Origin of the sequence: Ensifer sp. SSB1, from assembly GCF_016652895.1 — a bacterium.
In the GTDB taxonomy this organism is placed as follows: Bacteria; Pseudomonadota; Alphaproteobacteria; order Rhizobiales; family Rhizobiaceae; genus Ensifer.
This window is the reverse complement of the sequence record NZ_JAEPRP010000014.1, coordinates 1-56,488: the sequence shown is the minus strand read 5'-3', so window position 1 is coordinate 56,488 and position 56,488 is coordinate 1. Positions and strand designations below refer to the sequence as shown.

The window sequence follows — 56,488 nt, the reverse complement described above, 5'->3', positions numbered from 1 at the left end:
GATCGCGGGGCTCGGTTACCAGGCCTACAAGAACTATCAGGCCGGCAACACGCCGGGCGGCGCAACGGTCGCCAAGGGCGAACCGGAACTCCTGCCGCCCCCGGCCGATTCCGGCTTCGCCTCGGCTCCAGAGGCCGTCAGCCACGATTTCGCGCTGACGCTGGTGCGGGCGATGATCGCCGCCTCGCGCGCCGACGGCCATATCGACGAGACCGAGCGCCAGCACATCATGGACAAGCTGTCGGTTTCCGGCCTTTCGGCCGATGCCGCCGCCTTCCTGGAGAGCGAGCTTGCCAACCCTGTCGATATCGACGCGATCGTCGGCGCGGCAAAGACGGAGGAAGAGCGTGTCGAGGTCTATACCGCCTCGCGCCTGACGATCGAGCCGGAAACACGCGCCGAGCGCGGCTATCTCGACCTGCTCGCCGGCCGCCTCGGCCTTCCGGACGCACTGGTCGATCATATCGAGGCGACGGTCTCGGCTGCGAAGGTGCCGACCACGGCCTGACAAACCGTGCGACCCCGGATGGGGTCATCACCGATTTGAACTGAGTTCATAACCAGTTTGAATTTGTGTCGGCCGTTTCTCTGGCCTATGCCGGTGTAGCGAGGATTGGAGGAGCGGCCGATGCGTGATCTGAAGAACTGGAAAGGATGCCCGGCACCGAAGGGCGTCGCGCTCGAAGGACGTTTCGTCAAGCTCGAGGCCTATGAACGCGACCGGCACCTGCAGGACCTGTGGGACGGCCTCGGCGGCATGGCGATCAATCCGCTGCTGAAGTATTTCACGCAGCCCGATTTCAAAGGTATCGAAGATTTCGATGTCTGGCTGACCGCCGCGCAGGAGAAATCCGGCTGGGTCACTGAAGTGTTCCGCGATCAGGCGACCGGCATCGTCGTCGGCATGGCCAATTACATGCGTGCCGATCCTGCCAACGGTGTCGTCGAGGTCGGTGCCGTCGCCCATGGTGCCGCCATGGCGCGCTCGCCGCTGTCGACCGAGGTCCATTATCTGATGGCGAAACACGTCTTTGAGGATCTCGGTTATCGCCGCTACGAGTGGAAATGCCACAGCGAGAACATGGCCAGCCGCAACACGGCGGCGCGCCTCGGCTTCACCTTCGAGGGCATCTTCCGCCAACATATGATTTCCAAGGGCGAAAACCGCGATACGGCGTGGTTCTCGATGATCGACAGCGAATGGCCGCTGCTCAATGCCGCATTCGAAACCTGGCTCGCAGCTGATAATTTCGACGCGGATGGTCGCCAGAAACGGCGGCTTGAAGATATACGTGCGGACTTGGAGCGTCAGCCGTCCAGGTAAGTGCCGGACGCTCCGTCGCACCAGACAACAGCAGGGAAATCATGCAGAACAAGGAAAAGTCACCGGCGATCGCCGCTGCGATCATTCTCGTCGTCGCCGGCCTCGGCTTCTTCGTGCTGCCGTCGATCATGCTGAAGCTTGGCGACATCTCGCCCTGGCTTGCTGCCGCCTTTGGCGTGATCTTCGTGCTGGGCTTCTTCCTGCTCTTCTGGCTCAGGGCTCGCTACCAGCGCAAGCGCGGGCTGTAGCGGTCGCTACTTCTCAGGGCAGGCAAGCCTCAGCTCTGCAGCGCCGCGCCGAGCAGCACCAATCCAAGCAACAGAACCAGGGCCGCACCGGCGATCTCGATGCCGTTCGAGATACGGGCGGCGGCAGAGCCGCTTGACGCATAGCGCAGCGCAAAGCCTTTGGCGCTTACAGCCATGGTCGCGAGGATCGAGACGGTGATCGCGGTACCGATCGACATCGCAAAGACCGAGAGTACGCCGCCAAGATAGAGCCCGTTCAGGAGCGCGAAGGAAAGCACGATGAGCGCGCCGGAGCAGGGGCGCAGGCCGACGGCGATGACGGCCGACCAGGCTTCCCGGAGCGCGAAACGATCACCCCGAAGCATCGACGGATCGGGGGCGTGCGCATGCCCGCAGCTGGCGCAGACTTCGCCCGGGCCATGGCTGTGCCCATGGTGTCCACCGTGGTCGTGGTGATGATGGTGATCGTGATCGTGCGCGAGATGGATATGGCCGCCACCGGCGCCCGAGGCCACGGCGACCGGCCGCATCATGGAGCGCAGCTTGCGCAGCAACAGCCATCCGCCGAAAGCAGCGATCAGCGCGTAGCTGGCGATTTCCAGCCAGCGCGTTGCCGTGGTCATGTTGATCGACGTACCGCGCAGCAGCAGGTAGACGGCGCCGATCAGAAGGATCGCGACGATGCCCTGCAGGATCGACGAAAGGAACGACAGCATGACGCCGCGCTTGAGTTCCGTCTCGTTGGCGATCATGTAGGAGGAGATGACGGCCTTGCCATGGCCAGGGCCTGCGGCGTGAAGCACGCCATAGGTGAAGGAGAGCCCGACCAGCGACCAGAGCTGCCAGGGGTTTTCCCGCATGCCCTTCAGCGCGTTGGTCATCAGCCGGTAGAAGCCCTGCTGCTCCATGTTCACCCAGGCAAAGAAACCGCCGAGGAAACCGGTCGTCTTGAACGAAGGCTCGGCCGTGCCGATGCCGAGCGGCGATTGGGCGGCGGCGAGCGTTGCGGAGAGCGCCGTAACGATGAGCGCTGCCGTGACCAGACGTCCGATCCTGCGGGTGTTCAGCATGTGATCTCTATCCTGGTTGCAAAGAGCTTCGACATGTCCGTGCCGGTCGGGTCGCTCCAGAAGGCATCGGTCAGCGTGTCCTTGTTCTCGGCGAGAACCTCGTCGGCATCAGGGCGGACGACCTTGTGTTCGCAGGCGCTGATCTTGTCGCCGACGACGGTCAGGTCGTTGTCGGTCGGGAAATCCATCGCCGTATACATGGTCGGATCGTAGACGCCGAAGGAGAGTTTGCCCTTGAGCGGCATCGGCTCAGCCGGCTTGACGGCGAACATCATCAGGAGCTGGCCGTCCTTGTAGTCGACGGTGATGCTCTCCGGCTTGTTGACCTTGATGGTTTTGCCGTTGTCGAAGATCGTCGTGTAGTAATTGTACTCCGCGAGCGACTCCAGCACGGTCTGGCCGACTTCCGCCAGTTCATCCGGATCGAGCGTCGCATTCGAGTTCTTGTCGAAATCGAGCACGACGCTGGATGAAAACAGCTCGTCGAAGCGCCAGACGTTCCGGAGTTCGCTGACTTCGGCCTTGTCGTCTGAAACCACCTCGAGGCGCGCTTCCGCGAAGATGTGCGGATGGGCAAAGGCCAGCGACGGCGCAAGCAGGGTGGCAAGGCCGGCCATGACGAGGCGCTTGATTCTCATGAGGCGGCAATCCTTTCGGCCGGGGACGATCTCCCCGCGATTCGTTTCCGGGAATGTACCGGAAATGGGACGGAATTGGGACTTGGCCGATGTCAGCGCGGCTTGCGGAACCAGGCGTGCAGGAAGTCGACGAGGGTTCTGACCTTGGCCGGCAGGTAGCGGCGGTGCGGATAGATCGCGTAGATGCCGCGGTCGCGCGGCAGGAAATCGTCGAAAAGCGTGACGAGTTCGCCCGTCGCAATCTTCGGGCGGGCGATAAAGTCCGGAATGATCGAGACGCCGATGCCGGAAACGGCGGCCCTGAGAGCGGCAAGGGGGCTGTTGACCTCGATCGGACCGCTGACAGGCACGGTGAAGGCCGAGCCGTCGGGCTCGACGAAACGCCAGTTGGAATAGGAGCGGCCGTTGGTGTCGAGAATGCAGGGGATCTTGGACAGGTCGGTCGGGTGTTCGATCGGTCCGGATCTTTCCAGGAACTCCGGGGCGGCGCAGATCAGCACCTGGAAGTCGTCGAGTTTGCGGGCGATCAGCGTCGAATCTTCCAGTCGGGTGATACGGATGGCGACGTCGAAGCCTTCTTCGACAAGATCGACGAAGCGGTCGTCGGAGACGATCTCGAGCGAGAGTTCCGGGTGCTGCTTGCCGAAATCCACGAGCGACTGGCCGATCTCGGCGTCGACGAAGGTGCGCGGCGCGGTGATGCGCAGCCGTCCCTTCAGGTCGGAGTTGTTGGCGCGTACGAGATCGGCGAGGTTATCGATCTCCTTCAGGATTTCCGACGCGGTGCGATAATAGGTGTGACCGGCTTCCGTCAGCGAGAACTGCCGCGTGGTGCGGTTGAGAAGCAGCGCACCGAGCTCGTCTTCGAGCTCGCGCACATATTTGGAAAGCAGTGCCTTCGACTTGCCGACGCGCCTGGCGGCGGCCGAGAACCCCTCGGCGTCCACGACATCGATAAAGGCGCGGATGCGGGTGAGTGTGTCCATGGCGATCTTTCTTTCGTGCTCTCAATTGCGTTCAGCCGATTCGCAGGCGAACGCCTCTTTTGCGTCCATGATACCGACGGCGGATTGTCCGTTGCTTGCGCCTGTCGCCCGGTTTCGAGGGGCGGCGGCGCATTCTCAAGATAATCGCATTTTTTCAAATACTTGCGGCGGTGATCGATCCGGCATTGATCGTTCAATGTTTGTGAACACCGCCAGTTTTGCCCGCCTGTAAAAAAATTCAACTGCTGGTGCGAAAAAACTCTTGATTACGACAGGCTTTTTTCTTACCTACGCCCTTGCCCAAAGTCGCACGTGCCTGTGGGTGTCCGCCGACCCTCGATTAGGTGAGGGTATCGGTAAGGTACCTGGAACTAACCCCTCCAGTCGCTATTCCGGCCAACCGGGAAATGCGAGGACATCTTGAAGCAACGACGGTGCGGGCCTTTCTGGTGTCTGCCGGCTTTCCAACAGCCGGGGTTACTGAAGAGGCACACCTTCATTGCCGGAAGTGCGGTTGGGTTACCCCCTCCAATCCATGGCAGACAAAGCCGAATTGAAGCCTAGGCGGGCTTTGATTCACCGTTCGCGCATCGAGCGCATGCTTGGTTCCGGGGTCTCCACCGGCTGGTTCCATCGCATGTGCGCGTATGCCCTTTGTCCTCCGCGAAAGCGGGGCATCTTGGATCAGGGGAATATGGCCATGACCACGGCTCGCATCATCGACTTCATCAACACCCGACGACCCGACGGCCCATGCCTCGTTGTCGACCTCGACGTCGTGCGCAACAATTTCAAGGCCTTCCGCCACGCGCTGCCCGACAGCTCGATCTACTACGCCGTCAAGGCAAACCCGGCGCCGGAAATCCTGCGCCTGCTCGCCGGCATGGGCTCCTCCTTCGATTGCGCGTCCGTCGCTGAAATCGAAATGGCGCTGGATGCTGGTGCGACCGCCAGCCGCATTTCCTATGGCAACACCATCAAGAAGGAGCGCGACATTGCCCGCGCTCATGCGCTTGGGATCAACCTGTTTGCCGTCGACAGCCACGAGGAAGTCGAGAAGATCGCCCGCGCCGCTCCCGGCGCCCGCGTGTTCTGCCGCGTCCTGACCGATGGCGAAGGTGCCGAATGGCCGCTGTCGCGCAAGTTCGGCTGCGTTCCGCAGATGGCCGTCGACGTGCTCGTCTATGCGCATCAGCACGGTCTCGTCTCCTACGGCGTCTCGTTCCATGTCGGTTCGCAGATGACGAAGCTCGACGCCTGGGACGCTGCCCTTGCCGATGCCAAGCGCGTCTTCGTGCAGCTGGCCAAGCAGGGCATCGAGCTCAAGATGGTCAACATGGGTGGTGGCTTCCCGACGAAGTACCTGAAGGACGTCCCGACGGCGGAAGCCTACGGCCAGGCGATCTTCGGCGCGCTGAAGAAGCACTTCGGCAACCACATCCCGGAAACGATCATCGAGCCGGGCCGCGGCATGGTCGGCAATGCCGGCGTGATCAAGGCGGAAGTCGTGCTCGTGTCGAAGAAATCGGACAACGACGCCCATCGCTGGGTGTTCCTCGACATCGGCAAGTTCGGCGGTCTCGCCGAAACCATGGACGAGGCGATCCGCTACCCGATCCGCACGGCGCGCGATGCCGACGAAATGGAGCCTTGCGTGCTCGCCGGCCCGACCTGCGATTCGGCCGACGTGCTCTATGAGAAGAACATGTATCCGCTGCCGATCACGCTCTCGATCGGTGACGAGGTTCTGATCGAAGGCACCGGCGCCTATACGACGACCTACTCGGCCGTCGCCTTCAACGGCTTCGAGCCGCTGAAGGCCTATGTGATCTGATCCGGTCTGCTCCCGTCCTCGGGCGGGAGCGCCACTTCACAATTTTCGTTTGGTCCGCCTGAAGCGGTTTTGATGACGGGAGGCCCCGATGGCCGCTGTTGTTGACGCCCTGCGCGCGTTTTTCGCGCCCACTACATTTGTAATCGATGCCGAAAATCCGGGCGACGTCGTCGCTCGCGAGAACCTGCTCGACCGTGCCATGGGGCCGGAGCGCCGCCGCAAGTCTTCGGAAAAGCTGCGCAGCGGCCGGCTGCCGGCCGAAGGTCTCGCCTTCGTCGCACGGGATATCGACGGTCACGTGATCGGCACCGTGCGCCTCTGGAGCGTCGAAGCCGGCGTCAGCCGCGAAGGCCATGCCGTGCCGGCGCTGCTGCTCGGCCCGCTCGCCGTCGACCCGGCCCATGAGGGCAAGGGCATCGGCGCCATGCTGATGCGCGCTGCCATCGAAGAGGCCAAGAACCGTGGCCATGGGGCTGTCCTGCTTGTCGGCGACGCCGCCTATTACGAGCGCTTCGGCTTCTTTGCGAGCCGCACCCAGCACCTCGTCATGCCTGGTCCGTTCGAGCGCAACCGGTTCCTGGCGCTCGAGCTTCGCGACAACTGGCTTGAAGGCGCTGCCGGCCTGATCGTCGCCAGCGGCCGCAAGCTTGCCATGCCGCCGGTTCGTCGCGCCGCCTGAGACCGCTTTCCGCCTCCAACCCTGCGGGGGCGGATATTTCGCTGCTCCCTCGCTGGTCCGATGCGATCGGTGAGGGGGCAGACACCGGTAAGCAGGGCGCTCTTTGCCGATGATTTCGTGATCTTCCTTGACAACGTCGCGCCGCTGACCTGTCCTTGCGGACAAGGCCTCGTTGCACGTGCATGGAAATCTCCCGCATGGATCCGTTCATTCTCGGGGCAGCGACCCTGCTGCCCTTTCTGCTGACATCCTTCATCATCGAACTGACACCCGGGCCGAACATGGCCTACCTTGCCATGGTCGCAGCCTCCGAGGGGCGGCGGCCCGGCATGGCGACCGTGGCCGGCGTGGCGCTCGGCCTGGCCCTGGTGGGCTTTGCCGCCTCTTTCGGAGTTGCCGAGTTCGTCGGTCAGTCGGACATGCTCTATGGAGCGCTTCGCTGGGCCGGGGTCGGCTTCCTGCTCTATCTTGCCTTCGACGCCTGGAACGGCGATGGTGAAGAGGCCGGTCCAAGCGGCAAGCCTGCGTCCTTCTATTTCCGGCGTGGCCTGATCACCAATCTGCTCAATCCGAAAGCGGCCCTGTTTTTCGTTACCGTGTTGCCGACCTTTGTCGACGATTCCCGGCCGCTGCTGCCCCAGAACCTGACGCTTGCGGCGGTCTATGTGGGCGTCGCGACTGCGGTGCATGCCGCGATCGTGCTTCTGGCCGGCGCATTGCAGCCGGTGCTCAGCTCGCCGTCACGAGAACGGATGGTTCGGCGCGTGCTGGCGCTGATGCTTGCGGCGGTGGCGATCTGGTTCGGTTGGTCGACGCGCCGTTAGGCGCGCCGATAGAGGGCCAGCTAGGCTGGGACCTCGGCTGTCCGGGCGTCGTAGCAGACGAAGGCAAGCTTGTTGCCATCCGGATCACGCACGTAGGCGGCGTAAAAGCCTTCTCCGTATTGCGGGCGGAAACCGGGTTTCCCCTCCTCGTTACCTCCGCGCTCCATTGCGATCTCGAACAACCGGTCGATCAGCCCGGCGCTTTCCACCAGGAAAGCCGTCATCGCGCCGTTGCCGGCCGAGGCTGGGCGCGTGTCGAAGGGATAGCAGGCGAAGAAACGCGGCGCCTTTCCGTCGTCCTTTCGGCCCCAAGAGGATACCTGCTCGTCGCAGTAACAGCGCTCCTGGCCGATCAACGTCATCAACGGATCATAGAAATGCTCCGCGCGCCTCAGGTCCGTTGTCCCAACCATCGTATAGCCGATCATGTCCTGTGTCCTCGTGTCTAAGGTTCGTCTTCAGGTGCGGATGATGCTCCTGCTGACATCCGCCGTGCTTGCCTATGGCGTTTCCGCTTGTCCCGCTATCGGTGCTCAAGATAGGCGTGGCCGCGCGCGGACAGGCGATAGCCGACCGTCAGGCTCTCTGTGAGGCCGAGTTCCTTCAGTTTTCGGATGCGCGCCTTGAGCTTCAGCTTTTCCATGCCGACGGCAGCACTCAGTTCGGCGGCGGTCGTGCCGTCGCGGGCAGCGATCAGTCGCAGGACCTGAAGCGTCCAGGCCATGCCCGCGCTGCGGTCGAAGCCCGCAAGCTTGCGCTCGATTGCCGTGCGCTCGTCGTTGTCGAGATCGGATGCTTGACGTAGCGCGATGCGCGGATCGTCGCCCTCACGGTGAAAGACGATGCGATAGCAGCGGCCTTCTGGCCGTGCCGCAAGCTCCTGGAGGAGAACGCCGCGATCGGTGTAGCCGGCCTTGCGGGCGTCGTCGCCGGTAATTGCGGCTTCCTCAACTTCGTCCACGGCATCGATCGCAAGCACACCGATTGCGGTGCGCAGCGTGCCGCCAGGCTTGACCGTCGGTTTTGTCCAGCGACGGAAGGCCAGGGTCACGCGGCCTTCGGCGATGCCGGCGAGAACCGCTTGTCGAAACAGCATCTCAGACAGTTGCGCGGCGGTAGAGGGCGAGCGAACCAGCGAGCGCCAGCAGCGCGCCGCCGCAGAGCCGGTCGAGCCAGACGGCGCCGGAGCGTTTGAGGAAGGCGGCTGCCTGTGCGCCGAGCAGCGCGTAACCGAACATCACGACCAAGTCGACCGAGGCGAAGACGAGCGCCAGGATGGCATACTGCGACGCTTGCGGTGCGGTCGCATCGATGAACTGCGGCAGGAATGCAGTAAAGAACAGGTAGCCCTTGGGGTTTGTGACGGCGACCAGGAAGCTCTTGAGGAAGATGGCAGCAGAGGAAACGGGAGCCCCGGAACCGTTCGTATCGGCTGCGAGCTGGATCGTTCCTTTCGACCGCAACAGCATGATGCCGAGGAAGGCGAGATAGGCAGCGCCCATCCATTTGACGACGGCGAACCAGAATTCGGAGGCGGCAAGCAGAGCGCCGAGACCGAGGGCGACTGCCCCGATCAGCACGAAATCGGAGAGCACGGCGCCGAGCATGCCGGCACAAGCGCGCCTCACGCCGTAGCGCGAACCGTTGGTGAGCGCGAGCAGGATCGTCGGGCCCGGTGTCGCGATGCCGATGAAGGCAACCAGTGCGAATGCGAGTATCGTCATGTCGGTCATGAGGTCCTCCCTTCCGTCTTTCGTGCGGTAGTCGTCCCACAGCTTTTGCGCGTGTGCAATCATCTTCTGCGCCCGTTCGAACGCCACTTGCCCGCGAATTTGACAGTGCCGGCGGCTTCCCCTATGGAAACGGCAGGGTGAAGGTCCCTGCCGTCCGCGAGCGTGATGCTTTGGTGAAATCCTTCTTCGAGACACGGTCAGCCGAAACGGCATGCGAACCGGTGGCAATGCGGGCTCCCATCTCCAATAAATGCATGCCGCTGCAGGAGACCCTCTCATGACGCGCGGATCAACCACGCTTCCCTCACTCGATGCCCTGAAGGATCAGGCCAAGCGCCTGCGCGCGCGCCTTGCTTCCGAAGGCGAAACCATCGGCCATTCCCGTTCGCTGGAACTGATTGCCGCACAATATGGCTATCGCGACTGGAACACGCTGCATGCGGCCGTCGGCAATCAGCCACCCTTCAATCCCTGGATGCTCGGCTCAAGGGTGAAGGGCCACTATCTCGGCCAACCCTTCGAGGGCGAGATATTGTCGGTGCAGGCTCTGACGGCGCAGCCGGGGCGCTATCGCCTGACGATGAAGTTCGACGAACCGGTGGATGTCGTTACATTCGACAGTTTCTCTGCCTTCCGCCAGCGGGTCACCGCGACGGTGGACGAGACCGGGCGGACGATTGAGAAGACCTCGAACGGCCTTCCGCAACTCGAACTCGAATGGTGAGATTGCCACTGCCGGCCCTGGCGATATGGATGAGCCCACTTCCGGCCAGTGCGCCCGGTCCCGATAGACGTCCTCGATGCGAAAGCGTGCGGGGACGTTTTTCTTCACGACCAATGTTCGAGGTGTCGCGGACCGAGTGGGCTCGAACCATCGTTCGATTTGCGATCTAGTTGCGAATGGGATGCATTTGCATTATTGATGCAGTTGCGAATGATTCGCAAGGCGACCCATGACCTGCTGTCTGCAGCCGTCTAGCGCCGGATCGGCGCGTGTAATCCGATCGAATGAGGGGGCGACGATGGACAAGCCGACGAGACCGGATCTCATGCGAAGGCGGAGCTTGCTGATGGGCGGGCTGGCTGCAGCAGGTGGGACTGCAATCTGCACCAGCGCTGCTTTGGGACAACAGCCGGCGAGCCATACCGGTCATGCGGTTCCGGCCGGGACTGTTGTCGCGGACCCGATGCCCGATATGGGCCATGGCGCGATGATGACGGTCGGCGACGTCGACAGCGCCGTCAACGGTTTCGACCCGACGGATATGCTGACCGATTGGGATACGGGAACGGTTTCGACACTGCCGGACGGGCGGACACTGCGCACCTTCGAGATGACGGCGGAGGATCGGGAGATCGAGATCGCGCCCGGCATCAGGTTTCCCGCCTGGACGTATAACGGCCGCGTGCCCGGGCCAGCGCTCCGGGCCAAGGAGGGCGAGCGTTTGAGGATCGTTTTTCGCAACTACGCTTCGCACCCGCATTCGATCCATTTCCATGGCATCCATGCCGCGCGCATGGATGGCGTGCCGGGTGCCGGCATGGTCGATCCCGGCGACGAGTTCGTCTACGAGTTCGATGCCAAGCCCTTCGGTTGCCACCTCTACCATTGCCACGCGATGCCGCTGCGTCGGCACATCCACAAGGGCATGTATGGCGCCTTCGTCATCGACCCGGATCCGGAGCGCCGGCCGGAACATGCGGAGGTCGCCCGTTCCAGGCTGCTCGGCACACCGGAAAATGCCGGCTGGCAGGAACTGGTGATGGTGATGAACGCTTTCGACACCAATTTCGATGCGGAAAACGAGTTCTATGCGGTCAACACTGTCGCTCACGCCTTCATGAAGCGGCCGATCCGGATCGTGAAGGACAAGCCGGTGCGCATCTACCTGATCAACGTCATCGAGTTCGACCCGATCAACTCGTTCCACCTGCACGCCAATTTCTTCGACTATTACGACCAGGGCACGACGTTGACGCCGACCTTGAAAACCGTCGATCTCATCACCCAGTGCCAGGCGCAGCGCGGCATTCTCGAATTCACCTTCGCCGAGCACGAGCCTGGGCTTTACATGTTCCACCCGCACCAGACGGAATTTACCGAACTCGGCTGGGTCGGCATGTTCGATGTGGTGGAGGCGCTGGCATGAACGAAACCCTGCCGAGAGCTGCTATCCGCGCGGCAAAGACCAACCTGGTGTGGCTGGCGCTGCCTCTCATCGCCTTTGCCATTGCCGTTGCCTGGATTCTGTCGACCGATCCGTTGTCGGGCTTTCGCAACGGCGCGCCACCAATCGAAAACCTGACCTTCGAACGGACCGTGCTCGACGATAACGGTCTTAGTCTGCTGGTTCGTGCCGGCGGATCGGAACCGATGACGGTTGCACAGGTTCAGGTGGATGACGCCTATTGGCAATTCACCCAGGACCCGCCGGGTCCGATCGCGCGGGGCAGGGCAGCGTGGCTGAAGCTGCCATTCCCATGGATGCTGGGCGAGGCGCATGCGGTAAAGGTCGTGACCAGCACCGGCGCCACGTTTGCACACAACATCGCCGTTGCCGTGCCGACGCCGCAGGCGACGACTGGCCAGTTGCGACTGCAGGCGCTGGTCGGCGTCATCGTCGGTATCGTGCCGGTGGCCGTCGGCCTGATGTTCTACCCGGTGCTGCGCGGCGTCGGTCGCAAAGGGATGGACTTTCTGCTGTCGCTGACGATCGGCCTGCTCGGTTTCCTGCTGGTCGATGCAAGTGCAGAGGCACTGGAGCTTGCCGGCGAGGCGGCGGCGGTCTTCCAGGGACCCGTGATGGTGGTGCTGGCGGGGGTGGGCAGTTTCCTCATGCTGATGGCGATCGGGCGACGAAGCGGCGCGCCGACAGGGCTGGCGCTATCCACCTACATCGCGCTCGGCATCGGCCTGCACAATCTCGGCGAGGGGCTTGCGATCGGTGCGGCCTTTGCGGCCGGGTCGGCCGGTCTCGGCACGTTCCTCGTGCTCGGCTTTGCGCTCCACAACGTTACCGAGGGCATCGGCATTGCCGCGCCGATCCTGAAGCACAGGCCGCAGGCCTGGGTATTCGCCGGGCTGACGTTGCTTGCCGGCGGCCCGGCGGTGATCGGCATGTGGCTCGGAAGCCTTGCGACCTCGGCCCAGTGGTCGGCGCTGGCGCTCGCGGTCGGTGCGGGTGCGATCCTGCAGGTGATCGTCGAGGTCGGCGCCTATCTTATGCGCCAGGGCGATCGCCGCGGCGACATCTTCCTGACGCCGCCTGTCATGGCCGGTCTCGCGGCTGGCGCCACCTTCATGTATCTGACTGCCGCGCTGGTGAAGATCTGATGCGGATGCGGGTGGATCAGACGATCGTCTGGTCCATCTCGGCTGCCGGCACCTCGTCGACGCGGTGGATGCGCACGACTGTTGCCGGAACGCCTGCGACCGTGGTGCGCGGCGGCACGGGTTTCAGTACGACGCTGCCGGCGGCGACCTTGCTGTAGGCGCCCACTTCGATGTTGCCGAGGATCTTGGCGCCGGCGCCGATCATGACGCCGCGGCGGATCTTCGGGTGCCGGTCGCCGGTTTCCTTGCCGGTGCCGCCGAGCGTGACGTTCTGCAGGATCGACACCTGGTCTTCGATGATCGAGGTCTCGCCGATGACGATGCCGGAGCCGTGGTCGAGCATGACGGCGCGGCCGATGGCCGCGGCCGGATGGATATCCGGTCCGAAGACGAGCGAGGCAAGGTTGGAGAGCCAGTTGGCAACGTCCCTGCGGCCATCGCTCCACAGCCAATGGGCAGCGCGATAGGTCTGCAGCGCCTGGAAACCCTTGAGGTTGAGGAGGACATGCAACAGTCCCGGGCAGGCGGGGTCACGCTCCGTCACCGCCTGAAGGTCCGCCTCGGCGGCAAGGAGAGCTTCGGCGTCTGCCTCGTACACATCCGAAAGCAGTTGCGCCAAGGATTGTTCGTCGACGCGGGCGACGGAAAGATGGGAGGCGAGAACACCGGCAAGCACCGCCGCATCCGACGGCGCCCCGGCGATTGGCCGCAGGCTTTGCTCCATGACCGGCTCGCGTGTGGCGAGCGCACGCGCTTCCATACGGATACGGTTCCAGACTTCGCCGTCCGCCAGAGGCGCGACGGCAGTGTCAACGTAGAGAGGAGCTTCGGCGCCTGCGGTCATTGTTCGCCTGTTATCCCGCGATATCGACGACGCCGCAGTCGCCCTCGGCGGAGCCGAAGGCAAGCTGCCGGCCGTCCTTGTTCCAGGCCATGGCGGTGACAGCGCCCTTGCCGGGGCGGCGCAGCAGTACTTCCTTGCTGTCGGCAAAGCGGGCGCCGAGAATCATGCCGTCCTGGTAGCCGATGGCGACGATGTCTTCTGCCGGATGGCAGCACACGGATGTCACCATGATATCGGCACGGGTGCCAAGCTCCAGCGGCGCCTTGCCCATCGGTCCGTCCTTGCCCTGGAAGGGCCAGACGATGGCAGCCGGCGCTCCCGATGAGGCGAGCCACTTGCCCTTGGCCGACCAGGAAAGAGACTTCACCTTGGCCGGGTAGCCGGTCATGCGCATGTGGCGGGCTTCGGCGCCGGGCTTGGCGTCGAGCTTCCAGCCGTGCAGCGCGTTTTCCTGCATCGTGGTGACGAGGAAGCGACCATCGGGCGAGAAGGTGACGCCGGTATGGGCGCCCTTCCAGTCGAGATCGATCGGCTGGCCAGCGGTTGCGACCCAGTGCATCGACACGCCGTTGTAGCGGGCTGCGGCGATGCGCAGGCCCTTCGGCGCGAAGGCCAGGCCCTCGACGGTGCGTTCCTCGGTAAATTCCTTCGTCGTGCCATCCGCAAGGCGCACGTGCGTGGTCTTGCCATAGGCGTAGGCGACGGCGCCTTGTGGGCCGCCGGCAACCTGCGCGATCCACTTGCGCGGGGCTTCGGCGACCAGCGACGTCGTTCCGTCGGCGGCCGTGCGCATGATCTTGCCGTCTTCGCCGCCGGTCAGCAGTGTGTCGTTGGCTTCATCGACGACGAACGACAGCAGGCCCTCGTGGACCTCCGTCGTCTTGTGGCCGAGGTCGAGGCGGTGAATGGCACCCGTGGCTTCGGCGAAGAAGGGTACGCCTTTGAGAAAGGCCACGCCGACGACGTGTCCTTCGAGATCGAGAGGAGCGACAGTCGGCATCAGTTCGGCTGCGCCTCGCAGGCTTTGAAGGTGCGCTCGAGCTTTTCGCGGTCGAGATCACGGCCGATGAAGACGAGGCGACTTTCGCGCTTCTCGCCATCCTTCCACGGACGCTGGTGATCGCCCTCGATGATCATGTGCACGCCCTGGACGACATAACGCTCGGCGTCGCCGGCAAAGGCGATGATGCCCTTCAGGCGCAGGATATTCGGGCCGTCCGTCTGGGTGATCTTCTGGATCCAGGGGAAAAAGCGGTCGGGGTTCATCTCGCCGCCACGCAGCGAGATCGACTGCACCGTCACGTCATGAATCGGCGAGGGCGCGTGATCATGGTGATGATGGTGGTCGTGATCATGGTCATGATCATGATGGTGATCGTGATCGTGATGGTGGTGATGGTCATGGTCGCAACCCGGACCGCAGACGTGATCATGGTCATGATCGTCCTGGTCGAGGAAGTGCGGGTCGTTTTCCAGCGCCCTTTCCAGGTTGAAGGCGCCCTGGTCGAGAACCTTGGCCAGATCGATGTCTGAACGCTGGGTGCGGTAGATGCGCGCCGACGGATTGATGACGCGCACGGTCGCTTCGATGCGCTCCAGTTCCTCGGGGGTGACGAGATCGGTCTTGTTGAGCAGCACGACGTCGGCGAAGGCGATCTGGTCTTCCGCCTCGCGGCTGTCCTTGAGGCGCAGGGGCAGATGCTTGGCGTCGACGAGGGCGACGACGGCGTCGAGCTCGGTCTTGGCGCGCACGTCATCGTCCATGAAGAAGGTCTGGGCGACGGGCACCGGATCGGCAAGGCCGGTGGTCTCGACGATGATCGCGTCGAAACGGCCGGGGCGGCGCATCAGGCCCTCGACGACGCGGATCAGGTCGCCGCGCACGGTGCAGCAGACGCAGCCGTTGTTCATCTCGTAGATTTCCTCGTCGGATTCCACGATCAGGTCGTTGTCGATGCCGATCTCGCCGAACTCGTTGACGATGACCGCGTATTTGCGGCCGTGGTTCTCGCTGAGAATGCGGTTGAGCAGCGTCGTCTTGCCGGCGCCGAGATAGCCGGTGAGCACGGTGACGGGGATCGGCTTCTGCGGGGATGTTTCGGTCATGGGAACCTCTGGGATTTCCGGATGCGGGAGCAGGCATCCTAGTCGGGTTTTCATATAGGAGATGCGGCGGCGATGCGCAAATGGCGCAGGCGATTTTGCCGGTCGGGCGACGTTGATTGCTGCGATACCGATAACCCTCCTTTCATCAAGATCGGTGAGAGTGCGGAGCACATTGAAGGGGTGCGCGCGTGAAGACGATTTCCATCAACGGCCGGTTCCTGACCCAGCCGCTTACCGGCGTGCAGCGCTTTGCCCGCGAGATGACCCGGGCGCTGGACGCGCGAATTGCTTCCGGCCAGGTGCCGCATGCCCTGAAGGGCGTGCGCTGGCGGCTGCTCGCGCCGGGCAATGCGGCTGACGATCTCGGCCTCAAGGCGATTTCGGTCGAGGCTTTCGGATCCGGTCCGGGCCATGTCTGGGAGCAGCGCGCGCTCTACTGGCGCGCGCGGCGTGACAGGCTCATCGGCTTCGGCGGCAGCGGTCCAGTGCTGCACGGAAACCAGGTCGTGGTGATCCACGACGTCACCCTGTTTCGCCATCCGGCCTCGTTCGGTCGCGGCTATCGGCTGTTCCATGGAACGCTCGGCTATCTCCTCACGCGGCGCGCGAAGATCGGCACGGTCTCGAATTTCTCGCGCAAGGAACTCGCCGATGTCTTTCGTGTGCCTTCAGCCGGCATCGACGTGATCTACAATGCGACGGACCATTTCGCAGCGCTTCGGCCGGACGAGGGGATCATCGAACGACTGGGGCTTGCCGATACGCCGTTCTTCCTGCTGGTCGGCACGCTGAAGCCCAACAAGAACGTCGAGTTTGCAGTGCGTGCCTTCGAGGCGCTTGGCGGCGATCACAAGCTCGTCGTCGTGGGCGGCACCGATCCGACGGTGTTTCGTGATATCGCGCCGACATCGAAGGGCAACCTGATCTTTCCGGGACGCCTGACCGACGAGGAGATCGCCGGGTTGCAGCGGCGCGCCGTCGCGTTCGTCTTTCCCAGCCTCTATGAAGGCTTCGGCATCCCGCCGCTGGAAGCGATGACCCAGGGCTGTCCGGTGCTTGCCGCCGATATCCCTCCGGTGCGCGAGGCCTGCGGTGACGCAGTCCACTACTTCGATCCGCTGAAGGCGGACACCCTGGTCGAGGCGATGCGGACGATTTCCGCCGACGCAGCTTTACGGCGCGAACTGACGCGCGCCGGCTTCGACAACGCCAAGCGCTTTTCCTGGGATGGAAGTGCTGTCGTGCTGCTCAACATGCTGGCGGCGGACCAGGCGGCCTAATTCGGTGCGGACGATGGCAAGGGGAACGATCAGAGTTCCAGCATGCGCAGCGGATCCATTCGGCCGCGCAGCAGATCGAGAAACGCGATCACGTTGCCCTTGAGGCGCCCACGCCGGTCGACAAGGCCCTGTGGCTTCAGGCTGCCCGCGAGGTTGGCGGCGATGTTGCCGCCCATCAGGCGCAGCACCCATTTCAGGCTGACGGTGCCTTTGCGGAAGAGGTAGAGCGGGTTGGCAACCTGAGAGTAGCCGAACCGAAGCCCCGAGGTCCGGCCGCGCTTGTTGCCGAGATGTACGCCGCGCAAGGCATCGGACTTCACGATCCGCCCATGCTGGCTCAGGCGACGGCAGAAATCGACATCCTCCTGCCATCCATAGAGCGGCAGACGCTCGTCGAACTGCGTTCTGTCGGCCTGAACGGTGGCGAAACGGAAGACCATGTTGCAGCCGTAGGCGTTGTAAACCGGGGTCGGCGGGCTGCCCGCCGTCGTCCCGCCGTCGCGTCGCAGGATTTCCAATCCATCCGCCACCGATATGCCGGGGCCGTGAATGCCGTCGGCGAGAACGAGGCCGGTCGCGACGACGATATCGGGCTCCGACCGGAAGAGCTTTTCGGCCTGGGCCAGAAAATCGCTGCGCGGCAGGAAATCGTCGTCGAAAAAGACGAGCAGATCGGAGGATCCGATGGACGCAAGAATGGCGTTCCGCTGTTTCGTCAGCCCGCGTTCTCCCGCAACGATCGTGACCGGGACCGGCAACGTGCGGGCGAAAGCTTCGTCGACATCGTCGGACGCGCTCGGGCAGACGAAGATCGCATCGGGCCGACGTTCCAGCCGCGTCAGGTGCAGCAAGGTCTGCGAGAGGACCTCGCGACGGCCTGCGGTCGCTATACCGACGACGATGTTCATGGGGCGATCTCCGCTCGTTTCGGCGGCGATCTAACCGGAAAATCGTGCAGTATTTGTTAGCGTCTCGCTAGGCTGCGCCTGGCTTCGCCGCCCGCATCATCAGTCGTAACTGGTTGAGCGCAAGCAGGCAGAGGAGGCCGCCGACGACAATGCCGACAGCGATCGTGACGTAGCTGTTTTCGCCGGAAAGGGAGAAGGCGAGCACGGCCGCGCCAAGTCCGGCGGCGGCGAAGAGCACGGGCGGCCAGGAAAAATCGAAGGCGAGCGAGGACATCAGGCGCAGGCCGACCAGGGCGGCGAGGGTCGCGCCGATGGTGCTGCCCCAGGCGAGTGCCGCGTCGTCCGCTCCGGCCAGGGTGAGGGCTGCCAACGCGCCGAGGCTCAGAAGCACACAGTCGGCAACGGCGAGGAGCAGGATCAGTGCAAGGCGCTGCCTCAGGTGCAACGGCGTCGGCAACATGATCTGCGTCAGCGTGCGAACGAGCGAAAGCACGATGATGGCGGGCGCGGTTGCGAGGAAACCTTGTTGCAGATCCGGGCTGATGACGAGCCAGGCGGCCGGCAGAAGGACGGCGAAAATGCCGGCTGCCATCATCAGTGCGAAGCTCGTCAACAGCGCGTAATAGTGCCCGAGTTGACGGGCAAGGTCGGCGTGATCTTCAGCCTGGTCATGCGCGGCGACGATCTCGGGATACTGGATCGCCTGCAGTGCGGAAACGATAAGCACGAACGGGCGTTGCAACAGGTCGAGTGCCAGGAGGGCACCGGCAGCACCTGTCGCGCCGAGCGCTGAGGTGAGGATCGCCTTCAGCGCCAGCGGCGCAAACATGGCGGCGGTGGCGGCCCCGGCCGCGACACTGCCATAGACGAGATGCTTGCGGATGCGGGCACTGTCGAGTGCGGCTCGGGGGCGAGTGACGGCGCGGCGGGAAAGAAGGAATGCGAGCAGCCCATAGGCGATGTAGCCGGCGAGAAGACCCGTAACGGTCGACAGGAAACCTGGCGAGATGAGCGCGCCGAGAAGCGTGCCCGCGGCGAGAATGGTGGCGCGCGAACCCTGCAGCACGGAGAAAGCGCGAAAATCCTGACGGAAACGCAGCATGGTCAGATGCAGGTCGCTGCCGCCTTGCGCGATCGAAACCAGGCCGCCGACAAGCGCCACGACCGGCGGCACGCCAAAAAGCAGCGACACGCCCGCCGCGATCAGGCACAGGACTGCGCAGGCAAGGGATTCACTCAGGATCGCCCGTCGTTCCGCTGCCTCACTTTCCCTGTCTGGCCCCGGATAAAAACGGGTGCAGGCGAAGCGCACCCATTCGAAGGCGGCGATGGCGGCAAACTGGCAGATGGAGATGAAGAGCGAATAGCTGGCGTAATCCGCCGGCGTCAGCCAATGGGCGACGATGATCAGCAGGCCGAAGGCGATGACCGCCTGGTAGAAATAGGCGCCGAGCGCGATGATCTTCGCCATGGGTTTCTCTGTCGGACGCTGTCAGCTTAGACCTTCTGATAGCGCAAAAGCGCAAACAAAGTGTTTGCCGGCTTTTCAGGCCAGGTCGCCCGGATCGAAATCCCGGATGTCTTCGAGAAGTTCGAGAAATCCTTGGACAGCATGGGCGATCAGGATTTCGCCGCGTGCTGCCGTTGCAGCGGCGGCATTGCCGGCGACCCCATCGCTACTCAGGTCGCGCATCTTCCAGCCGAAGGCGTGGGGGCCATAGGCACGCAGATGCTTGAAGCGCGCGGCAAATTCGGCTTGGCGCGAGGAGAAGTGTGCGGCCTTGGCCATTTCGACCTTGTCCGGATGGAGCGCCAGCATCACCGATGTCTCGATGTCGCCGCCGTGGATGTCCAGCGCCTTGTCCTCCGGTGCGATCCAGCCCTCCGGCTGGCCGAAGCGGGTCCAGCTTGTCGCAACCGCCAGCATGTTGAAGCAAACACGCGCTTCGGTGGCGACGATGGTCATCAACGGCGAGTTGCCGCCATGGGCGTTCAGCATCACGAATTTGCGGATGCCCAGCCCATGAAGATCACGGGCAATGCCGAGCCAGCGCCCAATCGCCTCGTCATAGCCAAGGGTCTGGCTGCCGGCGACATCCATGTGCTCGACGGAATAGCCGACCGGTTCCACCGGCAGGAATGTTACCGGCAGGTCGGCGGGCAATGCGGCGATCGTGCGGGAGACGATGCCCTGCGCAATCAGCGTATCGGTTTCGAAGGGGAGATGGGGTCCGTGCTGTTCATGGGCGCCGAGCGGGAGCACGGCGATCCAGTTGCAGCGGGCACCGGGCGAAAGGTCGGTCGGATTGTCCTGCCATCGCGGCTCAGGCATCGACATTTCTCTTCGATCCTCCACGTCAATTGTCGTAAAATTGTTATTTGAGTCATACAGTTCGTAATCGCAAGCTGTATTGTTATAAGTGTTCGTTGTGGGGATTCGGCAGGAGGTCCAATGGGCAAGAAGAGCAAGGCCGAAAAGAAGGGCAAGAACGGCAAGAAGAAGGACGAGATCCTGATTGAGCCGCACGATCTTCCCGCTATCCTTGTCCAGGCTGCGCGCTCCATGCGCACCGTGCTCTCCCGCAATCTGCTCGAAAGTGGTCTCTACGCCGGACAGGACGGCGTGATGCTGGCGCTGGCCGAGACCGACGGCATGACCGCAGGTGGTCTCGCGGCCAGGCTTGGGGTCAAGGCGCCGACCATGACCCGCACGATTGGGCGGATGGAAGCACAGGGCTTCCTCGAGCGCCGTCCGGACGAGGACGATGCGCGGCTCACCAAGGTTTATCTCACCGAGCCCGGCCGCAACCGGCTGCAGACCATCGCAGAGGCGGGCCAGCATTCGGAAAAGCTCGCGACACGCGGCCTGACCGACAAGCAGGTGCGCACGCTGATGAAACTGCTGCGCGCGGTCGACAGCAATCTCCAGGCCGCCCGGGCCGCGGATTGAGCCTTGTTCGCCGCATATTGCCGTGGCGATTTAAACAGTTTAAAAGGGATTTAAATTCATGGCACGCGTGCGTCTGCTGAGGCGTGCGAAGGTGTCGGACGGTTTGCTGCATCACCCGCGCCCGGATCTGATGCGGCGGGGGGCAGAATAGGGCTCACAGGGGGTATCGTGGCGCAAAAGGTCAAGCTTTCGACGATCGCGGAAACACTCGGTCTTTCGACGGCAACGGTTTCCCTGGCCTTGCGTGACAGCCCATTGGTGGCGACCGTCACCCGCGACAAGATCAAGGAGCAGGCGCGGGCGCTCGGCTACATCTACAACCGCCGCGCCGCCAGCCTCAGAACGTCCCGTTCGGGCATCATCGGCGTCGTCGTGCACGACATCATGAACCCGTTCTATGGGGAAATCCTGAAGGCGATCGAGGCGGAACTCGACCGCGACAAGCAGACATTCATTCTCTCCAACCATTACGACTCGGTCGACAAGCAGCGCGATTTCATCGAGACGCTGCTGCAACTCGGCGGTGACGGCGTGATCATGTCGCCGGCGATCGGCACGCCGCTGGAAGACATCCAGCTCGCCGAGGACAATGGCATGCCGGCGATCCTGATCGCCCGGTCGATCGAGGGCGTGGACGTGCCGATTTTCCGCGGCGACGACGCCTATGGCATTTCGCTGGCGACCAACCATCTGATCGGCCTTGGCCACCGTTGCATCGCCATGGTTGGCGGCACCGACCAGACATCGACTGGCCGCGACCGCTATCAGGGTTATGTCAACGCGCTGCGAAAGGCCAATATCGAGGTTGATCCGGAGTTGCGCATTCCCGGCCCGCGCACGAAGCAGGGCGGTTTCGAGGCGGCGGTGCACCTGCTCTCCCTGCCGCAGAAGCCGACCGCGGTCGTCTGCTGGAACGACCTGGTGGCGATCGGCATGATGAACGGCATCGCGCGCGCCGGCCTCGTACCCGGCGTCGATATCTCGGTCACGGGCTATGACGATCTCGAGGAGGCGTCGATCGCCACGCCGGCGCTGACCACCGTGTGGAACGGCCAGGCCGATGTCGGCCGCAGTGCAGCCCGCGCGCTCCTCGACAAGCTTTCGGGCAGCCACGAGCCCGACGGTATCCATCTGATCAAGCCGGAAATGCGCATCCGGCAATCGACCGGTCCTTTGCGCGTCATCGCCTGAGACCTTCCTCCCGACAGGAGCTGCCCATGCCTGTGCACCGCACGCGCGTTCTCGTGCCCGGAAAGATCAACCAGCGGGTCATCGATCGATTGGCTGACGCGTTCGAAGTCGTCAGGATCGAGAGCGCCGATCCGGCATTGGTGACGCCGGATATGCAGGACGTGAAAGCGGTTGCTGTTGCCGGCCGGTTGCCCGCAGCGCTGATGGATGTCCTGCCGCAACTCGAGATCATCGCCAATTTCGGCGTCGGCTACGACGGCGTCGAGGTCGCACATGCCGCCGCCAAGGGCATTACCGTCAGCAATACGCCCGATGTGCTGACCGAAGAGGTGGCCGACACTGCGATCGGCCTGCTGCTGAACACGCTCCGCCAGCTTCCGCGAGCAGAGGAATATTTGCGCCAGGGGCGCTGGAGCGGTGACGGCGCGTTTCCGCTGTCGCCGCTTTCGCTGCGTGGCCGCAGTGTCGGCCTATACGGTCTCGGGCGCATCGGTCTTTCGATCGCCAGACGGCTGGAAGCCTTCGGTGTCTCGATTGCCTATCACACGCGCAGTCCGCGCGAAGGCCTGTCCTATGCCTATCATCCGACGCTGACCGGCCTCGCGGCGGCAGTCGATACGCTCGTTGTCATCGTGCCCGGAACAGAGGCGACGCGGCGGACCGTCAACGCGGAGGTGCTTGCGGCGCTCGGCGGCAACGGCGTGCTGATCAATGTCGGCCGCGGTTCCACTGTCGACGAACCGGCGCTGATCGCGGCGCTTCAGGGCGGGGTGATTGCCGGTGCAGGCCTCGACGTCTTCGAGAATGAGCCGCAGGTGCCGGATGCGCTGATGGCGCTGCCGAATGTCTCGCTGCTGCCGCATGTGGCCTCGGCCTCGGTGGTGACACGCAACGCCATGGCCGATCTCGTCGCCGACAACATCGCAGCCTGGTTCGCGACCGGGAAGGCGCTGACGCCAGTGCCGGAAACGCCGTTCACGCGTCGCGCGGTCTGACACCTCGCGTCGTTGCCTTAGGCGGCGATGCGAAAACTGAAAGGGTCAGGCGGCCAAGCGGCCGGCGGCGTAGGTCCGCACGGCGTCGCCGAAAGCCTTGAACAGGCTGGCCGAGGGCGTGTCCGTTCGCACCCAATACTCCGGATGCCATTGCACGCCGACGGCAAAGGCCTTGGCGCCGATCACTGACACCGCTTCGATCGTGCCGTCATCGGCGACAGCTTCGACTGCGAGGCGGGGGGCTGCGGCGCCGATTGCCTGGCGATGCAGCGAGTTGACGCGGATGCGGCCGGCGCCAAGCACCGGAGCGAGGCAGCTACCTTCGTTGACGATGACGTCCTGACGGATGCCATAGGCGACGTCGAGTTCCTTCACGTCGGGCTTACGATGATCCCAGATTCCAGGCTGGTCCTGGATTTCGGATGCGAGCGTGCCGCCGAGCGCAACGTTCAGTTCCTGAATGCCGCGACAGATGGCGAGCAACGGCACGCCGCGCTCCAGCGCCCGGGTGATCAGCGGCAGGCTCGTGGCGTCGCGGCCGGGATCGAAGGGGCCATCCGTGTCCCTGGCCTCCTGGCCATAGAGCGACGGGTGCACGTTCGAGCGGGCGCCGCTTGCAAGCACGCCATCGACGCGATCGAGGATTTCGTCGACGTCGTTGCCGGATTCGAGAGCTGGAATGAGGAAGGGCATGACGCCTGCGCCTTCAACCGCGGCGCGCACATATTGATGGGCGACGACATGCCAGACATTGCCGTCGAATTCGCGGAAATCGCAGGGGATGGCAACGACAGGCTTCGACATCATCAGGCTCCGTAACACGCTCCAGAAAAGCCTTGCCTTCAGTTGCGGATGAAAGTCAACTGAGAAGCGAGTGAACGTGATCACTGCGTCGATCCAAGGGCGGAGCGGCAGCGAACACGACCAGAAAACGGCAGGAAGTTGCAGGTAATTCTTTAGATTCGGGTAACCATCCCGCACGCAAATTTGGGATCGTCCGCCGCAATCGTAGAATTGCTGGAGTTGCAGCGGGGCCCTTTTATTGTGCTGATACCTATGTTCGGTTGCAGAAACCGAGTACTGTTCAGCGCGGTTCGCACTACTGAGTTGAACTCTTCGGTCCTGCCGGCACGACCCGGTGGCTTTTCTGGGATTCGGTACTTTTTTCGGGGCGTTAGACGAAATCATTCGTTAAGTCATCACCCCTAACAATCCGGTAAACCGGAGCTTGGTTCATGATGCGACTTGGACAGAGCGCTCTTCCGACTGACGTGTATCTGTCATCCGTGAGCTCGCTCTACGAACATCGCAAAACGTTGCTGATCGGCATGTTGTCGCATGTCGTGACGTTCCTGCTCGTCTATCTGAAAACCAGTGATCCGCTTTACCTTGCCTGCTCCGGCGTGATCTTCGTGCTTTGGGCGCTGCGCAATCTCGACATGGCGCGGTTCGACCGGCAGGACTTCTCCAATGCCGACCGGGCGATGGTGCGAAAATGGGAGAACCGCTACATCGTCGGCGGTGTCAGTGTCACGCTCACCTGCGGCATCGCCTGCGGTTATGCCATCGCCGTCAGCCAGGATTCTTTTTCCGAGCTCGCCACCATATCGGTGACGCTGGCCTCGATGATCTCGCTCGTTGGGCGTAATTACGGCTCCGAGCGGGCGGTACTTCTCCTGTCTTCGTCGGCGTGCCTGCCGATCGTGATCGGCCTGATCACGCTGCAGGACGTGTTCATGCTGGCGCTGGCTTTGCTGATTTTGCCGTTCATCCTTTCCACCTGGATGATGGCCAACAATGTGCGCGCCTTCCTCTATGAGAACGTGTTGGCCGCACGGGAAATCGCGACCATTGCCGGCCAGTTCGACGCCGCGCTCAACAACATGACGCATGGCCTGTTCATGCTGGATGGCGACGGCCGCGTGGTGGTGGCCAATGAGCGCGCCAGCGAGTTGCTGGCGCTTGGCGACAGGACCGAGCTCAAGGACTGGCTGCTTGACGACGTGATCCGGCGTGGCGCGCGGCGCATGCGGCTCGATGCCGACAAGACCAAGGCGATCTCGCGCCAGCTCGATCTCCTGCTCAAGGGCAAGCGCCCGCAAGTGTTGATCCCGGTGAGCGAGGAACTGCATCTCGAGTTTTCCGCCAGCCGCCGCGACAATGGCGATATCGTGCTGATCTTCGAGGACGTGACGGCGCGTGTGCAGGCAGACAAGCAGATCCTACACATGGTGCGGTTCGACAAGCTGACGGAGCTGCCGAGCCGTGACTATTTCGGGGAACTGGTCGTGGCCGCCGCAAGCGGTGACGAGAGGGAGGGGCGCCCCGTTGGTCTAATGGTTCTCGACGTCACCGAGTTCAAGCATGTCAACGACATGCGCGGCCATATCGTCGGCGACAAGCTGCTGCAGGCGCTCGCCGGCCGGCTGAAAGCGCTGGTCGGCGACGATGCGATTGCCGCGCGGCTGATGGGCGACGAGTTTGTCGTGTTCTTTCCGAACACAGCCGATGTGGCCGACCTGGAAGAACGGATGCGTGGCCTGCATTCGGATCTGCGCGGCACCTATGTGGCCGGCGGCTTCACTTTCAATATGACCATGAGCGCTGGCTTCGTCATCGCGTCGAACGTGGATGTGAAACTCGAAGACCTGCAGATCAAGGCGGATCTTGCGCTTTCGGAAACCAAGCTGCGCAACCGGGGCGGCTGCACCGCGTTCGAAGTCGAGATGGATGCCCGCTACGTCGACCGTCAGAAGCTGAAGGCGGATTTGCGCGAGGCGATCAATGCCCGCAACCTGACACTCTCCTACCAACCGATGTTCGCGCCGAACGGCGGCCGGGTCGAGTGCTGTGAAGCATTGGCCCGCTGGACGCATCCGGAGCGCGGGCCGGTACCGCCGAACGTGTTCATCCAGCTTGCCGAGGAGTTGGGGCTGGTCACGGAAATCACGCGTTTCATGCTCGATCACGCATGCCGGGATTGCATGGACTGGCCGAATGAGGTGTCCGTCTCCGTCAATCTCTCGGTTCTCGACCTGCGCAGCAGCGAGATCGTCACGATGGTGACGGATGCGCTGCAGGCCACCGGCCTTGATGCGTCGCGGCTGCATCTGGAGGTAACCGAAAGCTGCCTGATGGATGAGCCGCTCAAGGTGCAGGCGATCCTGCGCGAGCTGCGGGGCCTCGGCATCACCATTGCCATCGACGATTTTGGCACCGGCTATTCGAGCCTCAGCTACCTCGATGCCCTGCCGGTCGACATCATCAAGATCGATCGCTCCTTCGTGCGTAACATCCGCGAGGACTCGCGCCGATTCAAGCTCCTGCGCGGTACGGCAAATCTCGCCCGCGCGCTCGGCTTGCGCATCGTCGTCGAGGGCGTCGAGACGACCGATCAGTTGCAGCTTATCACCGAACACAATTGTGCTGATTTGATACAGGGGTTCGTCTTCGCCGCCCCCATGCCCGCTTCCGCAATTGCGACGCTTTGCAAGAATGGTGTGCCAAAACGAGGCGCCAAACCCACCAGCAAGCGCATCGCCTGACGCTGACACCCCCGATTCCGTCCTGTTTTGACGCTGCCCTTCCGGCGGCAAGCCGTTGATTAGGCGGCGCAAACGCGTCCCGCTTTGGTGCTCATTGCTCCAAGTCGATCGAATAAATTTACGAATTTTTAGGGTTAACAAAAAGTTAACGGTGAACTGTTCCGTTTTGCGGTTGCCGCCCCATTTTCCGTCAATAGGTTAACGATTTGTTAACCATGAGGTTTGGAATATGGGTGAGACGGCACAACAGGCGGAGCCTGGGCGTTTTTCTGAAAAGCTGATGCAATTGCTCGATCGTGTCGAATACCGACGGGTCGAGACCGGCGAGGATATGGAGGACATCGCGCGGCTGCGCTACAAGGCGTACAAGTCCGTCAATCTCATGGAGTTGACGGGCTCGACGCTGGTCGACGATCTCGACTTCGATAGCCACGCCTATGTTTTCGGGATCTATCTGGACGAGAGCCTCGTCAGCACCGTGCGCGTGCATCACGTCACGCCGGAGCATCGCGCAAGCACATCGGGCCTGATCTTCGGCACCGAGATCGACGCGTTCCTCGATGCCGGGATGGTTCTGGTCGATCCGGGCCGCCTTGCGGTCGATCCTGATGTCATGGGCGATGAGATGCGGGCGCTGCCCTACCTCACGCTGCGTCCCGTAGCGATGGCTTGCGAATACTTCTCCGCAGACCGTTGCCTGACGGCTTGCCGGCCGCGCCATACCGCCTTCTACAAGCGCATCTTCGCCTCGGAGACCGTTGTCGCCAAGCGCGAGAACCTGGGGGTATACAATGCCGATGGCGCCCTGCTCGTTGCGCAGGTGCGGGGGCAGCGGCCTTCTATCCTCGACCGTTACCCCGTTTTCGATTCGGAGCCCTTCGAGCGCCGCATGATGTTTGCCGACCGCAGCGAAGTCCCGTTCGCGCCGCTGACGATCCTGCCGACCGCGCGCATGGCGCAAACCGGCTATGGTCGTTCCTACCGCACCTCCGTCTTCCGCTAACAGTCCTCAGGGCGGGTACCGATGGCGAGGCGCGCTCGTGCGCGCCATCCTTGCCGCTGGCCGTGACATATCGCCCCAACAGGTAGGGCGAAGGGACGGGTTTTCGTTGCGCCGACCCCGCGCATTGTGTAAGGGCAGCTATAGGGGTTTTCGCGACTTTTCGCGGGAGCCATGCTTCGATTACAGGCGGTGACGATCAAGGGTCGCGCCGTGGCATTCAGGGAGAATTTGAACGATGGCTGAGCATCATTCTGGACCGGTCGATGTGGGCGCTCCGATGGACTATCCGGAGCACGAGAAGACCTATCTCATGTTCCTGAGTGCATCGAAGTACGGCACGATGTTCTGCGTGGCGCTGCTGATTGCCATGGCTGCCGCTTTCTTCACGACGATGGGCTTCTTCTCCTCGCTCGTGCTCTTCATTCTGCTTAACGTCGCCGGTTTCTTCTTCCTTCGCTAATCGGCGCGACCGAACCGACCGTTGAGGGAGCGCGCTGACCGTGCTTCCTCGGCGACCGGGCGTTTGCCCGGAAGAAGCTGCATGCCGCCGGCTGGAGGTGCCGACGCATATGGCTTGAAGCCCGGATGCCCATCAAAGGGCGGGGGCGGATAATCCTCACCCGCGTGAGGGAGGAGCTGACAGCAGGCCCGCAGAGCCCGATCTTGGCTCGATGCCGGTGGATCGCCCAAGGTCCCGCATTCAGGCGGATGGCTTGCTCCAGAAGATTGCGCCGGGCACACGTGTGCCGCGCACATGAGGGCGTGTCGGCCCGATAGGCCCACCCGCTTTGCAGTCGGAGAGAATGCCCGCATTCCGGCTTTGGCTCGATTGCGGCCAGGAGGGGGACTTGTGAGCGAGATCATCTTTGTCGCCAAGGAAACAGATCCGAACGAGGGTCGCGTTGCCGCATCACCGGATACTGTGAAGAAACTGAGAGGTCTCGGCTTCGACGTCGTCGTCGAGGCGGGCGCCGGATTTCTGTCGCGTATTCCGGACGCCGAGTTCGAAAAGGCCGGAGCCAGGATCGGCACCAACGCAGACGCCAAGACGGCGGATGCCGTGCTCAAGGTCCGTCGACCGACGACTGCCGAAATCGGTGGCTACAAGTCGGGTGCGATCGTCATCGCCATCATGGATCCCTATGGCAACGAGGCGGCAATCGCCGAGATGGCCAAGGCGCGCTTGACCGCCTTTGCAATGGAACTGATGCCGCGCATCACCCGTGCACAGTCGATGGACGTGCTCTCGAGCCAGGCGAACCTCGCCGGCTATCAGGCGGTGATCGACGCGGCCTACGAATACGATCGGGCATTGCCGATGATGATGACGGCGGCCGGTACGGTTCCTGCCGCCAAGGTCTTCGTCATGGGTGCCGGTGTTGCTGGACTTCAGGCGATCGCGACGGCCCGCCGTCTCGGCGCCGTGGTCTCGGCGACGGACGTGCGTCCGGCAGCCAAGGAACAGGTCGCCTCGCTCGGGGCCAAGTTCATCGCCGTCGAGGACGAGGAGTTCAAGGCGGCAGAAACCGCTGGCGGCTACGCCAAGGAAATGTCCAAGGAGTATCAGGCGAAACAGGCGGCACTCGTTGCCGAGCATATCGCCAAGCAGGACATCGTCATCACCACAGCGCTCATCCCCGGTCGTCCAGCGCCGCGGCTTGTTACCCGCGACATGCTGAAAAGCATGAAGCCGGGCTCGATCGCCGTCGACCTTGCTGTCGAGCGTGGCGGCAACGTCGAAGGTGCGGAGGCCGGCAAGGTTGCCGAGGTCGAGGGTGTCAAGGTCATCGGCCATCTGAACGTTCCGGGACGCATCGCGGCTTCCGCATCCGGCCTCTATGCCAAGAACCTTGTCACTTTCCTGGAGACGATGGTCTCCAAGGAGACCAAGGCGCTTGCGGTCAATATGGAGGACGAGCTCGTCAAGGCGACGGCGCTCACCCATGGCGGCCAGGTCGTGCATCCGAACTTCGGTGCCAGCAAGGGGGATAAGTGATGGCGAATGAACTTCTCGACAAGGCGCTCGCCGATCTCGACCGGGCAGTGGAGGCGGTCCGCACCGCCGCGGAATACGTTCCGGAATCGGCCGGCGCTATCGCCCATGGCGCCACCGGCGGAGCGATCGATCCCTTCGTCTTTCGCCTGGCAATCTTCGTTCTGGCGATTTTCGTCGGCTACTACGTGGTCTGGTCGGTGACGCCGGCGCTGCACACGCCGCTGATGGCGGTTACCAACGCGATTTCCTCGGTCATCGTCGTCGGCGCCCTGCTCGCCGTCGGCATCTCGGCCTCGGGCCTGGCGACTGGCTTCGGCTTCGTGGCGCTGGTGCTTGCCTCCGTCAACATCTTCGGCGGCTTCCTCGTCACCCAGCGCATGCTGGCCATGTACAAGAAAAAAGACAAGTGAGGCCGGCCCGATGAACGCGAACTTCGCAGCCTTCCTCTACCTGGTCTCCGGCGTCCTGTTCATCATGGCGTTGCGCGGCCTCTCGCACCCGACCACCAGCCGCAAGGGCAACACCTACGGCATGATCGGCATGGGCATTGCCATCGTCACGACGCTGCTGCTCGCCAAGCCGAGCTTCGGCGGCCTGATGCTGATCGTACTTGGCCTCGCCATCGGCGGCGGTGTCGGCGCGGTGATTGCCCGTCGCATCGCCATGACGTCTATGCCGCAGCTCGTCGCCGCCTTTCATTCGCTGGTCGGTCTTGCCGCCGTCATGGTGGCGGCTGCCGCCATGTATGCGCCGGAGAGTTTCGGCATCGGCACCGTCGGCGACATCCATGCGCAGGCGCTGGTCGAAATGTCGCTCGGCGTTGCCATCGGCGCGATCACCTTCACCGGCTCGGTCATCGCCTTCCTGAAGCTCGACGGTCGCATGTCCGGCAAGCCGATCATGCTTTCGGGTCGCCATGCCATCAATGCCGGCCTTGCGGTCGCACTCGTCGTGCTGGTGGTCATGCTGGTGCTGACGCAGAGCACGACGGTGTTCTGGCTGATCGTCGTGCTGTCGCTGGCGCTTGGCGTGCTGATCATCATCCCGATCGGCGGCGCCGACATGCCGGTGGTCGTGTCGATGCTCAACTCCTATTCGGGTTGGGCGGCGGCCGGCATCGGCTTCACGCTCGGCAACCTGGCCCTCATCATCACTGGTGCGCTCGTCGGCTCCTCCGGTGCGATCCTTTCCTACATCATGTGCAAGGGCATGAACCGCTCGTTCATTTCGGTCATCCTCGGCGGCTTCGGCGGCGAGACGGCGGGGGCCGGCGGCGACGATGGTGTCCAGCGCACCGTCAAGCAGGGGTCCGCCGACGACGCGGCCTTCCTGATGGCAAACGCCTCCAAGGTGATCATCGTGCCGGGCTACGGCATGGCGGTCGCCCAGGCGCAGCATGCGCTGCGCGAAATGGGCGATCAGCTCAAGGCCGCCGGCGTCGAGGTGAAATATGCGATCCATCCGGTCGCAGGCCGCATGCCCGGCCACATGAACGTGCTGCTCGCGGAAGCGAACGTTCCCTATGACGAAGTGTTCGAGCTCGAGGACATCAACTCCGAGTTCGCACAGGCCGACGTTGCCTATGTCATCGGCGCCAATGACGTCACCAACCCGGCGGCGCGCGATGACAAGTCCTCGCCGATCTACGGCATGCCGATCCTCGACGTCGACAAGGCCAAGACCTGCCTCTTCGTCAAGCGCTCGCTCGGCTCCGGCTATGCCGGCATCGACAACACGCTGTTCTACAAGGACGGCACGATGATGCTGCTTGGCGACGCCAAGAAGGTGACGGAAGATATCGTCAAGGCGCTGCACGCTTGAGCGCCACTTAGAGCTGGTCGACATGAAACGCCCGCCTTTCGGCGGGCGTTTTGCGTTGGAGGCATTGGGGGCGTATTCCAATGAAACACTTTGTTGCGTCTTCCTGGAATTGACTTAGCCGGCCGGTGCCAGCGTCAGTTCGTCGACGCCGATCGCGACGTTCAGCCCCTCCTGGACCTGGACGTTGACCGGCTGCAGCATGAAGGCCTTGTTGGTGCCGCCGCCGATCACCTTGGCACCGCCGCCGACCGCGAGGCTCGCATCGGCGCCGACGCCGTAGTATTCGCCGGCAAGGGCGAATTCGCTGGCCGGCGTTCCGGTCTTGGCAAAGACATCCCAGACCATCGTGCTCTTGCCGGTCTTGCCGATGTCGATGCCGATCTTTCGGATGGAGCCGGCATAGACGGCCTTCGGTCCGCCATTGGTGGGCGTGAAGGTGCACATCAGGTTCTTGGTCGAGGTCACGATCATGCCGGTGCCGCCATCCGAACCGCAGACGAGACGGCCGAACGCGACATAGTTCTCGGCGGCTGCCGGGCCCGTGGCAAGCGCGGCCAGTGCCAGCGCAGTAAGGAGGGTTCGTTTGATCATGGCTTGCTCTCCGTTCTTGCCGCGCCGGAAGCGCGGTAGCACTTTGAATAGCTGCAAGTTTCTCCCATGGTTCGGAGCCGATCCATGGAAACAGGCAGTGACACCTTTGGCAAACGGACGATGGCCGGGAAGGTTCCGCCGTGGCGGAACGGGCAGGGCGGCAACCTGCACAAATGAAAACGCCCGCGAGGAAGTCGCGGGCGTTTCGAAAATCAAGATCGGCGAGGCTTACGACGCCTTGACGCGGGCCAGGCCTGCGCGCGCCGGCTCGTACTTCGGGTCGAGCTGCAATGCGTGCGAATAGGACTTCGACGCCTTGGCCTTGTCGCCCTTGCGTTCGTAGATCAGCGCCTGGTTGGCCCAGGATTCGGCGACCTTGCCATTGAGGTTGATCGCGGTGTTGAAGTCGGAGAAGGCGTTGTCGTCGTCGCCCTGGGCGACGTAGGAAATGCCGCGGCCGTTATAGGGCTCCGGCGAGCTCGGCGACAGCGAGATCGCGGTCGAGAAGTCTTCGATCGCCTGGCCGTGCTGGTTGCGTGCCTGATAGATCAGGCCGCGATTGTGGTAGGCGCGGGGATCGGTCGTGTCGAGCTGGATTGCCTTGTTGAAATCGTTGAAGGCGGAATCGAGCTGGCCGGCCTGGCGATAGAGGTTGCCGCGGCCGATATAGGCGACGTCGTAGCTGCCGTTGAGTTGCAGTGCCATGTTGTAGTCGGCGAGAGCGGCCTGGGTGTTGCCCATGTTGCGATGGACGAGCGCCCGGTTGGCATAGGCCTGGTAGAAGCGCGGATTGAGCTGGATCGCCTGGTCGAAATCGGCGATCGCCCGGCGATATTCGCCAGCGCGTCCATAGGCTGAACCTCGAACGTTATAGCCTTCCGGGTCGCTCGGGTTCGAGGCGATGACGCTTGAGAGCGAAGCGATGTTTTCCTGCGAGCCCTGTTCGCGCTCGACCTTGTTGGTCATCGAGTCGGGGCCGTCGGTCGTGCAGCCTGCCAGAAGAAGGGCCGAACCCAGGAGAAGCATGGCAGCAAGCCTTGGCTTGCGCTGGTGGCGGCGAGACGCCTCATGGACAGTAGAACCGGAGACGTCCGCAGTCATGGCAGCAAGTGTCAAAGGTTGATCCCTCAAATCGACAAGGTCTCGAAAGCCGTCGGCTTTCCGTTCCTACAGCGCCGCGCGTCTTTCAGGACGCACTCAGGTCGCTGTAACGGGTTGATTTTCTGCACAATTCTGCCCCCAAATCGACCCCGATCCAAGGAATTATGCAGTAGAGCCGCTGAAACTCCCCGCGGGCTCCGCAGCCGGGCTTCATCGGGCCTCGGCAAAACCGTCCGGTCAAACGCTCCGGCCAGCCATCCGTCACCGGTAGCGTCGATCACGCTAGCCTGTTGGCGGAAAAGATGTCCATACCAAAAAAAGGCGGTGGCGATATTTCGCCCCCGCCACGACTTACATTAGATAACGTCGAAAAAACGACAAATCAGCGGGCCAGGAGGCCTTCGCGCTGTGCACGCTTACGTGCCAGCTTGCGGACGCGGCGAACGGCTTCGGCCTTTTCGCGGGCGCGCTTCTGGGACGGCTTTTCATAATAGTCGCGCATCTTCATTTCGCGGAAAATGCCTTCGCGCTGCATCTTCTTCTTGAGAGCGCGGAGCGCCTGATCGACATTGTTATCGCGGACAAGTACCTGCACGTGAAATCCCGTTCCTTTGGTTCGAGTTGTTTGTGACTCCGTCAGGTGCCGGAGGCAAAAGAATGACATTCGCTAAGCTGGAAGCTTTACGATTAGGGGAGCGGATACCAGATCATCAGGTAAAAGTCCAGTGACGACATGAGGAAGTGCTGAAAAATCCTAGGATGTCGGGGCCGTGCCTGTTCCCGCACTGGAAGTAACCGATCGGCGACCATGTCGCAACGGCGCGCAAGTCCACGCAATTGCGTCGCAAAAGAAACGTTGCGCAGGCTTCGGATTTGCGATTTCTAACGGCAATGAGAACGGGGTTCATGGAGTGAGGCCGATGCGCAAATATTCAGTTTTCGCCGTGGCGCGCGAGGCGTTGCGCGGCCACAAGGGGTGGGGCCCGCACTGGGCTTCGCCCGAGCCGCGCAAGGAATACGACGTGATCATCATCGGCGGCGGCGGCCACGGCCTCGGCGCTGCCTACTATCTCGCCAAGGAACACGGCATCACCAATGTCGCCGTGCTGGAAAAGGGATGGATCGGCGGCGGCAATACCGGCCGTAACACGACGATCATCCGGTCCAACTATCTCTACGAAGAGAGCATGGACATCTACGAGCATTCGCTGAAGCTCTGGGAAAACCTCTCGCAGGATCTGAACTACAACGTCATGTATTCGCCGCGCGGCGTGATGATGCTGTCGCACAACATCCACGACCAGCAGTCGTTCAAGCGCCACATCAATGCCAACCGCCTCTATGGTATCGACAACGAGTGGCTGACGCCGGAGCAGGCCAAGGCCTATTGCCCGCCGCTCGATATCGCCAAGACGGCGCGTTACCCGATCAACGGCGCGGCACTCCAGCGCCGTGGCGGCACGGCGCGCCACGATGCGGTTGCCTGGGGCTATGCGCGTGCGGCTTCCGACCGCGGCGTGCACATCATCCAGAATTGCGAAGTGACCGGCATCCGTCGCGACGAAACCGGCCGGGTCGTCGGTGTCGACACCAACCGCGGCTACATCGGCGCCAAGAAGGTCGGCATCTCCGCCGCCGGCCATACGTCGGTGCTGATGCAGATGGCCGATGTGCGCGTGCCGTTGCAGAGCCAGCCGCTGCAGGCGCTGGTCTCTGAGCCGCTGAAGCCGATCTTCCCCTGCGTCGTCATGTCGAACTCGGTGCATGCCTATATCTCGCAGTCCGACAAGGGCGAGTTCGTCATCGGTGCCGGCACCGACCAGTTCAATTCCTATTCGCAGACGGGCGGCCTGCAGATCATCACCCATACACTCGATGCGATCTGCGAACTCTTCCCGATGTTCCGCCGCGTCAAGATGATGCGGCAGTGGGGCGGCATCGTCGACGTCACCCAGGACCGCTCGCCGATCCAGGGCGTCACGCCGGTACCGGGCCTGTTCCTGAACGCCGGCTGGGGTACGGGCGGCTTCAAGGCGACGCCGGGCTCGGCCAACCTCTTCGCCCATCTGATCGCCAAGGGCGAACCGCACCGTCTGGCCGCCGGGCTGACGCTGGAGCGCTTCCGCACCGGTCGGCTCATCGACGAGGCGGCTGCCGCCGCCGTTGCGCACTGAGGATTTCGAGATGCTTCTGATCTACTGCCCCTATTGCGAGGAAGAGCGCTCCGAGCTCGAATTCCGCGGCGCCGGCGATGCCCACATTGCCCGACCGGAGAACATCGCCGACATCACCGATGAACAGTTCGAGGAATACTTCTTCCTGCGTCAGAACCCGAAGGGTCTGATCTTCGAGCGTTGGCGCCATATCCACGGCTGCGGCCGTTTCTTCAACGCCGCCCGCGACACGGTCAGCGACCGCTTCTACACCACCTACAAGGCCGGCGAGCCGAAGCCTGACGTCGCCGCCATTCTTCAGAGCGAGCAGGATAAGGGAGCCGCGAAATGATGGGTGCCAATCGCATTCCAGGCGTCGGCCGCCTGACACCGGCACGCACGGCGCGCTTCACCTTCGACGGCCGCACGCTGACGGCGCTCGAAGGCGATACGGTCGCCTCGGCGCTTCTCGCCAACGGCATTCACTTGGTCGGCCGCTCGTTCAAGTATCACCGCCCGCGCGGCATTCTTTCGGCCGGTGCCGAGGAGCCGAACGCGCTGCTCGACGTTTCGCGGGATGCCGCCCGTCGTCAGCCGAACGTGCGCGCCACGGTGCAGGAAGTCTTCGACGGCATGAAGGTGGAATCGCAGAACCGCTGGCCGTCGCTCGCCTTCGACGTCGGCGGCATCAACGATCTCATGTCGCCGTTCTTCGCCGCCGGCTTCTACTACAAGACCTTCATGTGGCCGAAGGCTGCCTGGCACGCGATCTATGAACCCTTCATCCGCCGCGCGGCAGGCCTCGGCGTCGCGCCGACGGAGGCCGATCCTGACCACTATGCGAGCCGCTACGCTCATTGCGACGTGCTCGTCATCGGTGGCGGCGTTGCCGGTCTTTCGGCGGCACTTGCCGCCGCCAAGGCCGGTGCCAAGGTGATCATCTGCGACGAGCAGCCGGAAATGGGCGGTGCGCTTCGCTATGAAAGCGGCACGACGATCGACGGCAAGGACGGCTGGGACTGGGCGCAGGAGACTGCAAGGACCTTGGCCGAAATGGACAATGTCACGGTGCTCACCCGCACCACCGGTTTCGGCTACTACAATCACAATTTCGTCGGCCTCGTCGAGCGCGTGACCGATCATCTGGCGGCCCTCGACAAGTCGCTGCCGCGCGAGCGGCTGTGGCAGGTGCGCGCCAAGAAGGTGATCCTCGCCAACGGCCAGATCGAGCGGCACATGGTGTTCGCCAATAACGACCGTCCGGGCATCATGCTCGCTTCGGCCGGCCGCACCTATCTCAACCATTTCGGCGTCGCCGTCGGCTCCAAGGTCGGCGTCTACACCGCGCATGACTCTGCCTATGAGGCGGCCTTCGATTTGAAGCGCGCCGGTGTTTCGGTGGCGGCCATCGTCGATTGCCGCGAAAACCCGGGCGAGGCGGTGCTTGCCGAAGCGCACAAGCTCGGCATCGAAGTGCTGACCGGGCACTCGGTCATCAAGGCCGGCGGCAAGCTGCGGGTCAACTCGATCAGCGTCGCCCGCAATGGCGGCGGCTCGGCGCGCAAGATCGCGGTCGATGCGCTCTTGGTCTCGGCCGGCTGGACGCCGTCGGTGCACCTCTTCTCGCAGTCGCGCGGCAAGGTGAAGTTCGATGCGACGACGCAGCGCTTCCTGCCGGGCACTTACCTGCAGGATTGCCTTTCGATCGGCGCCTGCAACGGCACCGACGACCTGCAGGCCACGATCGACGAGGCGCTTGCGGCCGGCGAACTGACCGCACGGGCGGCCGGTGCAGAAGGCGGAGCGCAAGTGGCGCTTTCGGGCGAAAACCGGTTCGGCTGGACCGGCGGCATGATCGGCGCTGCGGAAGGTGCCGGTCCGGACACGACCGTCAAGGCCTTCATCGACTTCCAGCACGACGTCTGTGCCAAGGACATCCGTCTGGCGGTGCGCGAAGGCATGCACTCGATCGAGCACATCAAGCGCTTTACCACCAACGGCATGGCGTCCGACCAGGGCAAGCTTTCCAACATGCATGGTCTGGCGATCGCCGCCGAAGCGCTCGGCAAGGACATTCCGCAGGTGGGTCTGACGACCTTCCGCCAGCCCTATACGCCGGTGACCTTCGGCACGATCGTCAACCACTCCCGCGGCGCACTTTTCGACCCGGCGCGCAAGACGCCCGTTCACGCCTGGGAGGAGGCGCATGGCGCCGAGTTTGAGGATGTCGGCAACTGGAAGCGCGCCTGGTTCTACCCGCGTGCCGGCGAAGACATGCATGAGGCGGTCGCGCGCGAATGCAAGACGGTGCGTGATGTGGCGGGTGTCTTCGATGCCTCGACACTTGGCAAGATCGAGGTCGTCGGCCCGGATGCGGCCCAGTTCCTCAATCTCATGTACACCAACGCCTGGGACAACCTGAAGCCCGGCCGCTGCCGCTACGGCATCATGCTGCGCGACGACGGCTTCGTCTATGACGACGGCGTGGTCGGTCGCCTGGCAGAGGACCGCTTCCACGTGACGACGACGACCGGCGGTGCGCCGCGCGTCATGAACCACATGGAAGACTATCTGCAGACCGAGTTCCCGCATCTGAAGGTCTGGCTGACCTCGACGACCGAGCAATGGGCGGTCATCGCCGTCCAGGGACCGAAGGCACGCGAGATCATCGCACCGCTCGTCGAAGGCATCGACCTCTCCAATGAGGCCTTCCCGCACATGAGCGTCGCCGAGGGCAAGATCTGCGGCGTGCCGACACGGCTCTTCCGCATGTCGTTCACCGGCGAACTGGGCTTCGAAGTCAACGTGCCGGCCGATTACGGCCAGGCGGTCTGGGAAGCGATCTGGGCGCGGGCCGAGCCGATGGGCGCCTGCGCCTATGGCACGGAAACCATGCACGTTCTGCGCGCCGAGAAGGGCTACATCATCGTCGGCCAGGACACCGACGGAACCCTGACGCCTGACGATGCCGGTCTCTCCTGGGCCGTCTCGAAAAAGAAACCCGACTTCGTCGGCATCCGCGGCCTCAAGCGCCCTGATCTCGTCAAGGATGGCCGTAAGCAGCTCGTCGGCCTTCTCACCAAGGATCCGAAGGTGGTGCTGGAGGAAGGCGCGCAGATCGTCGCCGACCCGAACCAACCGAAGCCGATGACCATGCTCGGTCACGTGACGTCGTCCTACTGGTCGGCAAACTGCGGTCGCTCGATTGCGCTGGCCATGGTGGCCGGCGGCCGCGAGCGCCTCGGCCAGACGCTCTACGTGCCGATGACCGATCGTACCATCGCCGTCGAAGTGAGCGACATGGTGTTCTTTGACAAGGAAGGGGGCCGCCTCCATGGCTGACCAGGCAATTGCAAGCCGCAGGGCGGCGCTCACCTCACGCGGCGGTTCGGCCGAAGCGATCCTGACGCCGGCATCGACGGCAACCCGCATCTCGCTGCGCGCTGGTGCCGACGCGCTGCCGGCACTCTCGGCCGCTCTCGGCGTGACGCTGCCGACACGGCCGAAGACCTCGGCCTCCTCCGGCCAGCGCCATGCGCTGTGGATCGGTCCTGACGAGTGGCTGGTCATCGACGAAAGCGAAGCCGACCTGATGGCGGCCGCGGCGTCGAGCGGCACGCTGCATTCGGCGGTCGACATTTCGCATCGCAACGTCGCCGTCATCGTCAGCGGCCCTGGTGCGGACGTGGCTATCAACAGCGGCTGCCCGCAGGATCTGTCCTTGGCGATCTTCCCAGTCGGCGGCTGCTCGCGCACGATCCTCGGCAAGGCCGAGATCATCCTCTTCCGCACGGCTGAGGATCAGTTCCGGGTCGAGTGCTGGCGGTCGTTCTCGCCTTTCGTCTTCGGGCTGTTGTCCGAGGGCGCTGCCGACGCCGGCCACTAATTGAAACAGCGGGGAGGTGCGCGCAAGCACCTCCCGGCATTAGCAGGGCTCGCGCTCATTGCCGAGCGAGCAAGATGCCTTTTTCGAGGAGCGTGCGCTTCGTCGCTTCGTTCAGGTCGTAATCCTGCAGGCGCTCGGGTTCGACCCAGGCATGTTCGACGAACTCGTCGTTCAGGGTCACTTCGCGATTTTCCGCCTCGCAGTCAAAAATCAAGTAGATCATGTGGAGCTGTTCGGTTGAGCCGTCGGTATAGGACTTTGTCCTGATGTCGTCCCGGAAGGTCCAGGGTTTGATCACTCCGATCTCCAGACGGTCTCCAAGCTCTTCCCGTATTTCACGGCGCAGGCCTTCCTCCAGCCGTTCCCCCGGCTCGAGGCCGCCGCCGGAGAGTGCCCATTGCCCGGGAAACACGCCGCGATCGGGCGGCATCTTGCAGAGCAAATACGCACCTTTGTTCTGAATGAGTGGGCACACGATCACACGCTGACGCAATTACTTCTCCATTCGCTGACTGGGCGACCAAGAGTGCCGGTTCCAAGATCATGATCGTTCATGCCATGGCGCAGCGCTCTAGAACAGATCGCGCGCAAAGATTGCGTCGTCATCCATTGAGAGGGTTATGGAGCTCTGACTTTTCAGGCGAGGCGCAAGTACCAGTAGAGCGCGATCTCGCGTGTTCCAGGCGTCAGCGCGGAATAGAGATGCCGGTCGTAGCCGGCGAGTTCGAAGCCGTAACGTTCGTAGAAGCGGCAGGCCCCGACATTGTTCGACTGGGTCTCGAGCCGGATACCCGGCAGGCCCTGTTCCCTTGCCCATGATACCGCCCGGTCCACGAGGGCTCTGGCGACACCGGCCCGTCGCGCGGCTTTGTCGACCGCGATGTCGTCGACTTCGGCGAAGCCATTCCACGCCTTCGACAGCGCTATGTAGCCGGCGAGCTTGCCATCGATGCGCGCAGCAAAAAGGGCCGCCCCCGGCTCCATGGCGGCCTCCGCAAGCTCTTCCGGATCGGTTTCGCAGCTCTTGCTGTAGCTCTCAAGGGGAGCAACAGCGCCAAGACCGGGGCCGAGGAAGGGTGGCAGCGCCTCCGCCGTGATCTCGAAGGAGAAGTCGCAGCCGGTAAAGTCGCTGACGAAACGCGCGTCGGCCGGCTCCACGGATACGATTTCGCTCATTGGGGGTCGTCGCTCACGCCGCTTCAGGCATCGGCGGGGCGATCCTTGGGGTCGAACTGGATGATGGTCTGCCAGGTCGCCGTCAGCGCCGGCTTGCGCTCGCCTTCGATTTCGACGCTGACATCGTAGGTAATCATCAGCATGCTGGCGCCGCGGAAGCGTGCATCCGCCATGGTGAAATGGCCGCGCACCTTGGCGCCGCTCTTCACCGGCGCGACGAATCGCATTTTCTCGAAGCCGTAATTGATGCCCATGGTCTGCTCGCGGATCTTCGGCAGGCAATTGTAGTTCATGGCCGAGAGCAGCGAGAGCGACAGGAAGCCGTGCGCGATGGTGCCGCCGAAGGGCGTCTCGGCAGCGGCGCGGACCGGGTCGACGTGGATGTACTGATAGTCGCCGGTTGCCTCGGCGAACTTGTCGATCGTTTCCTGAGTGACCGTGATCCAGTCGGAAACGCCGACCTCCTTGCCGACGAGGTCCTTGATCTCAGAAAGTGAAATGTCCTGCAGCATGTGAACGCCTCGAAGCAAGCCCCCCGAGCGATCTATAGGCTCGCCCGTTGCAACCTGCAAGTGGTGGAAAAGCTTTAGAAAACCTCGACGAAGAAGGCGACCGAGCGCGGTGCGACGTGATCGGCGGGAACTGACGCCGTCAGCGCATCCTGCCATTTTCCATCGACACTGTCGGGCAAGCGGACGGGATGCGGCGCATGGCTGCGATTGTGGACGACGGCAAGCCGCGTCGCCCGTTTCTGGGTGCGGTCTCGGGTTGCGAGCACCATCATCAGATTGTCCGTCGCCGGATGCTCCCAGTCGCCGGTCGCCATCGGCTGACCGTCAAGGCGGCGCCATTCGACATCGCCCTTTCCGGTCAGGAAGGCGGTCTCGTCGAAGACCCCGAAGCGCCGGCGCATGGCCGAAAGTGCTGCCGTGTGGGAAACGATCTCGTCGTCCATCGCCGCCCAGTCGAGCCAGGTAATCGTGTTGTCCTGGCAATAGGCGTTGTTGTTGCCCTTCTGGCTCCGCCCGCCTTCGTCGCCCGCCGTCAGCATGATCGAGCCGCGGGAGGAAAACAGTGTGCCGATCAGCGCCATCACGTCATGGCGGCGGGCCGCCAGAATTTCCGCATCGGCTGTCGGACCTTCCGCGCCGTTGTTCCAGGAGTGGTTTTCGTTGTGGCCGTCGCGGTTTTCTTCGCCGTTCGCCTCGTTGTGTTTGCCCGCATAGGAAACGAGGTCGGCAAGTGTGAAGCCGTCATGGGCGGCGATGAAGTTGACCGTCCTGGTCGCGCTTTCGCCCCAGCGGGCAAAGCTCCCCGAAGAGCCGGCGAGAGCCGTCGCCAGGGCGCCCACCGAATGCCGGTCTCCGCGCCAGTAGATGCGGATGTCGTCTCGGGCGCGGTCGTTCCATTCGAGGAACGGGGCGGGGAAGTTGCCGAGCTGGTAGCCGCCCGGGCCGACGTCCCAGGGCTCAGCGATCAGCACCCGGTCTGCAAGCAGGGCGTCGGCTGAAATCGCTTGGAAAAGCCGGGCATCGCGATGGAAGCCACCCATGTCGCGCCCAAGGATCGAGGCAAGATCGAAGCGGAAGCCGTCGACGCCGGCAGCGCGAACGAAATGGCGCAGACTGTCGAGGATCAGTGCCTCGACCACCGGGTGGTCGCAAGCGACCGTGTTGCCACAGCCGGTATCGTTGATCAGTTCGCCCGGGCGACCCGTGACATGGCGGTAATAGGTGAGGTTGTCGAGGCCGCGCATCGACAAGGTTGTGCCGAAGCGATCGCTTTCGCCGGAGTGGTTGAAGACGAGATCGAGGATGACGCCGATGCCTTCCTTGCGCAGCGCTTCGACCGTCTTGCGCAATTCCTTGATGCCGCCGGGCACGAGGCGTGGATCGAGCGCCATCGGGGCGATCGGATTGTAGCCCCAGCCGTTCTTTAGCCCGAGCGGTGGCAGATGGCGCTCATCGATCCAGGCAACGATCGGCATCAGCTCGACCGCCGAGACGCCAAGGCGCTTCAGGTGCTGGATGATGGCGGGCTCGGCAAGCGCCGCCACCGTGCCGCGTTTGGCTTCGGGCACGTCGGGGTGGAGGATGGTGAAAGGCTTGACGGCGATTTCGTAAACGAGACCGCCGGTGCGAAAGAGCGGCACCTTTACCTTGGCTGGCTTTGCCTCGGTGACGATGGCCTTCGGCACGAGGTCGGCGGTGTCTTCGCCAAGGATAGTCAGTCGCGGATCGTGGCGGAACGGGCGGTCGAGTTCCAAGGCATAGGGATCAACGAGAAGCTTGGATGGATCGAACCAGAGACCGTGATCGGGCGAATAGACGCCATCGGCGCGAAAGCCGTAGCGCGTTCCCTTCGGTGCGTCGACAACCGTCACGCTGTGGACGTCGCCGCTCCGTGTCATCGGCAGCTGGCGCAGTTGTTTGGCGCCTGATTTGTCGAACAGGCAGAGATCGATACGGGCGGCGTTGTGCGACCAGACCGAAAACACGGTGCCGTCAGAGGTAACGGTGGCACCGAGGGGTGGGTTTCCGATCGTCGGCATGAAAGCGTCCCTCTTCCTGGTGTCGTCGGTGTGTGTGGCTTACCCCCCACTGCCCTGCCGGGCATCTCCCCATAAGGGGGAGTTGTTCGCGGCACGGCTTTGCCCTGAGATGGCGTTGACGGTGCGGTGCCTCGTCGCCCGCGAGCCAACACATCGGTTTGGCGGTGGGACGGGAGGCTGCCACAAGTCGATTTCCCCCTTGTGGGGGAGATGCCCGGCAGGGCAGTGGGGCTAAGCGGCAAACGAAAGAGGGCCGCATCAAGCGGCCCCGATAATGCGGTATCTCAGGTAATGACGCTCGGCTCGGTGCGGCCGGTGCGGGTCTTGATGCCGGCGATCTCGTCGGCGACGGCGATGAGATCGGCGAGCGCCGTCTGCGTCTCGATATCGTGACGCGAAGCGTCCGGCTCGAAGCGCTCGATATAGACGCGCAGCGTCGCGCCAGATGTACCGGTGCCCGACAGACGGAAGACGACGCGGGAGCCGCCTTCGAACAGGATGCGGATGCCCTGGTTCTTGCTGACGGAATGGTCGACCGGGTCGTTGTAGGCGAAGTCGTCTGCTGTCGCGACCTTGAGTGCGCCGAAGGACTTGCCGGGCAGCGTGGCAAGCTGGTCGCGCAAATTGGCGATCAGGCCGTTGGCCGCATCGCTGTCGACCTCCTCGTAGTCATGGCGCGAATAGTAGTTGCGGCCATAGGTCGCCCAATGGTTCTTGACGATGTCGAGGGCGCTTTCCTTGCGCACGGCGAGGATGTTGAGCCAGAGCAGCACGGCCCAGAGCCCGTCCTTCTCGCGCACGTGGTTGGAGCCGGTGCCGGCACTTTCCTCGCCGCAGATCGTCGCCATGCCTTCGTCGAGCAGGTTGCCGAAGAATTTCCAGCCGGTTGGCGTCTCGTAGAGGCCGATGCCGAGCTTCTCGGCCACGCGGTCAGCGGCACCGCTGGTCGGCATCGAGCGTGCGATACCGGCGATGCCTTTGGCATAGCCAGGTGCCAGATGCGCATTGGCGGCAAGCATCGCCAGGCTGTCGGATGGGGTGATGAAGATGCCGCGGCCGATCACCAGGTTGCGATCGCCGTCGCCGTCGGAGGCAGCGCCGAAATCAGGCGCGTCGGGTCCCATCATCGTCTCGTAGAGCGCACGGGCGTGCACCAGGTTCGGATCCGGATGGTGACCGCCGAAGTCCGGCAACGGAACGAAATTCATCACCGAGCCCTTGGGCGCGCCAAGGCGCTTTTCGATGATCTCCTTGGCGTAGGGCCCGGTGACGGCGCTCATGGCGTCGAAGACGACGCGGAAACCGCCGCCGATCAGCTTGCGGATGGCGTCGAAGTCGAACAGGCTTTCCATCAGTTCGGCATAGTCGGCGACCGGGTCGATGACGGTCACCGTCATGCCTTCGATTTCCTGGGTGCCTTCAGCGTCAAGATTGATGTCGGCGACATCGGCGATCTTGTAGCTGTCGATGACCTTGCTGCGGGCATAGATCGCGTCGGTGACCTTTTCCGGTGCCGGGCCGCCATTGCCGATATTGTACTTGATGCCGAAATCTTCGGTCGGGCCGCCAGGATTGTGGCTGGCTGAAAGCACGATCCCGCCAAAGGCCTTGTACTTGCGGATGACGTTTGAGGCAGCCGGCGTCGACAGAATGCCGCCGCGACCGACGAGCACACGGCCGAAGCCGCTGGCCGCCGCCATCTTGATGGCGATCTGGATGACTTCGCGGTTGTAGTAGCGGCCGTCGCCGCCGATCACCAGGGTTTCGCCTTTGAAGCCTTCGAGCGAATCGAAGATCGACTGGATGAAGTTCTCGGCATAGTTCTTCTGCTGGAAGACCGGGACCTTCTTGCGCAGCCCTGACGTGCCAGGCTTCTGGTCGCCGTAGGGGGTTGTGGTAACCGTTCTTATCATGCTGACTTAACCTTTCCCGAGAAGACCGGAATAAAGAGAGACGTAACGCTCGGCACTTGTGGCCCAGGAAACGTCCGATTTCATGCCCTGAGTCTGAATTCGTGCCCAGACCTTGGGTTCGCTGTATGCGCGCATTACGCGCCTGATCGCAAGCCGCAACCCGTCGGCCGTGATCGGAGTAAACTGGAAGCCGGTGGCGACCTTGGCCGCAAGCCCGGCCTCGTTGGCATCAATGATCGTATCGGCCAGCCCGCCGGTGCGCGCGACGACCGGCACGCAGCCGTAGCGCAGGCCATAGAGTTGGGTGAGCCCGCAGGGTTCGAAGCGTGACGGAATGAGGATCGCGTCCGATCCTGCCTGCATGAGGTGGGACAGAGGCTCGTTGTAGCCGGTGACCATGCCAATATGGCCGCGGTGGCGCGAGGCCGCCGCCAGAAGCGCGCCTTCGAGCGCCGCATCGCCAGAGCCGAGCACGATGAGTTTGCCGCCCATGGCAACGATTTCATCTGCGACTTCCGCGACGAGATCCATGCCCTTCTGCCAGGTGAGCCGGCTGACGACGCAGAAGATCGGGCCGTTGCCCTTCTCCAGGCCGAAGCGCTCTTCGAGTGCGCGTCGGTTGCCGAGGCGCTGCTTCAAGGTCGTCGCGCTGAAATGCTGGGCGATATGCGGGTCGGTCTGGGGGTTCCAGATGTCGGCGTCGATGCCGTTGACGATGCCCGAAAGGTCGCCGAGGCGGCTCTTCAACAGGCCCTCGAGGCCCATGCCGAATTCCGGCGTCAGGATCTCCTGGGCATAGGACGGGCTGACCGTGGTGACGGCGCTTGCAGTCTGCAAGCCGCCTTTGAGGAACCCGACATCGCCGTAATACTCGACGAACTGCATCGAAAAGGCTTCCGGGGGAAGGGCGAGCTCGGGGAAGATCGAGGCGCCGAACTGGCCCTGGAAGGCGATGTTATGGATCGTCATGACCGTCGGCGTGGCGGCGGCGGGGCTGAAATGCATGTAGACCGGCGTCAGTGCCGTCTGCCAGTCATGGGCGTGCACGACATCGGGTTTAAAGCCGGAAACGACATCGCCCGCTGCGATCTCGGCGGCTGCGAGCGACAGGGCGGCGAAGCGGCGGAAGTTGTCGACATAGTCGCGGCCGGTCGCATCGACATAGGGGCCGCCATCTCGCTGGTAGAGCGCCGGCTGGTCGAGAACCAGGAGGTCAACCCCGTCGATCTCGGCCGAAAGAACCGCGGCCCGATCGCCGAACAGATTCTCGAAGGCGCCGACCTTCTTTTTCTTTTTCAGCTTCTGCAGCACGGCGGGATAGCCGGGCACCAGAGTGCGGGTCTCGACGCCGTGTGGCACAAGTGCCGCGGGAAGCGCGCCGACGACATCGGCGAGCCCCCCGGTCTTGACCAGCGGATACACTTCGGACGCAACGGACAGGACTTTCATGGAAGGCAGCCTACATCCCCAGCTTGTCGATCATCGTTTGTGTGATCAGGCAGACACCGTTTTCCGAACGCCGGAAACGTTTGGCATCGAGCTCCGGATCGTCACCGACGACGAGGCCCTCCGGGATCACGACCCGACTGTCGATGACCACGTTGCGCAGCGTCGCATGGCGACCGATCTTCACATCGGGAAGAACTACGGCATTCTCCAGACGGGAATATGAATTAACCCGGACGCCTGTGAATAACAGGCTGCGATTGAGTGCTGCGCCCGAGATGATGCAGTCGCCGGAGATGAGCGACGAGGTTGCCGAGCCGCGGCGGTTTTCGTCGTCATGCACGAACTTTGCCGGCGGCTTGATCTCGGCGAAGGTCCAGATCGGCCAGGTGCTGTCGTAGATGTCGAGCTCCGGCGTCACATGGGTCAGGTCGATATTGGCCTGCCAGTAGGCATCGATCGTGCCGACGTCGCGCCAATAGGCCTCGCGCTCGAAATCGGAGCGCACGCAGGACTGCGCAAAGCGATGAGCAACCGCTTTGCCGTTGTCGACGATGTAGGGAATGATGTCCTTGCCGAAGTCGCGGCTCGATTTCGGATCGGCGGCGTCGCGGCGCAGGAGATCCATCAGGAACTTCGTGTGGAAGACGTAGATGCCCATGGAGGCCAGGGCCATCTCGGGATTGCCCGGGATGCCGGGCGGATCGGCCGGCTTTTCGACGAAGGCGATGATGCGGTCCTTCTCGTCGACATGCATGACGCCAAAGCCAGTCGCTTCCATGCGCGGCACTTCCAGGCAGCCGATGGTGACGTCGGCGCCGGAATCGACGTGCTGCTGCAGCATCAATTCATAGTCCATCTTGTAGATATGGTCGCCGGCGAGGATGACCATGTATTCGACGCCATGGTCCTCGATGATATCGATGTTCTGGTAGACCGCGTCGGCGGTGCCTTCGTACCATTGCGTTTCGGAAACGCGCTGGCTGGCCGGGAGAATATCGAAGCTTTCGTTTCGTTCCGGGCGGAAGAAGTTCCAGCCACGCTGCAGGTGGCGGATCAGCGAATGCGCCTTGTACTGGGTGGCGACGCCGATACGGCGGATACCGGAATTCAGCGCATTCGAAAGCGCGAAGTCGATGATACGGGCCTTGCCGCCGAAATAGACTGCCGGCTTCGCCCGCCGGTCGGTCAGCTCCTTCAGGCGACTGCCGCGACCGCCAGCGAGAACATAGGCCATGGCATCACGTGCCAGAGGTTGCGTACGCTTTTCCACCATTTGTCCTCCCCAATCATTGACTTGCGGGGTCGTCACGGCGGCTTTCGGCGACGCCTTGCGGCCCTCGAATTTTACTGTCTCATTCCGCCTTCCGGGTTTGTCCGGCGGAGCGGATGAAGTCTATTCCTGCTCCAGCATCAGCGTCGCCAGAGGCGGCAGCGTGATGTTGGCCATTGTCGCTCCCGTGGCGCTCTTCTCGGCATAAACGGCGCCGCCGTTGCCCTTGCCGCTTCCTCCGTAGATCTCCGCGTCGGTGTTGAGGATCTCCTTCCAGCGACCCTTGACCGGCAGCGGAATGGCGTAGCTTTCCCGGTAGACGGGTGTGAAATTGGTGATGACGGCGACGAGCTTTTCACCGGGCGCCTTGCGCAGCCAGGCGAACACCGAATTGTCTCGGTCGTCGGCCAGCAGCCACTCGAAGCCGTCTCCCTCGCAATCGCGCGCATGTAAAGCGGGCTTGGCGCGGTAGGTGCCGTTGAGGTCACGCACCAGCCGCCGCATGCCTTCGTGCAGGTGGTACTCGAGCAGGTTCCAGTCGAGCGCACGATCCTCGGACCACTCGCGCCACTGCGCGAACTCCTGACCCATGAACAGGAGCTTCTTGCCGGGATAGCCCCACATGAAGGCGTAGTAGGCCCTGAGATTTGCAAACTTCTGCCAGTCGTCGCCGGCCATCTTGGCGATCAGCGATCCTTTGCCGTGCACGACCTCGTCATGGGACAGCGGCAACACGAAGTTCTCGCTGAAGGCATAGAGCAGGCCGAAGGTCAGGTCGTTGTGGTGGTGCCTGCGATGGATCGGCTCGCGCGACAGATACTGCAGCGTATCGTGCATGAAGCCCATGTTCCACTTGAAGCCGAAGCCTAAGCCCCCGGCATGAACCGGATGCGAGACTTTCGGCCAGGAGGTCGATTCCTCGGCGATCGTCAGGACGCCCTTGTGCACCCCGTAGATTTCCGTGTTCATCGTCTGGAGGAAGCGGACCGCCTCCAGATTTTCGTTGCCGCCATATTCGTTCGGCACCCACTCGCCGTGCTTGCGCGAATAGTCGAGGTAGAGCATCGAAGCGACCGCGTCGACGCGCAGACCGTCAACGTGGAATTTCTCGGCCCAGTAGAGCGCGTTGTTGACGAGGAATGACAGCACCTCCTGGCGGCCGAAATTGTAGATCGCCGTGTTCCAGTCGGGATGAAAGCCCTGGCGCGGGTCTTCGTGCTCATAGAGCGCGGTGCCGTCGAACCAGCGCAGCCCGTGCTCGTCGGTCGGGAAATGTGCCGGCACCCAATCGAGAATGACGCCAATGCCGACCTTGTGGCAGCCGTTGACGAAACGGGCAAAGCCCTCGGGTTCGCCGAAGCGGGCGGTTGGTGCATAGAGGCCGGTCGTCTGGTAGCCCCAGGACGGGTCGAAAGGAAACTCCGAGATCGGCAGGAACTCGATATGGGTGAAGCCCATGTCGACGCAGTAGGGGATCAGCCGGTCGGCGAGTTCGTCCCAGGAAAGCATCTCGCCGTTGTCGCGGCGCTGCCAGGAGCCGGCATGGACCTCGTAGATCGAGATCGGCTGGCGCCGCGCGTCGACCGTCGCCCAATGCTTGCGATGCGCTTCGTCCTCCCAGGTTTGCGCGATCTCCGGGGTCGTCACGGAGGCGGTATTGGGGCGCAGTTCGGAGCGTCGGGCAAACGGGTCCGCCTTCAGCGGCAGCAAGGTGCCGTTGCGGTCGAGGATCTCGTATTTGTAGGCGAGGCCTCCTTCGACCCCAGGGATGAAGATCTCCCAGATGCCGGTGTCGGCGCGCAGCCGCATGACATGCCGCCGTCCGTCCCAGTCATTGAACTGGCCGACGACCGAAACGCGCTTGGCATTCGGTGCCCAGACGGCGAAGTGATAGCCCTCGGCGCCATCGTGATGGATCGGATGCGCGCCCATCTTGTCGAAAAGCCGCAGGTGCGAACCTTCGCGGATGTAGTAGTCGTCCATCGGGCCGAGGACCGGACCGAAGCTGTAAGGGTCGATGACAATCCATTCGCCGCCCTGGTTGCGGGCGCGGTAGCGCACTGGCTGGGGCTTCTTCAGGGAGATGGTTCCTTCGAAGAAGCCAGCGTCGTCGCGGCGTTCGAGTGCGCCGAGTTCCTTGCCGGCGAGCGTCTCCGCCGTCACGGTCTCGGCATCGGGAACGAAGCATCGGGCACGAATGGTCTTGCCGGCTGGATGCACGCCAAGGACCGCGAAGGGGTCTTCGTGCGTGCCCGAGAGGATGGCCGCGATGTCCGGCGCTGACAGCAGACCTGAAGCTGCGGGTTCCGGGTCCTTGCCGGCCGAAGGCGTCATCCAGCTCTCCAGATTTCCCCGGCATATTGCCGGATGGTGCGATCGGACGAGAACCAGCCCATCCGTGCGGTGTTGCGGATCGCCTGCGAATACCAGTCGGAAGGCTTGGTCCAGAGCTGGTCGATTTCCCGCTGCGTTTTGGCGTAAGCCTCGAAGTCAGCGGCAACCATGAACCAGTCGTGATTGTAGAGCCCATCGACGAGGCCGGAGAAGCGGTTGCGGTCATCGGGCGAGAAGACGCCCGAGGCAATTGCCTGCAGCGCCTGCGACAGCTCGCGCGAGCCTTCGATGACCGCGCGCGGATTGTGGCCTTCGGCGCGCGCCCTCGTCACCTCTTCGGCGGTCATGCCGAAGATCTTGATGTTTTCCTCGCCAATCCAGTCGCGCATTTCGACATTGGCGCCGTCAAGCGTGCCGATCGTCAGCGCGCCGTTGAGCGCGAACTTCATGTTGCCGGTGCCGGACGCTTCCATGCCCGCCGTCGAGATCTGCTCGGAGAGGTCGGCGGCCGGAACCATGATCTCGGCGAGCGAGACGTTGTAGTTCGGGACGAAGACGATCTTCAGCAGCCCGCGCACTGCCGGGTCGTTGTTGACGACGCGGGCGACGTCGTTGGCAAGCTTGATGATCAGCTTGGCATTGTGATAGCTCGGCGCCGCCTTGCCGGCGAAGAGCTTGACGCGCGGCACCCAGTCGAGCTCCGGATGCGAGCGGATCTGGTCATAGAGCGCGACCGCCTCGATGATGTTCAGAAGCTGGCGTTTGTATTCGTGGATGCGCTTGATCTGGATGTCGAACATCGCCGACGGATCGAGCCTAATGCCGAGCCGGCTCTGCACGAGTTGGGCGAGGCGCACCTTGTTGGCGCGCTTGACGGCAGCGAAATGCTCCTGGAAATCCGGCTTGTCGGCGAAGGCGTCGAGCGCCTGCAACGCCTCGGTGTTGTCCATGAACTCGTCGCCGATCGCATCGCGGATCAGGCCGAAGAGACCGGGGTTGCACTGCATCAGCCAGCGCCGCGGCGTGATGCCGTTGGTCTTGTTGTTGATGCGATCGGGATAGAGCCGGTGAAGGTCGGCAAAGACCGTTTCCTTCATCAGTTCCGTATGCAGCGCCGAAACGCCGTTGATCGAATGCGAGCCGACGAAGGCAAGGTTGCCCATGCGCACGCGGCGCTCGCCACTCTCGTCGATCAGCGAGATGTTGCGGATCTCGTCGTCGGTCGCGCCCTTCTGCCGGCGCGCTTCGATGAGGATCTTGGCGTTGATCGCGTAGACGATCTGCATGTGGCGCGGCAGGAGGCGCTCGATGAGCGGTACGGGCCAGCTTTCCAGCGCCTCGGGCAGCAGCGTGTGGTTGGTATAGGAGATCGTCCGCCGGGTGATGTCCCAGGCCTGCTCGAAATCGAGGCCGTGCACGTCGGTCAGGAGCCGCACCAGTTCGGCAACGGAGACGGCCGGGTGCGTGTCGTTCAACTGGATGGCAACCGCGTCGGGCAGCGAGGAGAAGTCCGGATATTGCTGCAGATGCCGGCGCAGGATGTCCTGCAGCGAGGCGGAGGAGAAGAAGTACTCCTGGCGCAGGCGCAGTTCCTGACCGGCAGGCGTCGCGTCGGCCGGATAGAGAACGCGCGTCAGGCTTTCGGCCTTGTTGCTTTCGCGAAGGGCGCCGATATGGTCGCCGGCGTTGAAGGCGGCAAGCAGGATCGGGTCGATCGGCTGCGCCGTCCAAAGCCGCAACGTGTTGACCCGCTTTGCCCGCCAGCCGACGGCGGGTGTATCGAAGGCCGTGGCAATGACGCGTTCGGCCGGCTTCCAGACGAAACGCTGGATTTCCTCGTCGACATTCGCCGTCTCGACGACACCGCCGAAGCCGATTTCGTAGGAGCTTTCCCGCCGCTCGAATTCCCAGGGGTTGCCGTGGGCAAGCCAGGTTTCCGGCAGTTCCACCTGCCAGCCGTCGGCCATCTGCTGGCGGAAGAGGCCGTGCATGTAGCGAATGCCGTAGCCATAGGCCGGCACGTCGACGGTCGCCATCGATTCCATGAAGCAGGCGGCGAGACGACCGAGGCCGCCATTGCCGAGCGCCGCATCCGGCTCGAGTTCGGCAACGACGTCGATGTCGACGCCGAGAGAAGCGAGCGCATCGCGCATTTCGTCCATCAGGCCGATATTCGTCATGGCGTCGCGCATCAGGCGGCCGATGAGGAATTCGAGCGATAGATAGTAAACGCGCTTGGCTCCGGTCGAGTAGGTCTTGCGGGTCGAATCCATCCACTTGTCGGTGATGCGATCACGCGCGACCAGGATGGCTGCGGTCAGCCAGTCGTGGGGCTTGGCGACCTTGGGATCCTTGCCGATGCGGTACTTCAGGCGTTCGAGGATTTCGACGGCAAGCTGGCCGGGTTCGGACGACCTTGGGGCGGGCTGCGGCACTTCGTTGGTGGAGAGCCTGTTCATCATGAAACTGTCTTTACCCTTTTGCGTTGGGAGGTCGCAGGCCGGAACCGACCGGGGATGAGGCAATTTATGCATCGATCCGAAGCGCTTGCAACAGATGTTTTTAAATGGATTAGAACTGTCTCAAGCTGTTGGAAGTCGCTGGCGGGAGGGACCCCGTAATCCCCAAACGCAAACGCCGCCCGGCAGAACCGGGCGGCTTGAAAGGGGACAGGTCGACGCCTTACTTCGTCAGGCGCGTCGCCATGGCCGAGGCCTTTTCGCCGATCGCCTTGAAGGCTGCGATCAGATCGGAGGCTTCTTCCGCCTGGAAGTAGTTGGCCTCGGTCGTCGCGCAGGCCTTGAGCAAGGACTTGCCGCGGTCCGGCGCCATGAAGGCGACGGTGTAGACCTGAACATTGTTCTTTCGAGCGGTGTCGCACCACGCCAGGGTCGTCGTGTCGTCGCTCGTGTTGTTGTTGTCGCCATCGGTCATGAAGACGATGTACTTGGTGGGAACCTGGCCGTTCTTGGCCTTGTGGGCCGCGTCCTCGGTGGTCGCGGTCACGCGACTGTAGGCCGTCTTGAAGGCGTTACCCGATGCGGTGCCGCCTGTCGCGACAAGGGCGTTCACATAGGTCGAAGTACCGGCTGTGCCCCAATCGAGGTTCCCTGCGGTGTCCTGCGCCGAGTTGTAGGAAACGGCTGCCGTACGAACATACAGAGTATTGGGATCGGCGGTCTTCAATTGCTTGAGCAGATCGCTGACGGCGGTTTTCAGCGCGTCGACCTTCGTCACGTAGCAGGGGCTAGTTGCCTTCAGGTTCGGATACTTGCTCCAGTTCGATTCGGTGTAGTTGGGGCACGACGACTTGGTCGTGTCCTTTGTATTGGTCTTCCAAGCCATGGAGCCGGAGCGATCGAGAACCAGGTACATCGAAAGAGCATTCTTGCTCTCTGTAGCACTTTCGGCGGTCGCGCGGGTTTCGATGTCGATCGATGACTTCCCGAGCAGGCGTGTCAGCGCATTGAACTGGAACGTCTGCCTGTTCAGGACCGTGACGTTGTAGGCCTTGCCGGTCGGGCCATTGCTGCTTTCAATAATGTCGATGGTCGGCTGGCTGGCCGTCGAGGCTTCCGGCAAACCGGTCTTGGCCGCGGAGCCCGTACCGCTTTGATCGTTCTCGCCGGGACTGTCGACGTTGGAGCCGCCCGTCTGGGTCTTGAGGAAGGCCGCGGCTATTTCCTTTGCCTTGGCAATCGTTGGCGGATCCTTTGAAACCAGCGAAGAGGCCGCTGCAAGCGCTGCGGCATCCGCTGCGTCCTGCATCTGGTTCTTGGCCGTCATCATGCCGGCCATATCAACGGCGATGCCGCCAGCCGCCAATATCAATGGCGTTGCGAGTGCAGCCATCATGCCAAAATTGCCACCCCGGTCCTTGAGCATCGCTACGAAGGTCCGGCCTACCGTGTATCGTCTTCCCATCTTTGCACACCCCAAAGGAACACGTTGCAAGCTTGAGGGCATCAATAGCGTCGATGGCTTACGATATCGTTCCTGCAATCGCTGCAATTTTAACGGAATACAGGAAAACCAGTGCTTACAGCGGGTTCCGCTGCACACGCCCTGTTCGGAATCGGGAATGGGGTTGTATCAAATCGGATCAGGGCACCGGAATGACGTCGACGGCCTGTTTCGTCGTCTGGCTGCCGTAGCTCTTCAGGACCCCGATGACGGGGGCAACGTCGCCGTAATCACGGCCATGACCGACGACGATATGGTCGGTTCCTGCAGGAATGTTGTTGGTCGGGTCCAGCTCGAGCCAGCCGCCCGTGGTGCCGCACCAGATCCGCACCCAGGCATGCATGGCGTCGGCACCCTCCAGGCGTTCCTTGCCGGGCGGAGGGATTGTCCGCAGGAAGCCGCTCACATAGCCGGCGGGGATGCCGAGACTCCTCAGCGCCACGATCATCACATGGGTGAAATCCTGACAGACGCCGCGTTTCAGCTTGAACGCCTCGCCCGGTGTCGTGTTCACCGTCGTTGCCTCGCCGTCATAGGTGAAATCGCGGTGGATGCGCTCGCACAGGGCGGTGGCGATCTGTCGGATCGTCATGGTGTCGGTGACGATTGATTGCGCGTAGGCCGCGATGTCCGGAACTTCCGGCAGGAGCGGGCTCGGCCCCGTGAAATGGTGCGGCGCTTCGGCGTCGACGGACCAGCAGGCGGAGAGCTCGGCCGGGAGACCATCGAGGCCTGGAGAAAAGTCGGCGGTCAGCGGCTGCGGTTCCACTTGGACCCGTGCCTGCATGCGGATCGTCAGATCGGCATGAGAAGAGCGGAACAGGATGGCCGTGAAAGGATTGGCGAAGAAATCGACGCTTTCCGCGCGCTCGGCCGGCGTTGGCTGGCAGCTCAACGACCCGACGATGAGCCGCTGTCGACCGGGAAGCGTTGCAGGCATCACCCGCACGAGGTGGCGACCGCCGGAGACCGGTACTTCGTAGTCATAGGTGATCTTCAGGCTGATATCGTAAAGCAATGGTTGCGCCCCTAGCCGAGATAGGTTCGCGCGAGCAGGTTGGACAGGCTTTCAAGGTCCTGCTCCAACCGATTGTAGACGCCGAGGTTCATGGCTTCCGGCGTCATCACGGCCAGGCCCGAATGCAGGCGCATTGCCTCGCGGTAGAAGGGGGACATCTGCCCATTGACGAAAGCGTTCGGCAACAGTTCGACCTCAGTCTTGATCTCGTTCAACTGGTAGAGAACCGAGCGCGGGTTGAGCGGGTCGAGTGCCAGCAGGTCGGTTACGGTCAATGCGGCGGTGCTGACATTGTAGCGCCTGCGGTGAGTCATGACGCTGTCGCCGATCTCAAGCAGCATGTCGTAGGCGCCGTCGGGTGCATCCGGGCCCGACATGTGCCCGAGCAGCCGCGTCATGTGCAGGCCGCGCTCGAGATAACGGCCGGCCGAAAGAAAACGCCAGCCGGTAAATCGATACATGTTTTCGTGCACGAGACCGGCAAAACCGGCGAGCTTGCGCAAGAGCACGGTCATCGCCCGTGTCGCGTCGTCGCCGGCCTGTACCGTCGCATGGAACTTGCGCGCCGTCTGTGACAGATCGTTCAGCGCCAGCCAACCGTCCGGCGAAAACCGGTCGCGGATGTTTCCGGCGCTGAAAAGGGCGCTGGAAATGTTGGCAAGCAGGCTGTCGGGCACCGGCTGGCGGGTGTCGATGTCGAGGGCGGCGAGATAGTCGCTGACGTCTCTCAGGAGCGGCAGGTCGGGATCGGCGGTTTCGGCGAAACGTCCGTGCCAGGCGCGCAGGATGCGCAGTGCCCCCTCGGCACGTTCGATGTAGCGGCCGAGCCAGAAGAGATTGTCGGCCGCCCGGCTCGGCAGGCTTCCCGGCATGTTGCGGGTGAAACTCTCTTCGGCCGGAAGCAGCGTCGTGCGTTCGACCGGCCGTTCGCTGACGATCCAGACATCGGCGGCGGTGCCGCCCGCCTGCATTGCAATCGCGGCGACGTCGTCGCCGGAGCCGATACGGGCGAAACCGCCGGGCATGATCTGCCAGCCGTCACGGCTACGCGCTGCAAAGACGCGCAGGCTCATCGGGCGCGGCGTGAGCCGGCCGCGAACCCAGGCAGGCGTTGTCGAAAGCGTGACGACCTCCTGGCCGACGAGCTTGCCGCCTTCGGCGCCAAGCCAATCGGCGATCGATGCACGGGCTTCCTCGTCGAGCGTCGCGCCCAGTACCGACTGGCCGTTGTCGTCGAAAAAGGGGCGTGTGGCATAGGCCGGACCGATGACCATGCGATCGAGGTTGGCAGCCACCTGCTCACGCTCCGCCGGCTGCCCGCACCACCAGGTGGCGATCGAGGGCAGCTTCTGCTCTTCGCCGAGCAGGTGGCGGCAGATCGCGGGCAAGAAGGCGAGGAAGGCGCGTGTTTCGACGATGCCGGTCCCAAGCGCGTTGACGATCGAGACCGATCCGGCGCGAAGCGCCTCGACGATGCCGGGGGTGCCGATATGCGAAGATTGGTTGAGTTCGAGCGGGTCGGCAAAAGCGGCGTCGAGGCGGCGCCAGAGGACGCCGATGGGCTTGAGGCCGGCGACGGTTCGCACCATCACCCGGCCGCCGACGACCGTCAGATCCTCACCCTCGAGCAGCATGAAACCCAGGTAGCGGGCGATGTAGGCGTGCTCGAAATAGGTCTCGTTGGCGATGCCGGGCGAAAGCACGGCGATGCGATCATCCGGATGCAGCTTGCGGCTCTGAAGCGCGTCGCGGAATTCTCCGAAGAAACCCGCCA

At 63.1% G+C, this 56,488-nt stretch carries 52 protein-coding genes (1 of these 52 cut by a window edge); 24 read left to right on the top strand and 28 right to left on the bottom strand.

Features of this window, described 5'->3' with window-relative positions:
• The 3 genes from I8N66_RS05775 to I8N66_RS05765 all read left to right on the top strand — a co-directional run.
• Positions 1-508, top strand: partial view of a tellurite resistance TerB family protein gene (locus I8N66_RS05775; RefSeq protein WP_113541126.1) — the 3' portion only. It extends 206 nt beyond the left edge of the window; the window shows 508 of its 714 coding nt (coding positions 207-714); its start codon lies off the left edge, out of view; it ends in the stop codon at positions 506-508.
• Positions 509-628: 120 nt separating this feature from the next.
• The gene (locus tag I8N66_RS05770; protein ID WP_291150751.1) at positions 629-1,324 is read left to right on the top strand and encodes a GNAT family protein; all 696 of its coding nucleotides are present in this window, start codon (positions 629-631) and stop codon (positions 1,322-1,324) included.
• Between the two features lie 41 nt (positions 1,325-1,365).
• Positions 1,366-1,572: a hypothetical protein gene (locus I8N66_RS05765; protein WP_034786975.1), complete on the top strand. Its 207-nt coding sequence runs from the start codon at positions 1,366-1,368 to the stop codon at positions 1,570-1,572.
• A gap of 29 nt (positions 1,573-1,601) precedes the next feature.
• Here I8N66_RS05765 and I8N66_RS05760 read toward each other — a convergent pair whose 3' ends face one another.
• The 3 genes from I8N66_RS05760 to I8N66_RS05750 all read right to left on the bottom strand — a co-directional run bounded on the left by I8N66_RS05760 (position 1,602) and on the right by I8N66_RS05750 (position 4,266).
• A complete protein-coding gene (locus I8N66_RS05760; RefSeq protein ID WP_113541128.1) occupies positions 1,602-2,642 on the bottom strand; it encodes a nickel/cobalt transporter in 1,041 nt (346 codons plus the stop codon).
• A complete protein-coding gene (locus I8N66_RS05755) occupies positions 2,636-3,280 on the bottom strand; it encodes a DUF1007 family protein (protein WP_113541129.1) in 645 nt (214 codons plus the stop codon). Before I8N66_RS05755 ends, I8N66_RS05760 begins: the two co-directional genes overlap by 7 nt.
• Before the next feature lie 92 nt (positions 3,281-3,372).
• Positions 3,373-4,266, bottom strand: coding sequence for a LysR family transcriptional regulator (locus tag I8N66_RS05750; protein ID WP_113541130.1), 894 nt, complete (start codon positions 4,264-4,266; stop codon positions 3,373-3,375).
• Here I8N66_RS05750 and I8N66_RS05745 point away from each other — a divergent pair.
• From I8N66_RS05745 to I8N66_RS05730, 4 genes are all read left to right on the top strand, one after another.
• Positions 4,265-4,498: a hypothetical protein gene (locus tag I8N66_RS05745; RefSeq protein WP_162768965.1), complete on the top strand. Its 234-nt coding sequence runs from the start codon at positions 4,265-4,267 to the stop codon at positions 4,496-4,498. The two genes, I8N66_RS05750 and I8N66_RS05745, sit on opposite strands and share 2 nt — an antisense overlap.
• Before the next feature lie 462 nt (positions 4,499-4,960).
• Positions 4,961-6,100 carry an ornithine/lysine decarboxylase gene (odc2, locus tag I8N66_RS05740; protein WP_291150743.1) on the top strand — a complete coding sequence of 380 codons (1,140 nt, stop codon included), beginning with the start codon at positions 4,961-4,963 and terminating at the stop codon, positions 6,098-6,100.
• Positions 6,101-6,188: 88 nt separating this feature from the next.
• Positions 6,189-6,779, top strand: coding sequence for an N-acetyltransferase (locus tag I8N66_RS05735; protein WP_113541131.1), 591 nt, complete (start codon positions 6,189-6,191; stop codon positions 6,777-6,779).
• A gap of 197 nt (positions 6,780-6,976) precedes the next feature.
• Entirely contained in the window at positions 6,977-7,603 is a 627-nt protein-coding gene (locus I8N66_RS05730) for a LysE family translocator (RefSeq protein WP_291150740.1), read from the top strand.
• A gap of 20 nt (positions 7,604-7,623) precedes the next feature.
• Here the strand turns inward: I8N66_RS05730 and I8N66_RS05725 are convergent, their stop codons facing one another.
• The 3 genes from I8N66_RS05725 to I8N66_RS05715 all read right to left on the bottom strand — a co-directional run bounded on the left by I8N66_RS05725 (position 7,624) and on the right by I8N66_RS05715 (position 9,336).
• Positions 7,624-8,031, bottom strand: a complete 408-nt coding sequence (locus I8N66_RS05725) for a VOC family protein (protein ID WP_291150738.1) — start codon at positions 8,029-8,031, stop codon at positions 7,624-7,626.
• A gap of 95 nt (positions 8,032-8,126) precedes the next feature.
• A complete protein-coding gene (locus I8N66_RS05720; protein WP_291150736.1) occupies positions 8,127-8,699 on the bottom strand; it encodes a hypothetical protein in 573 nt (190 codons plus the stop codon).
• 1 nt (position 8,700) lies between these two features.
• Positions 8,701-9,336 carry a LysE family translocator gene (locus I8N66_RS05715; RefSeq protein ID WP_291150735.1) on the bottom strand — a complete coding sequence of 212 codons (636 nt, stop codon included), beginning with the start codon at positions 9,334-9,336 and terminating at the stop codon, positions 8,701-8,703.
• Positions 9,337-9,613: 277 nt separating this feature from the next.
• Between I8N66_RS05715 and I8N66_RS05710 the strand changes: the two genes are divergently transcribed.
• From I8N66_RS05710 to I8N66_RS05700, 3 genes are all read left to right on the top strand, one after another.
• Positions 9,614-10,060, top strand: a complete 447-nt coding sequence (locus I8N66_RS05710) for a glyoxalase superfamily protein (RefSeq protein WP_113541134.1) — start codon at positions 9,614-9,616, stop codon at positions 10,058-10,060.
• 298 nt (positions 10,061-10,358) lie between these two features.
• Positions 10,359-11,486 carry a multicopper oxidase domain-containing protein gene (locus I8N66_RS05705; protein ID WP_113541135.1) on the top strand — a complete coding sequence of 376 codons (1,128 nt, stop codon included), beginning with the start codon at positions 10,359-10,361 and terminating at the stop codon, positions 11,484-11,486.
• The gene (locus I8N66_RS05700) at positions 11,483-12,670 is read left to right on the top strand and encodes a metal transporter (protein ID WP_113541136.1); all 1,188 of its coding nucleotides are present in this window, start codon (positions 11,483-11,485) and stop codon (positions 12,668-12,670) included. Before I8N66_RS05705 ends, I8N66_RS05700 begins: the two co-directional genes overlap by 4 nt.
• A gap of 16 nt (positions 12,671-12,686) precedes the next feature.
• Here the strand turns inward: I8N66_RS05700 and cysE are convergent, their stop codons facing one another.
• From cysE to I8N66_RS05685, 3 genes are read right to left on the bottom strand one after another with little or no spacing between them, the layout of a single operon-like run.
• Positions 12,687-13,514 (bottom strand): serine O-acetyltransferase, encoded by an 828-nt coding sequence (cysE, locus tag I8N66_RS05695; protein ID WP_113541137.1) that lies wholly within the window; start codon positions 13,512-13,514, stop codon positions 12,687-12,689.
• A 10-nt stretch (positions 13,515-13,524) separates the two neighbouring features.
• A complete protein-coding gene (locus I8N66_RS05690; protein WP_113541138.1) occupies positions 13,525-14,514 on the bottom strand; it encodes a WD40 repeat domain-containing protein in 990 nt (329 codons plus the stop codon).
• Entirely contained in the window at positions 14,514-15,620 is a 1,107-nt protein-coding gene (locus I8N66_RS05685) for a GTP-binding protein (protein WP_291150724.1), read from the bottom strand. Before I8N66_RS05685 ends, I8N66_RS05690 begins: the two co-directional genes overlap by 1 nt.
• Before the next feature lie 188 nt (positions 15,621-15,808).
• On the opposite strand from I8N66_RS05685, the gene I8N66_RS05680 reads away from it, so the two are divergent.
• Positions 15,809-16,900 (top strand): glycosyltransferase family 1 protein, encoded by a 1,092-nt coding sequence (locus I8N66_RS05680; RefSeq protein ID WP_113541140.1) that lies wholly within the window; start codon positions 15,809-15,811, stop codon positions 16,898-16,900.
• Between the two features lie 29 nt (positions 16,901-16,929).
• On the opposite strand, the gene I8N66_RS05675 is transcribed toward I8N66_RS05680, so the two are convergent.
• The 3 genes from I8N66_RS05675 to I8N66_RS05665 form a co-directional block, all read right to left on the bottom strand.
• Positions 16,930-17,808 (bottom strand): glycosyltransferase, encoded by an 879-nt coding sequence (locus tag I8N66_RS05675; RefSeq protein ID WP_113541141.1) that lies wholly within the window; start codon positions 17,806-17,808, stop codon positions 16,930-16,932.
• A gap of 67 nt (positions 17,809-17,875) precedes the next feature.
• The gene (locus I8N66_RS05670) at positions 17,876-19,279 is read right to left on the bottom strand and encodes a hypothetical protein (protein ID WP_291150717.1); all 1,404 of its coding nucleotides are present in this window, start codon (positions 19,277-19,279) and stop codon (positions 17,876-17,878) included.
• 75 nt (positions 19,280-19,354) lie between these two features.
• Positions 19,355-20,146, bottom strand: a complete 792-nt coding sequence (locus I8N66_RS05665; RefSeq protein ID WP_113541143.1) for a creatininase family protein — start codon at positions 20,144-20,146, stop codon at positions 19,355-19,357.
• Between the two features lie 114 nt (positions 20,147-20,260).
• Here I8N66_RS05665 and I8N66_RS05660 point away from each other — a divergent pair, with 114 nt between their 5' ends.
• The 3 genes from I8N66_RS05660 to I8N66_RS05650 all read left to right on the top strand — a co-directional run bounded on the left by I8N66_RS05660 (position 20,261) and on the right by I8N66_RS05650 (position 22,944).
• On the top strand, positions 20,261-20,758 hold the full coding sequence (locus I8N66_RS05660) for a MarR family transcriptional regulator (protein ID WP_113541144.1): 498 nt from the start codon (positions 20,261-20,263) through the stop codon (positions 20,756-20,758).
• A 168-nt stretch (positions 20,759-20,926) separates the two neighbouring features.
• Positions 20,927-21,949, top strand: coding sequence for a LacI family DNA-binding transcriptional regulator (locus I8N66_RS05655; RefSeq protein WP_057254582.1), 1,023 nt, complete (start codon positions 20,927-20,929; stop codon positions 21,947-21,949).
• Between the two features lie 32 nt (positions 21,950-21,981).
• Complete coding sequence (locus tag I8N66_RS05650; RefSeq protein ID WP_113541203.1) at positions 21,982-22,944, top strand: 2-hydroxyacid dehydrogenase; 963 nt, start codon at positions 21,982-21,984, stop codon at positions 22,942-22,944.
• A 45-nt stretch (positions 22,945-22,989) separates the two neighbouring features.
• On the opposite strand, the gene I8N66_RS05645 is transcribed toward I8N66_RS05650, so the two are convergent.
• On the bottom strand, positions 22,990-23,748 hold the full coding sequence (locus I8N66_RS05645; protein ID WP_291150707.1) for a gamma-glutamyl-gamma-aminobutyrate hydrolase family protein: 759 nt from the start codon (positions 23,746-23,748) through the stop codon (positions 22,990-22,992).
• A 431-nt stretch (positions 23,749-24,179) separates the two neighbouring features.
• Between I8N66_RS05645 and I8N66_RS05640 the strand changes: the two genes are divergently transcribed.
• The 6 genes from I8N66_RS05640 to I8N66_RS05615 all read left to right on the top strand — a co-directional run bounded on the left by I8N66_RS05640 (position 24,180) and on the right by I8N66_RS05615 (position 31,309).
• Positions 24,180-26,489, top strand: coding sequence for an EAL domain-containing protein (locus I8N66_RS05640; protein ID WP_291150703.1), 2,310 nt, complete (start codon positions 24,180-24,182; stop codon positions 26,487-26,489).
• Between the two features lie 229 nt (positions 26,490-26,718).
• A complete protein-coding gene (locus tag I8N66_RS05635) occupies positions 26,719-27,492 on the top strand; it encodes a hypothetical protein (RefSeq protein WP_113541147.1) in 774 nt (257 codons plus the stop codon).
• Positions 27,493-27,727: 235 nt separating this feature from the next.
• Positions 27,728-27,952: an aa3-type cytochrome c oxidase subunit IV gene (locus I8N66_RS05630; RefSeq protein WP_113541148.1), complete on the top strand. Its 225-nt coding sequence runs from the start codon at positions 27,728-27,730 to the stop codon at positions 27,950-27,952.
• 390 nt (positions 27,953-28,342) lie between these two features.
• On the top strand, positions 28,343-29,488 hold the full coding sequence (locus tag I8N66_RS05625) for a Re/Si-specific NAD(P)(+) transhydrogenase subunit alpha (protein ID WP_291150698.1): 1,146 nt from the start codon (positions 28,343-28,345) through the stop codon (positions 29,486-29,488).
• The gene (locus tag I8N66_RS05620; RefSeq protein WP_113541150.1) at positions 29,488-29,898 is read left to right on the top strand and encodes a proton-translocating transhydrogenase family protein; all 411 of its coding nucleotides are present in this window, start codon (positions 29,488-29,490) and stop codon (positions 29,896-29,898) included. The genes I8N66_RS05625 and I8N66_RS05620 overlap by 1 nt, the downstream gene beginning before the upstream one ends.
• A 10-nt stretch (positions 29,899-29,908) precedes the next feature.
• On the top strand, positions 29,909-31,309 hold the full coding sequence (locus I8N66_RS05615) for an NAD(P)(+) transhydrogenase (Re/Si-specific) subunit beta (RefSeq protein WP_113541151.1): 1,401 nt from the start codon (positions 29,909-29,911) through the stop codon (positions 31,307-31,309).
• A gap of 114 nt (positions 31,310-31,423) precedes the next feature.
• On the opposite strand, the gene I8N66_RS05610 is transcribed toward I8N66_RS05615, so the two are convergent.
• From I8N66_RS05610 to rpsU, 3 genes are all read right to left on the bottom strand, one after another.
• The gene (locus I8N66_RS05610; RefSeq protein ID WP_113541152.1) at positions 31,424-31,900 is read right to left on the bottom strand and encodes a DUF992 domain-containing protein; all 477 of its coding nucleotides are present in this window, start codon (positions 31,898-31,900) and stop codon (positions 31,424-31,426) included.
• Positions 31,901-32,128: 228 nt separating this feature from the next.
• Positions 32,129-33,016 (bottom strand): tetratricopeptide repeat protein, encoded by an 888-nt coding sequence (locus I8N66_RS05605; protein ID WP_113541153.1) that lies wholly within the window; start codon positions 33,014-33,016, stop codon positions 32,129-32,131.
• 367 nt (positions 33,017-33,383) lie between these two features.
• Complete coding sequence (rpsU, locus tag I8N66_RS05600) at positions 33,384-33,596, bottom strand: 30S ribosomal protein S21 (RefSeq protein ID WP_034786884.1); 213 nt, start codon at positions 33,594-33,596, stop codon at positions 33,384-33,386.
• A gap of 325 nt (positions 33,597-33,921) precedes the next feature.
• Between rpsU and I8N66_RS05595 the strand changes: the two genes are divergently transcribed.
• The 4 genes from I8N66_RS05595 to I8N66_RS05580 are packed head-to-tail and all read left to right on the top strand — an operon-like array spanning position 33,922 to position 39,040.
• Entirely contained in the window at positions 33,922-35,175 is a 1,254-nt protein-coding gene (locus I8N66_RS05595; protein ID WP_291150666.1) for a sarcosine oxidase subunit beta family protein, read from the top strand.
• A gap of 10 nt (positions 35,176-35,185) precedes the next feature.
• Entirely contained in the window at positions 35,186-35,506 is a 321-nt protein-coding gene (locus tag I8N66_RS05590) for a sarcosine oxidase subunit delta (protein ID WP_113541155.1), read from the top strand.
• Positions 35,503-38,496, top strand: coding sequence for a sarcosine oxidase subunit alpha (locus I8N66_RS05585; protein ID WP_291150662.1), 2,994 nt, complete (start codon positions 35,503-35,505; stop codon positions 38,494-38,496). Before I8N66_RS05590 ends, I8N66_RS05585 begins: the two co-directional genes overlap by 4 nt.
• On the top strand, positions 38,489-39,040 hold the full coding sequence (locus I8N66_RS05580) for a sarcosine oxidase subunit gamma (protein ID WP_291150660.1): 552 nt from the start codon (positions 38,489-38,491) through the stop codon (positions 39,038-39,040). The genes I8N66_RS05585 and I8N66_RS05580 overlap by 8 nt, the downstream gene beginning before the upstream one ends.
• Positions 39,041-39,095: 55 nt before the next feature.
• On the opposite strand, the gene nudI is transcribed toward I8N66_RS05580, so the two are convergent.
• From nudI to I8N66_RS05520, 12 genes are all read right to left on the bottom strand, one after another.
• Complete coding sequence (gene nudI / locus I8N66_RS05575; RefSeq protein ID WP_113541158.1) at positions 39,096-39,533, bottom strand: nucleoside triphosphatase NudI; 438 nt, start codon at positions 39,531-39,533, stop codon at positions 39,096-39,098.
• A gap of 143 nt (positions 39,534-39,676) precedes the next feature.
• Positions 39,677-40,216: a GNAT family N-acetyltransferase gene (locus I8N66_RS05570; RefSeq protein WP_291150657.1), complete on the bottom strand. Its 540-nt coding sequence runs from the start codon at positions 40,214-40,216 to the stop codon at positions 39,677-39,679.
• Positions 40,217-40,239: 23 nt separating this feature from the next.
• Positions 40,240-40,728: a MaoC family dehydratase gene (locus I8N66_RS05565; RefSeq protein WP_113541160.1), complete on the bottom strand. Its 489-nt coding sequence runs from the start codon at positions 40,726-40,728 to the stop codon at positions 40,240-40,242.
• Between the two features lie 74 nt (positions 40,729-40,802).
• Complete coding sequence (gene glgX / locus I8N66_RS05560) at positions 40,803-42,767, bottom strand: glycogen debranching protein GlgX (protein ID WP_291150655.1); 1,965 nt, start codon at positions 42,765-42,767, stop codon at positions 40,803-40,805.
• Between the two features lie 284 nt (positions 42,768-43,051).
• Positions 43,052-44,680, bottom strand: coding sequence for an alpha-D-glucose phosphate-specific phosphoglucomutase (locus tag I8N66_RS05555; protein ID WP_113541162.1), 1,629 nt, complete (start codon positions 44,678-44,680; stop codon positions 43,052-43,054).
• Positions 44,681-44,686: 6 nt separating this feature from the next.
• On the bottom strand, positions 44,687-46,129 hold the full coding sequence (gene glgA, locus I8N66_RS05550) for a glycogen synthase GlgA (protein WP_113541163.1): 1,443 nt from the start codon (positions 46,127-46,129) through the stop codon (positions 44,687-44,689).
• 10 nt (positions 46,130-46,139) lie between these two features.
• Positions 46,140-47,402 (bottom strand): glucose-1-phosphate adenylyltransferase, encoded by a 1,263-nt coding sequence (gene glgC, locus I8N66_RS05545; protein WP_077959708.1) that lies wholly within the window; start codon positions 47,400-47,402, stop codon positions 46,140-46,142.
• Positions 47,403-47,522: 120 nt separating this feature from the next.
• Positions 47,523-49,733: a 1,4-alpha-glucan branching protein GlgB gene (gene glgB, locus I8N66_RS05540; protein ID WP_291150645.1), complete on the bottom strand. Its 2,211-nt coding sequence runs from the start codon at positions 49,731-49,733 to the stop codon at positions 47,523-47,525.
• Positions 49,730-52,195, bottom strand: coding sequence for a glycogen/starch/alpha-glucan phosphorylase (locus I8N66_RS05535; RefSeq protein ID WP_365886855.1), 2,466 nt, complete (start codon positions 52,193-52,195; stop codon positions 49,730-49,732). The genes glgB and I8N66_RS05535 overlap by 4 nt, the downstream gene beginning before the upstream one ends.
• A 220-nt stretch (positions 52,196-52,415) precedes the next feature.
• Positions 52,416-53,657 carry a TadE/TadG family type IV pilus assembly protein gene (locus tag I8N66_RS05530; protein WP_291150643.1) on the bottom strand — a complete coding sequence of 414 codons (1,242 nt, stop codon included), beginning with the start codon at positions 53,655-53,657 and terminating at the stop codon, positions 52,416-52,418.
• Between the two features lie 178 nt (positions 53,658-53,835).
• Positions 53,836-54,714, bottom strand: a complete 879-nt coding sequence (locus tag I8N66_RS05525; RefSeq protein ID WP_113541167.1) for a transglutaminase family protein — start codon at positions 54,712-54,714, stop codon at positions 53,836-53,838.
• A gap of 11 nt (positions 54,715-54,725) precedes the next feature.
• Positions 54,726-56,488: circularly permuted type 2 ATP-grasp protein (locus I8N66_RS05520; protein WP_291150634.1), on the bottom strand; the 1,763-nt coding region annotated here is incomplete at its 5' end.

What these genes read in the sequence shown, in the direction of transcription:
- cysE (WP_113541137.1), bottom strand. Translation starts at nt 13,514, where the DNA reads ATGACCGCAGGCGCCGAAGCTCCTCTCTACGTTGACACTGCCGTCGCG.
- I8N66_RS05735 (WP_113541131.1), top strand. Translation starts at nt 6,189, where the DNA reads ATGGCCGCTGTTGTTGACGCCCTGCGCGCGTTTTTCGCGCCCACTACA.
- I8N66_RS05685 (WP_291150724.1), bottom strand. Translation starts at nt 15,620, where the DNA reads ATGACCGAAACATCCCCGCAGAAGCCGATCCCCGTCACCGTGCTCACC.
- I8N66_RS05705 (WP_113541135.1), top strand. Translation starts at nt 10,359, where the DNA reads ATGGACAAGCCGACGAGACCGGATCTCATGCGAAGGCGGAGCTTGCTG.
- I8N66_RS05640 (WP_291150703.1), top strand. Translation starts at nt 24,180, where the DNA reads ATGATGCGACTTGGACAGAGCGCTCTTCCGACTGACGTGTATCTGTCA.
- I8N66_RS05565 (WP_113541160.1), bottom strand. Translation starts at nt 40,728, where the DNA reads ATGCTGCAGGACATTTCACTTTCTGAGATCAAGGACCTCGTCGGCAAG.
- I8N66_RS05710 (WP_113541134.1), top strand. Translation starts at nt 9,614, where the DNA reads ATGACGCGCGGATCAACCACGCTTCCCTCACTCGATGCCCTGAAGGAT.
- I8N66_RS05635 (WP_113541147.1), top strand. Translation starts at nt 26,719, where the DNA reads ATGGGTGAGACGGCACAACAGGCGGAGCCTGGGCGTTTTTCTGAAAAG.
- I8N66_RS05610 (WP_113541152.1), bottom strand. Translation starts at nt 31,900, where the DNA reads ATGATCAAACGAACCCTCCTTACTGCGCTGGCACTGGCCGCGCTTGCC.
- I8N66_RS05770 (WP_291150751.1), top strand. Translation starts at nt 629, where the DNA reads ATGCGTGATCTGAAGAACTGGAAAGGATGCCCGGCACCGAAGGGCGTC.
- I8N66_RS05755 (WP_113541129.1), bottom strand. Translation starts at nt 3,280, where the DNA reads ATGAGAATCAAGCGCCTCGTCATGGCCGGCCTTGCCACCCTGCTTGCG.
- I8N66_RS05725 (WP_291150738.1), bottom strand. Translation starts at nt 8,031, where the DNA reads ATGATCGGCTATACGATGGTTGGGACAACGGACCTGAGGCGCGCGGAG.
- I8N66_RS05570 (WP_291150657.1), bottom strand. Translation starts at nt 40,216, where the DNA reads ATGAGCGAAATCGTATCCGTGGAGCCGGCCGACGCGCGTTTCGTCAGC.
- I8N66_RS05700 (WP_113541136.1), top strand. Translation starts at nt 11,483, where the DNA reads ATGAACGAAACCCTGCCGAGAGCTGCTATCCGCGCGGCAAAGACCAAC.
- I8N66_RS05715 (WP_291150735.1), bottom strand. Translation starts at nt 9,336, where the DNA reads ATGACCGACATGACGATACTCGCATTCGCACTGGTTGCCTTCATCGGC.
- I8N66_RS05630 (WP_113541148.1), top strand. Translation starts at nt 27,728, where the DNA reads ATGGCTGAGCATCATTCTGGACCGGTCGATGTGGGCGCTCCGATGGAC.
- I8N66_RS05690 (WP_113541138.1), bottom strand. Translation starts at nt 14,514, where the DNA reads ATGCCGACTGTCGCTCCTCTCGATCTCGAAGGACACGTCGTCGGCGTG.
- I8N66_RS05745 (WP_162768965.1), top strand. Translation starts at nt 4,265, where the DNA reads ATGGCGATCTTTCTTTCGTGCTCTCAATTGCGTTCAGCCGATTCGCAG.
- I8N66_RS05660 (WP_113541144.1), top strand. Translation starts at nt 20,261, where the DNA reads ATGGGCAAGAAGAGCAAGGCCGAAAAGAAGGGCAAGAACGGCAAGAAG.
- I8N66_RS05535 (WP_365886855.1), bottom strand. Translation starts at nt 52,195, where the DNA reads ATGATGAACAGGCTCTCCACCAACGAAGTGCCGCAGCCCGCCCCAAGG.
- I8N66_RS05665 (WP_113541143.1), bottom strand. Translation starts at nt 20,146, where the DNA reads ATGTCGATGCCTGAGCCGCGATGGCAGGACAATCCGACCGACCTTTCG.
- glgB (WP_291150645.1), bottom strand. Translation starts at nt 49,733, where the DNA reads ATGACGCCTTCGGCCGGCAAGGACCCGGAACCCGCAGCTTCAGGTCTG.
- I8N66_RS05595 (WP_291150666.1), top strand. Translation starts at nt 33,922, where the DNA reads ATGCGCAAATATTCAGTTTTCGCCGTGGCGCGCGAGGCGTTGCGCGGC.
- odc2 (WP_291150743.1), top strand. Translation starts at nt 4,961, where the DNA reads ATGGCCATGACCACGGCTCGCATCATCGACTTCATCAACACCCGACGA.
- I8N66_RS05530 (WP_291150643.1), bottom strand. Translation starts at nt 53,657, where the DNA reads ATGGGAAGACGATACACGGTAGGCCGGACCTTCGTAGCGATGCTCAAG.
- glgX (WP_291150655.1), bottom strand. Translation starts at nt 42,767, where the DNA reads ATGCCGACGATCGGAAACCCACCCCTCGGTGCCACCGTTACCTCTGAC.
- I8N66_RS05675 (WP_113541141.1), bottom strand. Translation starts at nt 17,808, where the DNA reads ATGAACATCGTCGTCGGTATAGCGACCGCAGGCCGTCGCGAGGTCCTC.
- I8N66_RS05765 (WP_034786975.1), top strand. Translation starts at nt 1,366, where the DNA reads ATGCAGAACAAGGAAAAGTCACCGGCGATCGCCGCTGCGATCATTCTC.
- I8N66_RS05590 (WP_113541155.1), top strand. Translation starts at nt 35,186, where the DNA reads ATGCTTCTGATCTACTGCCCCTATTGCGAGGAAGAGCGCTCCGAGCTC.
- glgC (WP_077959708.1), bottom strand. Translation starts at nt 47,402, where the DNA reads ATGGTGGAAAAGCGTACGCAACCTCTGGCACGTGATGCCATGGCCTAT.
- I8N66_RS05620 (WP_113541150.1), top strand. Translation starts at nt 29,488, where the DNA reads ATGGCGAATGAACTTCTCGACAAGGCGCTCGCCGATCTCGACCGGGCA.
- I8N66_RS05585 (WP_291150662.1), top strand. Translation starts at nt 35,503, where the DNA reads ATGATGGGTGCCAATCGCATTCCAGGCGTCGGCCGCCTGACACCGGCA.
- I8N66_RS05555 (WP_113541162.1), bottom strand. Translation starts at nt 44,680, where the DNA reads ATGATAAGAACGGTTACCACAACCCCCTACGGCGACCAGAAGCCTGGC.
- I8N66_RS05760 (WP_113541128.1), bottom strand. Translation starts at nt 2,642, where the DNA reads ATGCTGAACACCCGCAGGATCGGACGTCTGGTCACGGCAGCGCTCATC.
- I8N66_RS05615 (WP_113541151.1), top strand. Translation starts at nt 29,909, where the DNA reads ATGAACGCGAACTTCGCAGCCTTCCTCTACCTGGTCTCCGGCGTCCTG.
- I8N66_RS05580 (WP_291150660.1), top strand. Translation starts at nt 38,489, where the DNA reads ATGGCTGACCAGGCAATTGCAAGCCGCAGGGCGGCGCTCACCTCACGC.
- I8N66_RS05750 (WP_113541130.1), bottom strand. Translation starts at nt 4,266, where the DNA reads ATGGACACACTCACCCGCATCCGCGCCTTTATCGATGTCGTGGACGCC.
- I8N66_RS05670 (WP_291150717.1), bottom strand. Translation starts at nt 19,279, where the DNA reads ATGGCGAAGATCATCGCGCTCGGCGCCTATTTCTACCAGGCGGTCATC.
- I8N66_RS05730 (WP_291150740.1), top strand. Translation starts at nt 6,977, where the DNA reads ATGGATCCGTTCATTCTCGGGGCAGCGACCCTGCTGCCCTTTCTGCTG.
- glgA (WP_113541163.1), bottom strand. Translation starts at nt 46,129, where the DNA reads ATGAAAGTCCTGTCCGTTGCGTCCGAAGTGTATCCGCTGGTCAAGACC.
- I8N66_RS05645 (WP_291150707.1), bottom strand. Translation starts at nt 23,748, where the DNA reads ATGTCGAAGCCTGTCGTTGCCATCCCCTGCGATTTCCGCGAATTCGAC.
- I8N66_RS05720 (WP_291150736.1), bottom strand. Translation starts at nt 8,699, where the DNA reads ATGCTGTTTCGACAAGCGGTTCTCGCCGGCATCGCCGAAGGCCGCGTG.